At 51.0% G+C, this 55680-nt stretch carries 63 protein-coding genes and 1 pseudogene (2 of these 64 cut by a window edge); 30 read left to right on the forward strand and 34 right to left on the reverse strand.

Translation table 11 applies throughout. The features are described from left to right. Window positions 1–446, forward strand: the 3' end of a protein-coding gene (gene patB, locus MON40_RS08265) for a peptidoglycan O-acetyltransferase PatB (protein ID WP_003777987.1). It extends 631 nt beyond the left edge of the window; 446 of the gene's 1077 nt are visible here — the last part of the coding sequence; its start codon lies beyond the left edge, outside the window; it ends in the stop codon at window positions 444–446. A gap of 113 nt (window positions 447–559) precedes the next feature. After that, window positions 560–1669, forward strand: a complete 1110-nt coding sequence (locus MON40_RS08270; RefSeq protein WP_003777984.1) for an SGNH/GDSL hydrolase family protein — start codon at window positions 560–562, stop codon at window positions 1667–1669. 185 nt (window positions 1670–1854) lie between these two features. On the opposite strand, the gene trpD is transcribed toward MON40_RS08270, so the two are convergent. The 3 genes from trpD to MON40_RS08285 form a co-directional block, all read right to left on the reverse strand. Further along, window positions 1855–2889 (reverse strand): anthranilate phosphoribosyltransferase, encoded by a 1035-nt coding sequence (gene trpD / locus MON40_RS08275; protein ID WP_003777983.1) that lies wholly within the window; start codon window positions 2887–2889, stop codon window positions 1855–1857. 67 nt (window positions 2890–2956) lie between these two features. After that, the gene (locus MON40_RS08280; RefSeq protein ID WP_003767156.1) at window positions 2957–3547 is read right to left on the reverse strand and encodes an aminodeoxychorismate/anthranilate synthase component II; all 591 of its coding nucleotides are present in this window, start codon (window positions 3545–3547) and stop codon (window positions 2957–2959) included. Between the two features lie 14 nt (window positions 3548–3561). After that, window positions 3562–3897, reverse strand: coding sequence for a hypothetical protein (locus MON40_RS08285; protein ID WP_003767144.1), 336 nt, complete (start codon window positions 3895–3897; stop codon window positions 3562–3564). 146 nt (window positions 3898–4043) lie between these two features. Between MON40_RS08285 and MON40_RS08290 the strand changes: the two genes are divergently transcribed. Both MON40_RS08290 and MON40_RS08295 read left to right on the forward strand, forming a co-directional pair. Then, complete coding sequence (locus MON40_RS08290; RefSeq protein ID WP_003767148.1) at window positions 4044–4922, forward strand: cupin-like domain-containing protein; 879 nt, start codon at window positions 4044–4046, stop codon at window positions 4920–4922. A gap of 260 nt (window positions 4923–5182) precedes the next feature. After that, window positions 5183–5488, forward strand: a complete 306-nt coding sequence (locus MON40_RS08295; RefSeq protein ID WP_003758496.1) for a hypothetical protein — start codon at window positions 5183–5185, stop codon at window positions 5486–5488. 69 nt (window positions 5489–5557) lie between these two features. Here the strand turns inward: MON40_RS08295 and MON40_RS08300 are convergent, their stop codons facing one another. Further along, the gene (locus tag MON40_RS08300) at window positions 5558–6886 is read right to left on the reverse strand and encodes an anaerobic C4-dicarboxylate transporter family protein (RefSeq protein ID WP_039862930.1); all 1329 of its coding nucleotides are present in this window, start codon (window positions 6884–6886) and stop codon (window positions 5558–5560) included. Window positions 6887–7521: 635 nt separating this feature from the next. Here MON40_RS08300 and MON40_RS08305 point away from each other — a divergent pair. Further along, window positions 7522–8010, forward strand: a complete 489-nt coding sequence (locus MON40_RS08305) for a DUF456 domain-containing protein (RefSeq protein WP_003777974.1) — start codon at window positions 7522–7524, stop codon at window positions 8008–8010. A gap of 60 nt (window positions 8011–8070) precedes the next feature. On the opposite strand, the gene MON40_RS08310 is transcribed toward MON40_RS08305, so the two are convergent. The 7 genes from MON40_RS08310 to MON40_RS08340 all read right to left on the reverse strand — a co-directional run bounded on the left by MON40_RS08310 (window position 8071) and on the right by MON40_RS08340 (window position 13484). After that, window positions 8071–8730 (reverse strand): YecA family protein, encoded by a 660-nt coding sequence (locus MON40_RS08310; RefSeq protein ID WP_003767165.1) that lies wholly within the window; start codon window positions 8728–8730, stop codon window positions 8071–8073. A gap of 126 nt (window positions 8731–8856) precedes the next feature. Next, on the reverse strand, window positions 8857–9639 hold the full coding sequence (locus tag MON40_RS08315) for a TrmH family RNA methyltransferase (protein WP_039862929.1): 783 nt from the start codon (window positions 9637–9639) through the stop codon (window positions 8857–8859). A 175-nt stretch (window positions 9640–9814) separates the two neighbouring features. Next, window positions 9815–10219, reverse strand: coding sequence for an anti-sigma factor (locus tag MON40_RS08320; protein ID WP_242925866.1), 405 nt, complete (start codon window positions 10217–10219; stop codon window positions 9815–9817). Window positions 10220–10247: 28 nt separating this feature from the next. Then, a complete protein-coding gene (locus MON40_RS08325) occupies window positions 10248–10391 on the reverse strand; it encodes an RseA family anti-sigma factor (protein ID WP_242925867.1) in 144 nt (47 codons plus the stop codon). A 16-nt stretch (window positions 10392–10407) separates the two neighbouring features. Beyond that, window positions 10408–11007, reverse strand: a complete 600-nt coding sequence (gene rpoE, locus MON40_RS08330) for an RNA polymerase sigma factor RpoE (protein ID WP_003758517.1) — start codon at window positions 11005–11007, stop codon at window positions 10408–10410. 82 nt (window positions 11008–11089) lie between these two features. Beyond that, the gene (gene tilS, locus MON40_RS08335; protein WP_003777966.1) at window positions 11090–12433 is read right to left on the reverse strand and encodes a tRNA lysidine(34) synthetase TilS; all 1344 of its coding nucleotides are present in this window, start codon (window positions 12431–12433) and stop codon (window positions 11090–11092) included. 91 nt (window positions 12434–12524) lie between these two features. Further along, window positions 12525–13484: an acetyl-CoA carboxylase carboxyltransferase subunit alpha gene (locus tag MON40_RS08340; RefSeq protein WP_003777964.1), complete on the reverse strand. Its 960-nt coding sequence runs from the start codon at window positions 13482–13484 to the stop codon at window positions 12525–12527. A gap of 219 nt (window positions 13485–13703) precedes the next feature. Here MON40_RS08340 and MON40_RS08345 point away from each other — a divergent pair, with 219 nt between their 5' ends. The 10 genes from MON40_RS08345 (at window position 13704) to fdx (ending at window position 22323) form a co-directional block, all read left to right on the forward strand. Further along, entirely contained in the window at window positions 13704–14105 is a 402-nt protein-coding gene (locus MON40_RS08345) for an RNA-binding S4 domain-containing protein (protein WP_003758524.1), read from the forward strand. 349 nt (window positions 14106–14454) lie between these two features. Continuing rightward, a complete protein-coding gene (gene trpS / locus MON40_RS08355) occupies window positions 14455–15465 on the forward strand; it encodes a tryptophan--tRNA ligase (protein WP_003777961.1) in 1011 nt (336 codons plus the stop codon). A gap of 75 nt (window positions 15466–15540) precedes the next feature. Then, window positions 15541–16080 carry a hypothetical protein gene (locus MON40_RS08360; RefSeq protein ID WP_003777959.1) on the forward strand — a complete coding sequence of 180 codons (540 nt, stop codon included), beginning with the start codon at window positions 15541–15543 and terminating at the stop codon, window positions 16078–16080. A gap of 17 nt (window positions 16081–16097) precedes the next feature. Beyond that, entirely contained in the window at window positions 16098–17102 is a 1005-nt protein-coding gene (locus MON40_RS08365; protein ID WP_003777957.1) for an adenosine deaminase, read from the forward strand. Between the two features lie 164 nt (window positions 17103–17266). Further along, the gene (gene hscA / locus MON40_RS08370; protein WP_003777955.1) at window positions 17267–19129 is read left to right on the forward strand and encodes a Fe-S protein assembly chaperone HscA; all 1863 of its coding nucleotides are present in this window, start codon (window positions 17267–17269) and stop codon (window positions 19127–19129) included. A gap of 83 nt (window positions 19130–19212) precedes the next feature. Beyond that, window positions 19213–19965 (forward strand): DUF695 domain-containing protein, encoded by a 753-nt coding sequence (locus tag MON40_RS08375; RefSeq protein ID WP_003777953.1) that lies wholly within the window; start codon window positions 19213–19215, stop codon window positions 19963–19965. A gap of 76 nt (window positions 19966–20041) precedes the next feature. Then, window positions 20042–20800, forward strand: a complete 759-nt coding sequence (locus MON40_RS08380) for a DUF2314 domain-containing protein (protein WP_003777951.1) — start codon at window positions 20042–20044, stop codon at window positions 20798–20800. Window positions 20801–20832: 32 nt separating this feature from the next. Beyond that, the gene (locus MON40_RS08385) at window positions 20833–21408 is read left to right on the forward strand and encodes a hypothetical protein (protein WP_242925868.1); all 576 of its coding nucleotides are present in this window, start codon (window positions 20833–20835) and stop codon (window positions 21406–21408) included. 125 nt (window positions 21409–21533) lie between these two features. After that, window positions 21534–21896: a TIGR02328 family protein gene (locus MON40_RS08390; protein ID WP_242925869.1), complete on the forward strand. Its 363-nt coding sequence runs from the start codon at window positions 21534–21536 to the stop codon at window positions 21894–21896. Window positions 21897–21981: 85 nt separating this feature from the next. Beyond that, a complete protein-coding gene (gene fdx, locus MON40_RS08395; protein WP_003777941.1) occupies window positions 21982–22323 on the forward strand; it encodes an ISC system 2Fe-2S type ferredoxin in 342 nt (113 codons plus the stop codon). Between the two features lie 135 nt (window positions 22324–22458). On the opposite strand, the gene MON40_RS08400 is transcribed toward fdx, so the two are convergent. Beyond that, the gene (locus MON40_RS08400) at window positions 22459–23070 is read right to left on the reverse strand and encodes a hypothetical protein (protein WP_003777939.1); all 612 of its coding nucleotides are present in this window, start codon (window positions 23068–23070) and stop codon (window positions 22459–22461) included. Window positions 23071–23330: 260 nt separating this feature from the next. On the opposite strand from MON40_RS08400, the gene iscX reads away from it, so the two are divergent. After that, window positions 23331–23528: a Fe-S cluster assembly protein IscX gene (gene iscX / locus MON40_RS08405; protein WP_003742471.1), complete on the forward strand. Its 198-nt coding sequence runs from the start codon at window positions 23331–23333 to the stop codon at window positions 23526–23528. A gap of 7 nt (window positions 23529–23535) precedes the next feature. Here iscX and MON40_RS08410 read toward each other — a convergent pair whose 3' ends face one another. Beyond that, window positions 23536–23775: a hypothetical protein gene (locus tag MON40_RS08410; RefSeq protein ID WP_003777937.1), complete on the reverse strand. Its 240-nt coding sequence runs from the start codon at window positions 23773–23775 to the stop codon at window positions 23536–23538. A gap of 96 nt (window positions 23776–23871) precedes the next feature. Between MON40_RS08410 and metF the strand changes: the two genes are divergently transcribed. From metF to MON40_RS08425, 3 genes are all read left to right on the forward strand, one after another. Next, window positions 23872–24750 carry a methylenetetrahydrofolate reductase gene (gene metF, locus MON40_RS08415; RefSeq protein WP_016686752.1) on the forward strand — a complete coding sequence of 293 codons (879 nt, stop codon included), beginning with the start codon at window positions 23872–23874 and terminating at the stop codon, window positions 24748–24750. 135 nt (window positions 24751–24885) lie between these two features. Beyond that, complete coding sequence (gene metE, locus MON40_RS08420) at window positions 24886–27162, forward strand: 5-methyltetrahydropteroyltriglutamate--homocysteine S-methyltransferase (RefSeq protein WP_003777934.1); 2277 nt, start codon at window positions 24886–24888, stop codon at window positions 27160–27162. A gap of 422 nt (window positions 27163–27584) precedes the next feature. Further along, window positions 27585–28184, forward strand: coding sequence for a LemA family protein (locus MON40_RS08425; protein ID WP_003777933.1), 600 nt, complete (start codon window positions 27585–27587; stop codon window positions 28182–28184). A gap of 333 nt (window positions 28185–28517) precedes the next feature. On the opposite strand, the gene MON40_RS08430 is transcribed toward MON40_RS08425, so the two are convergent. The 12 genes and pseudogenes from MON40_RS08430 to MON40_RS08485 form a co-directional block, all read right to left on the reverse strand. Continuing rightward, window positions 28518–29114, reverse strand: coding sequence for an MlaC/ttg2D family ABC transporter substrate-binding protein (locus MON40_RS08430; RefSeq protein ID WP_003777931.1), 597 nt, complete (start codon window positions 29112–29114; stop codon window positions 28518–28520). 110 nt (window positions 29115–29224) lie between these two features. Further along, on the reverse strand, window positions 29225–29776 hold the full coding sequence (locus MON40_RS08435; protein ID WP_039862900.1) for a hypothetical protein: 552 nt from the start codon (window positions 29774–29776) through the stop codon (window positions 29225–29227). A 150-nt stretch (window positions 29777–29926) separates the two neighbouring features. Next, on the reverse strand, window positions 29927–30295 hold the full coding sequence (locus tag MON40_RS08440) for a hypothetical protein (RefSeq protein ID WP_003777928.1): 369 nt from the start codon (window positions 30293–30295) through the stop codon (window positions 29927–29929). 289 nt (window positions 30296–30584) lie between these two features. Further along, window positions 30585–32507, reverse strand: a complete 1923-nt coding sequence (locus MON40_RS08445; protein WP_003777926.1) for an ATP-binding cassette domain-containing protein — start codon at window positions 32505–32507, stop codon at window positions 30585–30587. A gap of 192 nt (window positions 32508–32699) precedes the next feature. Further along, a pseudogene (locus MON40_RS08450) lies at window positions 32700–33468 on the reverse strand (amino acid ABC transporter ATP-binding protein). Window positions 33469–33477: 9 nt separating this feature from the next. Further along, entirely contained in the window at window positions 33478–34194 is a 717-nt protein-coding gene (locus tag MON40_RS08455) for an amino acid ABC transporter permease (RefSeq protein WP_003777920.1), read from the reverse strand. Continuing rightward, on the reverse strand, window positions 34184–35008 hold the full coding sequence (locus MON40_RS08460; RefSeq protein WP_003777918.1) for an amino acid ABC transporter substrate-binding protein: 825 nt from the start codon (window positions 35006–35008) through the stop codon (window positions 34184–34186). The genes MON40_RS08455 and MON40_RS08460 overlap by 11 nt, the downstream gene beginning before the upstream one ends. Before the next feature lie 359 nt (window positions 35009–35367). Further along, the gene (efp, locus tag MON40_RS08465; RefSeq protein WP_002219406.1) at window positions 35368–35928 is read right to left on the reverse strand and encodes an elongation factor P; all 561 of its coding nucleotides are present in this window, start codon (window positions 35926–35928) and stop codon (window positions 35368–35370) included. A 40-nt stretch (window positions 35929–35968) separates the two neighbouring features. Then, complete coding sequence (gene earP, locus MON40_RS08470) at window positions 35969–37120, reverse strand: elongation factor P maturation arginine rhamnosyltransferase EarP (protein ID WP_039862899.1); 1152 nt, start codon at window positions 37118–37120, stop codon at window positions 35969–35971. Window positions 37121–37168: 48 nt separating this feature from the next. Next, window positions 37169–37447: a hypothetical protein gene (locus tag MON40_RS08475; RefSeq protein ID WP_003758590.1), complete on the reverse strand. Its 279-nt coding sequence runs from the start codon at window positions 37445–37447 to the stop codon at window positions 37169–37171. A gap of 143 nt (window positions 37448–37590) precedes the next feature. Then, the gene (locus MON40_RS08480; RefSeq protein ID WP_003777906.1) at window positions 37591–38625 is read right to left on the reverse strand and encodes a PD-(D/E)XK nuclease family protein; all 1035 of its coding nucleotides are present in this window, start codon (window positions 38623–38625) and stop codon (window positions 37591–37593) included. A gap of 72 nt (window positions 38626–38697) precedes the next feature. After that, a complete protein-coding gene (locus MON40_RS08485; protein ID WP_003777903.1) occupies window positions 38698–39597 on the reverse strand; it encodes an NAD(P)H-hydrate dehydratase in 900 nt (299 codons plus the stop codon). A gap of 128 nt (window positions 39598–39725) precedes the next feature. Here MON40_RS08485 and MON40_RS08490 point away from each other — a divergent pair, with 128 nt between their 5' ends. Further along, window positions 39726–40385, forward strand: a complete 660-nt coding sequence (locus MON40_RS08490) for a cytochrome b/b6 domain-containing protein (RefSeq protein WP_003777900.1) — start codon at window positions 39726–39728, stop codon at window positions 40383–40385. A 75-nt stretch (window positions 40386–40460) separates the two neighbouring features. Here MON40_RS08490 and aspA read toward each other — a convergent pair whose 3' ends face one another. The 4 genes from aspA to ybaK all read right to left on the reverse strand — a co-directional run bounded on the left by aspA (window position 40461) and on the right by ybaK (window position 44342). Beyond that, entirely contained in the window at window positions 40461–41858 is a 1398-nt protein-coding gene (aspA, locus tag MON40_RS08495) for an aspartate ammonia-lyase (RefSeq protein WP_003777898.1), read from the reverse strand. Window positions 41859–42037: 179 nt separating this feature from the next. Beyond that, complete coding sequence (locus MON40_RS08500; RefSeq protein ID WP_003777893.1) at window positions 42038–42913, reverse strand: DMT family transporter; 876 nt, start codon at window positions 42911–42913, stop codon at window positions 42038–42040. A gap of 160 nt (window positions 42914–43073) precedes the next feature. Next, window positions 43074–43685 carry a DUF4870 family protein gene (locus MON40_RS08505; protein WP_003777892.1) on the reverse strand — a complete coding sequence of 204 codons (612 nt, stop codon included), beginning with the start codon at window positions 43683–43685 and terminating at the stop codon, window positions 43074–43076. 174 nt (window positions 43686–43859) lie between these two features. Further along, a complete protein-coding gene (gene ybaK, locus MON40_RS08510) occupies window positions 43860–44342 on the reverse strand; it encodes a Cys-tRNA(Pro) deacylase (RefSeq protein WP_003765517.1) in 483 nt (160 codons plus the stop codon). 237 nt (window positions 44343–44579) lie between these two features. Here ybaK and MON40_RS08515 point away from each other — a divergent pair, with 237 nt between their 5' ends. Both MON40_RS08515 and recA read left to right on the forward strand, forming a co-directional pair. Then, on the forward strand, window positions 44580–44930 hold the full coding sequence (locus MON40_RS08515; RefSeq protein ID WP_003777887.1) for a RidA family protein: 351 nt from the start codon (window positions 44580–44582) through the stop codon (window positions 44928–44930). A gap of 262 nt (window positions 44931–45192) precedes the next feature. Then, window positions 45193–46239, forward strand: a complete 1047-nt coding sequence (recA, locus tag MON40_RS08520; protein ID WP_003777882.1) for a recombinase RecA — start codon at window positions 45193–45195, stop codon at window positions 46237–46239. An 83-nt stretch (window positions 46240–46322) separates the two neighbouring features. Here the strand turns inward: recA and grxD are convergent, their stop codons facing one another. Next, a complete protein-coding gene (gene grxD, locus MON40_RS08525; protein ID WP_003777880.1) occupies window positions 46323–46634 on the reverse strand; it encodes a Grx4 family monothiol glutaredoxin in 312 nt (103 codons plus the stop codon). 291 nt (window positions 46635–46925) lie between these two features. Here grxD and MON40_RS08530 point away from each other — a divergent pair, with 291 nt between their 5' ends. From MON40_RS08530 to MON40_RS08540, 3 genes are read left to right on the forward strand one after another with little or no spacing between them, the layout of a single operon-like run. Next, entirely contained in the window at window positions 46926–47198 is a 273-nt protein-coding gene (locus tag MON40_RS08530; protein ID WP_003765481.1) for an ACT domain-containing protein, read from the forward strand. A 19-nt stretch (window positions 47199–47217) separates the two neighbouring features. Beyond that, a complete protein-coding gene (locus MON40_RS08535) occupies window positions 47218–48036 on the forward strand; it encodes an NYN domain-containing protein (RefSeq protein WP_003777878.1) in 819 nt (272 codons plus the stop codon). 54 nt (window positions 48037–48090) lie between these two features. Beyond that, window positions 48091–49449: a PFL family protein gene (locus MON40_RS08540; protein ID WP_003777876.1), complete on the forward strand. Its 1359-nt coding sequence runs from the start codon at window positions 48091–48093 to the stop codon at window positions 49447–49449. Between the two features lie 73 nt (window positions 49450–49522). Here MON40_RS08540 and MON40_RS08545 read toward each other — a convergent pair whose 3' ends face one another. The 4 genes from MON40_RS08545 to rnc all read right to left on the reverse strand — a co-directional run bounded on the left by MON40_RS08545 (window position 49523) and on the right by rnc (window position 52502). Continuing rightward, window positions 49523–50419: an IS3 family transposase gene (locus MON40_RS08545; protein WP_242925829.1), complete on the reverse strand. Its 897-nt coding sequence runs from the start codon at window positions 50417–50419 to the stop codon at window positions 49523–49525. Next, window positions 50323–50673 (reverse strand): helix-turn-helix domain-containing protein, encoded by a 351-nt coding sequence (locus MON40_RS08550; RefSeq protein ID WP_003756443.1) that lies wholly within the window; start codon window positions 50671–50673, stop codon window positions 50323–50325. Before MON40_RS08550 ends, MON40_RS08545 begins: the two co-directional genes overlap by 97 nt. Window positions 50674–50788: 115 nt before the next feature. Next, window positions 50789–51715 (reverse strand): GTPase Era, encoded by a 927-nt coding sequence (gene era / locus MON40_RS08555; protein ID WP_003777874.1) that lies wholly within the window; start codon window positions 51713–51715, stop codon window positions 50789–50791. Window positions 51716–51782: 67 nt separating this feature from the next. After that, entirely contained in the window at window positions 51783–52502 is a 720-nt protein-coding gene (gene rnc, locus MON40_RS08560; RefSeq protein ID WP_003758637.1) for a ribonuclease III, read from the reverse strand. Window positions 52503–52773: 271 nt separating this feature from the next. Between rnc and MON40_RS08565 the strand changes: the two genes are divergently transcribed. From MON40_RS08565 to MON40_RS08590, 5 genes are all read left to right on the forward strand, one after another. Continuing rightward, window positions 52774–53097 (forward strand): DUF2185 domain-containing protein, encoded by a 324-nt coding sequence (locus MON40_RS08565; protein ID WP_003765484.1) that lies wholly within the window; start codon window positions 52774–52776, stop codon window positions 53095–53097. Window positions 53098–53172: 75 nt separating this feature from the next. Continuing rightward, window positions 53173–53652, forward strand: a complete 480-nt coding sequence (gene ribH, locus MON40_RS08570) for a 6,7-dimethyl-8-ribityllumazine synthase (protein ID WP_003777871.1) — start codon at window positions 53173–53175, stop codon at window positions 53650–53652. A 145-nt stretch (window positions 53653–53797) separates the two neighbouring features. Continuing rightward, window positions 53798–54229 (forward strand): transcription antitermination factor NusB, encoded by a 432-nt coding sequence (nusB, locus tag MON40_RS08575; protein ID WP_003777869.1) that lies wholly within the window; start codon window positions 53798–53800, stop codon window positions 54227–54229. Between the two features lie 6 nt (window positions 54230–54235). Beyond that, on the forward strand, window positions 54236–54586 hold the full coding sequence (locus MON40_RS08580) for a hypothetical protein (RefSeq protein ID WP_003777868.1): 351 nt from the start codon (window positions 54236–54238) through the stop codon (window positions 54584–54586). A 490-nt stretch (window positions 54587–55076) separates the two neighbouring features. Beyond that, on the forward strand, window positions 55077–55680 hold the 5' end (the start) of the coding sequence (locus MON40_RS08590) for a carbon starvation CstA family protein (protein WP_003777867.1). The gene runs 1478 nt beyond the window's last position; 604 of the gene's 2082 nt are visible here — the first part of the coding sequence; the start codon lies at window positions 55077–55079; its stop codon lies beyond the right edge, outside the window.

The following is a 55680-nucleotide window of genomic DNA, read 5'->3' on the forward strand; positions in this document are numbered from 1 at the left end:
CCAACGACCCGTGGGACTTCCCGAAAGGCAAAAAATACCTGAAATTCGCCTCGCCAGAATGGTCGGAAGAATACCTCAGCCGCGTCAACCGCATCTTGGCCGCCGCCGAACAACACCATGTGCAAGTCATTTGGATGGGCATCCCTTATATGAAACAGGCAAAACTTAACAAGCAAATGCGATATCTCGACAAACTTTTAGCAGACGAGATCAGTCCAAAAGCCCTGTGGATACCGACCGACAAACTCCTCAGCAACGGCTCGGACACCTACGCCGACTCTGTCAACATCAATGGAAAAATCATCCGCTACCGCAGCAAAGACGGCATCCACTTCTCTGCTGAAGGACAAAAACTGCTCGCGGATAAAATCATGGAAAAAATCGTTTTTCAGACGACCCCTGAAATGAACGGCGAAGAACGCACGGAACAATTATCCGCACGTTAAGCCCGTATCGGCAGCAAAAGGACGGCGTTTTGTTTATCCAATGCCGTCTTTTTCGTTACAATAGCCATCCGCCGCGTCAAAAGACGTCGTCTGAAACCACACACAGGAAACTCATGAACATCAAAACCCTGTCCGTATCCCTTACCGCATTGTGCCTATCTGCCGCCGCCCCCGCCGCCGATATGCTACTGGAAAACTACGGCAGCAGCCGTCCCACCTGGCTCTCCAAGCTCAAAAAACTCGACCGCAGCTCGGACGGCAAATTCCGCATCCTTCAAATTGGCGATTCACACACCGCCGGCGACCTTTTCACCGAACAACTGCGCCTGCGCCTCCAGCAAAAATGGGGCGACGGCGGCATAGGCTGGGTTTACCCCTCTACCGTCAAAGGACAGCGCAGCGCAGCCGTCCGCTATGACGGCTCGTGGCAAACCGTCAGCAGCCGCAGCGTTTCAGACGACTTCCCCTTAGGCGGCATCATCGCCAAAGCCAACGGCAGCAGCGTTACCATCAGCGCCAAAGACGGAAGCAGCGGCGAGAGGCAGATTTCCGTTTTCGCCAAACCCGTCCTGCCCGAGCAAACCCTGTCATTCAACGGACGCGAAGTTCCCGCCGGAAGCAGCGGCTGGCAAATCATCCGCAGCAACAGCCGCCTGCCCCTGACCCTCAGCAGCTCTATGCCTTGGGACATCGGCTACATCAATATCGAAAATCCCGGACGCGGCGTAACCGTTTCCGCACTCGGCATCAACGGCGCGCAACTGACCCACTGGTCCAAATGGCGTCCCTCTTGGCAGGATGACCTTGCCCAAACCCGCGCCGACCTCGTTATCATCGCCTACGGCACCAACGAAGCCTTCGCCCGCGATTTGGACATCACTGCCACCGAACAAAGCTGGCGCAGCTACATCCGCCAAATCAAACAAAGCCTGCCCGACGCGGGCATCCTGATTCTCGGTGCACCCGAATCCCTTAAAAGCACCTCAGGAAGCTGCGGCACACGCCCCGCCACTTTAAGCAGCATCCAACAAATGCAGCAGCGCGTAGCCCGCGAAGAAAAAATCATGTATTGGTCGTGGCAGAACGCGATGGGCGGCGAATGCAGCATGAAAAGCTGGATGAGCCAAGGGCTTGCCGCCAAAGACGGCGTCCACTTCTCAGGCAAAGGCTACCGCCAAGCCGCCGACCACCTTGCCGACAGCTTGATACAAATGGCAGATTAATCAATAACGAATTAATCAAAAAAGGTCGTCTGAAAATTTTCAGATGACCTTTTTTTGATGACGGCACTTTTCTATCTTTTCTTGAAGACGGTCTATCCGCCTCAACTGCTTATCGAACGGTTTTGCAGCGTTTCAGCCCGTTCCCGATAATCAGTATCGAATTTCCGTTTTCAGACGACCTTCGCTTACTCTTTGGCAAATTGCTGCGTAAAGCGGACAAATTCTTCTTTTTTCGCTTTTGCCTTGCCTGAATCGATGGCTGCTTCGGCGGCTTTGACACCGTCCGACAACGAAGGCACGACATTGCCGGCATAGAGCGCGGCGGCGGCGTTGAGCAGGACGATGTCGCGTGCCGCGCCATGTTTGCCGCTCAACACTTCATCCATTTTTTCCAAAGACTCTTGCGCGTTGACGACTTTGATTTCGTCCAAATCGCGGCGGATTTCAATGCCGAAATCTGCAGGGCTGATGTCGTATTCGCGGATTTCTCCGTCTTTCAGCTCGGCAACGCGGGTTTTGCCCGTCAGCGTGATTTCGTCCAAACCGCCTTCGCCGCACACGACCAAAACGTGTTTGGAACCAAGCTGTTTCAATACGCGCGACAGGATGCCGCATAAATCAATGTGGAACACGCCCAAGAGCTGGTTTGGCGCGCCGGCAGGGTTGGTCAGCGGGCCCAAGATATTGAAAATGCTTCTAAACCCGAGCGAACGGCGCACGGGCGCGACGTGGCGCATCGCGCTGTGGTGGTTTTGGGCAAACATAAAACCCAAGCCTGTTTGACGGATGCTTTCGGCGACTTGTTCCGGCGTAATGTTCAACACCGCGCCCATCTGCTCCATCACGTCTGCCGCGCCGCTGGACGAAGAAACAGAGCGCCCGCCGTGTTTGGCGACTTTCGCGCCTGCCGCAGCAGCGACAAACATCGAAGTCGTGGAAATATTGAAGGTTTTTGCACCGTCTCCGCCCGTGCCGACAATATCGACGAGGTCGTCTGAATTTTCCAGCGGCACTTTGGCGGCAAATTCGCGCATGACGGCGGCGGCGGCGGTGATTTCCGATACGGTTTCGACTTTAATCCGCAATCCGGTCAAGATGGCGGCGATTTGTTCGGGCGGCACCTGCCCGCTCATAATCTGGCGCATCAGGTCGGTCATTTCGTCGTAAAACAATTCGTTGTTGCTGATTAATCGTTCGATGGCTTGTTGCGGTGTAATCATGGTTCAATCCTTTTTACGGGTATTTTTACGTCAAACGTCGTCTGAAAGTTTTCAGACGACGTTTGGTTTAAGCGGCGGACGCTTGGAAGTCTTTAAATTCTTCCAAAAAGTTTTTCAACATATCGTGTCCGTGTTCGGTCAACAGGGCTTCGGGGTGGAACTGCACGCCTTCGACGGCGTATTCCTTGTGCCGCACGCCCATGATTTCCTGATCTTCCGTCCATGCGGTGACTTCCAAACAATCGGGCAGCGTATCGCGGGCGATGACAAGGCTGTGATAACGCGTGCAGGTAACGGGATCGGGCAAATCTTTAAACATGCCTTTGTTCAAATGGAACACGGGCGAAACTTTGCCGTGCATCAGCGTTTTTGCCCGCACCACATCTCCGCCGAACGCTTCGCCTATCGTCTGATGCCCGAGGCACACGCCCATAATCGGCAGCTTGCCGGCGAAATGGCGCATGGCGGCGACGGAAATGCCCGCTTCTTTCGGCGAACAAGGACCCGGCCCGATAACGAGATATTGCGGTTTCAAAGCTTCGATTTCTTCAAGCGTAATATCGTCGTTGCGGCGGACGACGACTTCCTGACCGAGTTCGGCGAAATATTGGACGATGTTGTAGGTGAAACTGTCATAGTTATCAATGAACAAAAGCATGGGGGTACGGCCTTTTAGGGTTGTTTGACGGCGGCGATGTTTTCGGGCGAATTGATAAACGCCCACATCTGCTCTTCGGTTCGGAAAACGCCGTTACGGACAATATAATGCAGCGGATGCTTAATCAGCGCATCCGCTTTGCGGACAAAAACACGCATATTGCTGCTGTTTGCTGCCATTTCCAACACTTTGGCGGCAAAAGCGGGGCGGTGCAGCTTGTCGTGCATCAGCGGATGGCGGGCGATGTATTCGTTCAGAGGCTTGCCGCTGCTGTGGAAATCCGTGTGCAGCGGGTCGAGGAATACAATAAAAAAAGGCATCTTGCCCAAATAATCGTCTGCATCGTTCATAAGCGTTTCGGACGGAATATTTATATCGACATAATATCACAGTTAACCGCGATTCTTGATTCCAATCAGGTCGTCTGAAACATCGCTTGCCTCCTTCCGAAATATTCACTTAAAATCAGTCTTACATTCCAAAAAGAGATTTGCTTATGGGTTTCAAACTTACTCCGATTGATGTTGTTGATGACATCAGCCGCGAAGATTTTTATCAGAATTATCTCAAGCCGCGCCGTCCTGTCGTGATCAAAGGACTGACCCGTAACTGGCCTGCCCGTGACAAATGGTCGCTGGACTATATGAAAGAAACCGTCGGCGATATCGTCGTCCCCTTGTACGACAGTGCCAAAGCCGACCCTTCCGCGCCGATTAACGCCGCCAGTACGGAAATGCGCTTCAGCGATTATATCGATCTGATCAAACGCGAGCCGACGGATTTGCGGATTTTCTTATTTGACCCCATCAAACACGCTCCCGCCTTGCTGAACGATTACGTTTTCCCCAAAGAGCTGATGGGCGGATTCTTAGACCGCTACCCTACCCTGTTTTTCGGCGGTGCAGGTTCGGAAACCTTCCTGCACTACGACATCGATATGGCACACATCTTCCATACGCATTTCGGCAAGAAACACATCATCTTGTTCGATTACAAATGGAAAGAGCGCCTGTTCCGCATTCCTTTCGCCACTTACGCGCTGGAAGACTACCACGTTGACAACCCCGATACGGAACGTTTCCCCGAGCTTGAAGGCATCGAAGGCATCGAATGTTTCTTGGAATACGGCGATACCTTGTTCATGCCGACCGGCTGGTGGCATTGGATGAAATACCTTGACGGCTCATTCTCCATCTCCCTGCGCGCATGGGATGAAAGCTGGGCGGTTAAGGCACATAGCCTTTGGAACCTGACCGTACAGCGCAAGTTCGACGACTTCATGAAAGCCCGCTTTAAAGCACGCTACATGAATTGGAAAGAACAGCTTGCCTGCAAACGCGCCCGCCGCGCATGGGAACGCGGCCTGCCTCGTTAAAACACGCTTAAAGGTCGTCTGAAAACAGTATTTCAGACGACCTTTATCCGCAAATTGCCCCGTATCCGGCGCAAAAATTGAAGCAATGGATGGCATTGCTTACCCAATACCGACACGGCGCTTAAGGCAAAAATGCAACAAATGCGAAATACAAAGCGCATATTTTTTAAACGTCGGCGATAGCTGAAACCAATCTGTCAAAGCGGGCGGATTGACCCTGCTCCTGCCTGCTTTGCCCCATTTTTTAACCGGAGTGCATCATGCAAACACCTCTAAAATTCTTAACCGCCTTTGTTTTAACGGCATCGGCATTCTCCGCATCCGCTCACGGCATGCATAAACATAAACCGCTGACCTTTGAAGAGCTGCCCAAAATCTGCCAACAATACTTCACGCGCGCGGAGAATTGTTACAAAAAGGCGGGCGCCAAATCCGATTTTCAGCGCAACAATACAAAATTCCTGTTTCAATCCCTGCCTGCCGCCGATTTAACGCAACGTGAAACCATGTGCAAAATTGCTATGGATTCGTTCGCCGAAAAAACGCGCTCGCTTCATTGCGAATAAGATTTTTGCCCATAAGATATAGCAAAGGTCGTCTGAAAACTTTCAGACGACCTTTTTTTTCAGACGGCCTTAAAAGAAGTAATTCGCCAGCAGCAAACCGAATACCAAGCTGAACGCCATGCTCAAGAGGCCGGGGATCATAAAGCTGTGGTTGAAAATAAATTTGCCGATTTTGGTCGAACCTGTGCTGTCAAAATCAATCGCCGCGATAATCGGACCGTAGTTCGGAATGAAGAAGTAGCCGTTCACCGCGACAAACGTGCCGATGATAATCGGAGCGGGAATGCCCAGCGAAATACCGATGGGGAACAGCGTGGCAACGGTCGCCCCTTGGCTGTTGACCAAGACGGACAAAACGAACAGGGCAAACGCGAAAGTCCACGGCGCGGTTTCGACCAAATGCGATACGGTTTCTTTGACTTCGGCCAGATGACCGTGCATCAATGTATCGCCCAGCCATGCCACGCCGAATACGGCGATAACGGCGCGCATCCCCGCATGGAACACCGAGCCCTTGGTAATCGCGTTACCATTCGGTTTGCAAAGCAGGATAATCAGCGCGGCAGCGGAAAGCATGACGATTTCGATGGCGTGCGCCATGCCCATCAGTTTCGGTCCTTCTTCCGTCTGGAAGGTCGGGCGCAACTCGGGGACGGCACCCATCACGACCACCAGCAACGCAGCAGCAAGGAAAATACCGACCGAAAGTTTCGCCTCTTTGCTGACAGGCGCATTGGATACTTCAGTCGAATCTTTTTCGTTGGCTTCTACATATTCCGGGTCTTTCAGCAACGCCTGATAATGCGGGTCATCTTTCAACTCTTTGCCGAGCTTGTTGACGAATATGCAGGCAAGGCCGATACCTAAAATAGTTGAAGGAACAGTCACTTTCAGCACATCAGCCATCGTGATGTGTTGCGGTTCAAGGTAGGTCACGCAGGCGACGACCGCGGCTGCAATCGGGCTGGCAACAATGGCGAATTGCGACGCGATGACCGCCATCGTCAACGGACGCGACGGGCGGATACCGTTGCGGCGGCTGACTTCGGCGATAACGGGCAATACCGAATAAGCGACGTGTCCCGTGCCTGCCAATACGGTAAACAGATAAGTCACCATAGGGGCGATGAAAGTGATGTATTTCGGATTGCGGTGTAAAACGCGGGTGGCGATTTTAATCATATAGTCCAAACCGCCGCTTGCCTGCATCGATGCGGCAGCGGAAACGACCGCCATAATCATCAGCATCACGTCAATCGGCGGACTGGTCGGCTCAAGATGGAAACCGAAGGCCAAAACCGCCAGCCCGATACCGCCGAGCACGCCCAAGCCGATGCCGCCGACCTGCGCGCCGATTAAGATACACACCAGTACGATGGCGAACTGGATAAAAAACATTGTGGACATGAACACTCCATTGTTTGTAAAAAAAATCTTGAAGAGGAAACGGATTAAAGCGGATATCGGCGGAAGCTGCTGTTGCATTACATCTGATATCCATATTTTTGTTTTTATTTTAAATACCAACACTTTATCCGATTAAATCGGGCGTGATTATAGAGTAAGCACTCGTTATTAACAATGTTTTACTGAAATTAAGACACCAAAGGTCGTCTGAAAACACCGAAATTCATTTTTCAGACGACCTTTTTTCAAGAAAGCCTGTTCAACGCAAGAATGCTTGGCGCGGTTGACTGCGTGCCTCATACGAAATTTATTTTTGACTTTGAGTCAATCCATTCAACAAGACTCGGTTTCCCATCCCAAGCCGCACCATCCTGATATATGGTGGATTAACTTTAAATCAGGACAAGGCGACGAAGCCGCAGACAGTACAGATAGTACAGAACCGATTCACTTGGTGCTTCAGCACCTTAGAGAATCGTTCTCTTTGAGCTAAGGCGAGGTAACGCCGTACTGGTTTAAAGTTAATCCACTATAAATTTTCATTTTCTTGCATCCGGCCTTATCGAAATCAGCCGAAACATCCCCATAATACTGCCGTTATACCACTTCATATTTGAAAGAAAGCGATGACTGCCATCCTGATTATCCTCGGTTTGATTGCCATAGCGGTCGGCATTTTTGGCACGATTTACCCCACCTTGCCGGGATTGGGCTTGATGTTTGTCGGCGCATGGCTGTTGGGCTACGCCGGCGACTATCAGGTTTTCGGTTCCGGCACACTCATTTTCCTTGCCGTTGTCGCCATTTTCGGCACGGCAATGGATTATGTCGCGGGCGCGCTGGGGGCAAAATATACGGGTGCGAGTAAAACCGCCGTCTGGGGGGCGTTTATCGGCGGCATTGTGGGCGCATTCTTCGCCATCCCCGGCCTGCTGTTAGGCCCTCTGATTGGCGCAGCCAGCGGCGAATTCATCGCCCGCAAAGACAGTTGGCAGGCAGGCAAAGTCGGCATCGGTACGTTTATCGGCTTTATCATCGGTACGGTTGCCAAAATCGGCTGCGCGCTGACCATTATGCTGACTGTCCTATTCGTATGGCTGGCTTCGTTTTTCTAAGCCATATCTTCAAAACCAAAGGTCGTCTGAAAATTCAGACGACCTTTGGTTTTTGAACGCTTATTTGTTACAGCAGGCTTTGTATTTCTTACCGCTGCCGCAAGGGCAAGGGTCGTTGCGTCCGGTTTTGTCGCCTTCGCGGCGTACCGTTTGCGGTTTGTTGATGATTGCCTGCCAATACCAATAAATATCCAGCAACACATGCGGCAGCTCGGATTCGAGCTGGGCGAGTTCTTTTTCGGTCAGGTGCAGGATGATTTCGCCGTTTCGCTCTTCATCGTAAATTCCGCCCAAAGCCATAATCGGATAGAACAAATCTTCAAATTCTTCCTGATCAACCGCCTCAAACCAATCGGTCGGAACGATATCCAAAGCATAGAGATAAGCGTTACACCAAGTATAAATATCGGGATTGGAGGCGGCATCTTCGTATAACCACAAATCGGGCAGCATTTTTTTACTGAGTTTGATGCGCAAATCCGCCGCCAAGCCGATGACCAAACGCTCGATTTCGGTGCGCTCTTTGGCATCAAATAAGGATTCGTCGCCCAAAACTTCAGGCAGCCAGTCATTCGGGTTCAACGCATCGGGACCGCTCAACAAAGCCATCATAAACGCCTGCACCTCATCACAGCGCATGGTGTTGTGGTGTTCCGATTTGGCATCGAGCAGCTCCATCAGGCGTACGCGCGACGCTTCATCAAATGCTTGCAATTGCATGGTTATTCCTTAATTTTAAATGGTATGTTTATAGTGGATTAACTTTAAACCAGTACGGCGTTGCCTCGCCTTGTCCTGATTTAAATTTAATCCACTATATTCTCTAAGGGGTCGTCTGAAAACGGTTTAGGCGATACGTTGGCGCATTTGCTCGAAAAGGCATACGGTTGCCGCCATGGCGACGTTTAACGACTCGGTCTGCCCCAACATCGGGATTCTGACGCTGCCGTCGACTTTTTCCAAAATCTCCCGACTCACGCCGCTGCCTTCATTGCCGAAAACCCAAGCGCAAGGGGCATTTAAATCCAGTTGATACAAGTCGGAGGGATTGCGCCCGTCCAAAGCAGTCGCCCATATTTTGTCCTGATAAGCATCCAGCCACTGCGGTAGAAAAACGCGGCTGTATATATCCAGCAGAAAATGCGCCCCCATACCCGCGCGCAATACTTTGGGCGACCAAATATCGACGCAGTCATTACCCAACACAATCTGCCTGATACCCGAAGCTGCTGCGCTGCGTAAAACCGTCCCGACATTGCCCGGATCTTGCAACCTGTCCAACACCACGCAGTCGCCGCTTAAAGGCAAATCACCTTGCGGCGGAATCTCTATCCAAGTCATCACATCGTCGGCATCGTTCAGACTGGTGATTTTAGACAAGGCTTCGTTTCCGACCCAAGTAATACCATCTTCGTCCAAACTACTGATTAAATTTCGGATTTCAGGATGCGTGTTTTTACTTTCGGGCAAATACACTTGCTTGGGCGTGTATCCCGCCTCTAAATAGACCTGCAAAAGATGCACGCCTTCCAACACGGTTTGCCCGTATTCCCGGCGTGCTTTAGATTGTGTCAACAGCTTGGACAAATGCTTGAGCTGCTCGTTTTGCGCGGAGGTAATCAATTTCATGTGCCGCATTATATAGCGGATTCAAATAAAAAGGATACAGCTCAATACCGTCCGACTTTGTTCAACCCGCTTTTTCAGACGACCTCAAGATGCGTCCGGTCAAAAACAAAATCCCTGCCCGAATAGCTCGGGAAGGGATTTCTCTACTTGATGGAAATCTGTATCTCTATGCAGCTTAATGAACGACGGAATCCTGTTGAACCTGCGTTTCGGTTCGAACCGTAGTCTGACTCACACCTTTGTCATTCTTTGCGGATTCAGGCATTACCACGGCATCCGAAGCATTTTTCGCTGTCGGATTGGCGGCTACGGGTACGATATTTTCCTGTTGGTTTTTGGTTTCAACAGCTTTTTCAGCAACCATGCCTGAAGAGTCGCCCTTCACTTGCGGACCGAATTGCCATACGGCTACGGCAACCGCTGCCACGCTGGCGGCGACGGCGAAGGATTTGAAGAAGGAATTGTTCGCAGCCTGTACTTCCTTAACAACAGGCATCACAGCGGCAACTTCGGCTTCATGACGCTGTTTGTGTTCTTCGCTGATTTCCGCAAGCGTAGCGGTAAATGCCGCGCTTTGCATGAAATCCGCATCACGCCCTGTCCCTTCTTTAATAGCGCATGCAATCGCCTAACAGATGGTACTCGTACCACGCTTCGGCAGCGGCATCGTCGGACAACAGACGGTCAAGCATCTCTTCGCTTACTTGGTCTCCATCCATCAGAATGGAAACATATTCTCTTGTTGTATCCATAGTTGTTACCATTTTTTTACCACCTTTGATTTTCAGAGGTTTCCAGCAGCGGCCTCAAATCTTTTGCTATTACTTCCCGCGCCCTGAAAATACGGGAGCGGACCGTTCCTATCGGACAATCCATAATTTTGGCTATTTCCTCGTAAGACAAACCGTCCATTTCCCGCAGGGTAATGGCTTTGCGTAAGTCTTCGGGCAAATGCGAAATCGTTGATTCGACTGTTTGCAGGATTTCCCGATTGATCATTTCAGCTTCCGGCGTATGGTAATCCGCAATCTGATCCGATAAATCCAGAATATCCCCGTCTTCGTTAGCAGCCTCTGCACTGACGAACGGCTGCTTTCCTGATGTTACTAAGAAATTCTTGGCTGTATTGATGGCAATCCGGTACAACCAAGTATAAAAAGCACTCTCACCCCGGAAATTCGGCAAGGCCCGATAAGCCCTAATCATTGCCTCTTGCGCCACATCATTGACTTCGTGTTCGTCTTTGACAAAACGGGAAATCAATCGAATGAGCCGACGCTGATATTTGGACATCAGCAACTCGAATGCTTTTTGTTCGCCCTTCTGCGCGCGCTCTACCAAGGCCTGATCAATCTGGCGATCATTCATATCTTACCTTTTATAATAACTGCATTATAAGCTATAAAATAGTAAAGCGTGCCGTGCCAGTTAAAGACAACTGCCGCCGTATTTAGTTCCATTTATATCTCAAAAATTTTCCGTAAACCGGTAAAAAACCGTCAAACCCTTGAAAATCGTGGCTTACCGTAAGGTTAACAATAGCAATGCAGTTTCCGTCAGTATTTGTGATAATCGGCCAGCATTTTCTGACGAACGGTACAATATGGTTTTCTTGCAACACTTTCTTAACGTTTTTATACAAAAAACCTACATTCATCATATCATCACTGCCCGCCGTCCGAATGATTCCGTCTTTTTCCAAGACCGATTCCGGCAATCCGTTGCGGTGCGGCACCAGAAAAAAGCCGTTTTCTTGGAGAATATCTTTCAGACGACCTCTGACTTCTTTTCCCTTTATCCAATCTGCGTCCGCAAACTGGTTTTGTTTCAATATGAATAAAAAATCCCGGTATAAACATACCGATGTTTCGCCGAACTGCCATTGTGCAGTTTCTGCTTCCAACAGTATCCGCGCGAAATCCGCCAGCTTTCTCGGAGAACTTTCCACAATCTCATTCTCTTTAAAAAACCGCCAAAGAATCCGGCTGCGGCGCGCTTCGCTGAATGTCTGCCAGCGGCTGACTTGGAAACGCCCGCTTTGGCAAACCGTCTGATAATCCGCTTCGACAACTTCGTCCAAAATCGCCAAATCAGTTTGCAAAGAACGGATATTGGCACAAACATGACGGTCGAAATTCGGAATGCGCTCCCGCCAAACCGGCAACGCCTCGTAACGCATCCAATTTCTTAAAAAAGCTGTATCGGCGTTACTTTCATCTTCGATGTTCGGCAGATTGCAGGCAGCGGCGTAGCTTTCCAATTCTTTTCGGGAAAACGTCAGCAGCGGCCGCCAAATTTGCGTTTCCTCATCCAGCTTGCGCCATGGCGGCATAGCGGCAAGTGCTTTGATACCGCCGCCGCGAACCGCCGCGAGCATGAATGTTTCAATTTGGTCATCCTGATGGTGCGCCAACGCGATGATGCCGGAGGGGTCGTCTGAAAACGCCTGATAACGCGCTTTCCGTGCGGCGGCTTCGATTCCCAAGCCGTCTTTTTTGACTTCAACTTTTACGCTTCTGAACGGCACATTCCATTCTTGGCATAAGCGTGTGCAAAACCCCAGCCAGTCATCCGCATTGCGGCTCAATCCGTGATGAACGTGCAAAGCGTGTACGTCCAATCCAAGCTCTTCCCGCAAACACACGAGCATATGCAGCAACACCACCGAATCCAAACCGCCGCTTAGTCCGACCGTTACCGTACAACCATCTGGAAGCGAACGCGCCGAAAGCCGCATGGTTTCCAACAAACTGCGGCATTGAGGCGGAAGGTTTTCAGACGACGTCGGGTTCATATGGCGTAATCTATGTTATGTCCAAGGCAAGTTCTTAGAAATGAAAAAGCAGGCAGGGGGGCTTCTGCCTGCTTTTCTACACATCAATTGTTTACTTATCCGTAAACTTGCCGTAAGCCATAATCCGGTCGAAACGGCGCGACAGCAAATCCGCCATCGGCATATTTTGCGCTTCGCGCAACTCGGTTTCCAAAACCGTTTTGACGTTTTTCATGGTCGTTTCAAAATCGCGGTGCGCCCCGCCCAAAGGCTCGTTGATCACGGTATCGATCAAATCCAGTTCTTGCAGGCGTTTGGCGGTAATGCCCAAGGCTTGCGCGGCATCTGCCGCTTTTTCGGCAGTTTTCCACAGAATGGACGCGCACCCTTCCGGAGAGATAACCGAGTAAGTCGAATATTGCAGCATATTGACGTAATCGCCGACCGCAATCGCCAGCGCGCCGCCGGAACCGCCCTCGCCGATAATGGTACACAAAACCGGCACACGCAGGCGGGTCAATTCGTACAGGTTGCGTCCGATGGCTTCGGACTGACCGCGCTCTTCCGCGCCGATACCCGGATACGCGCCCGGCGTATCGACAAAAGTCATCACGGGAATATTGAATTTCTCGGCGGTCTGCATCAGGCGCAACGCTTTACGGTAGCCTTCAGGGCGCGGCATACCGAAATTGCGGCGGATTTTTTCTTTGGTATCGCGGCCTTTTTGATGGCCGATAACCATCACGCTTTGACCGTTGAAGCGCGCCAAACCGCCGACGATGGCATGGTCGTCTGAATAATGGCGATCGCCGTGCAACTCTTCAAAATCGGTGAAAATGGCTTGGATGTAATCTAAGGTGTAAGGACGTTGGGGATGGCGTGAAACCTGCGAAATCTGAGCGGGCGTCAGCTTGTTGAAAATCGATTTTGTCAGGTCGTTGCTTTTCTTCTGCAATCTGGCGATTTCATCGGAAATATCGACGGCGGATTCGCCCTGCACAAAGCGCAACTCTTCGATTTTATTGGTTAATTCAGCGATGGGTTGTTCAAAATCCAAAAAAACTGGTTTCATAGGGTGAAGCTCTCGGTAGGGACGCTGCCGCTATCATACGCCAATCAGGCATATTTGGCAGCATTTCTCATGGAGGATATGCCGTGCAAAACGGCAGATAATCGGGCGGATGCCTTTTCAGACGACCTTTTACGGATGATATAGTATATCTGCACTAAACAAATGAAGTGCCGTATCTTATGATAAACTTCCATTCAGTTCAATCATTTCAAACAGGCTATGAAAAACGAACACGACAATACGGCAATGCGGCTCGACAAATGGCTTTGGGCTGCGCGCTTTTTCAAAACCCGCGCGCTGGCTCAAAAACATATCGAATTGGGCAGGGTTCAGGTCAACGGCGCCAAAGTCAAAAACAGCAAAAACATCAGCGCGGGCGACATCATCGACCTGACGCTCAATTCGCTGCCTTACAAAATCAAAGTATTGGCACTCAACCACCAGCGCCGCCCCGCCCCCGAAGCGCGTCAGCTTTACGAAGAAGACATGAAAACCGCCGCCGAACGCGAAGCGCAGAAACAACTCGACCAAGCAAGCCGCATCAGCGCGGCATATCCCGACGGCAGGCCGACCAAACGCGACCGCCGCCAACTCGACCGCATGAAGCGCGACAGCTGGTAGGTTTTTATAAATTCCGTTTCAACCGCGATGTACAGCAGAACGGATATATTTAAAACTTTGCCAAAAACAAATCATCCGTTTTTATAGTGGATTAACTTTAAACCAGTACGGCGTTGCCTCGCCTTGCCGTACTATCTGTACTGTCTACGGCTTCGTCGCCTTGTCCTGATTTAAAGTTAATCCACTATATTATTATTTCACGCAACTGACTTGACGGTTTTACCCGTCCGTTGTGTTGAGACTCCTACCTGAAACCGCTGATTTCCGTAAAGTTGAAACGCATCAGAATCAGGTATAATCCATCCCTATTTCATTTTCAGACGACCTTGAGCCATTTAAGGATATTCCCATGAGCAAGAAACGCGTCCTCACCGGCGTAACCACCACCGGCATCCCGCATCTGGGCAACTACGTCGGCGCCATCCGCCCTGCCGTCCGCGCGGCGCAAAACCCCGATACCGAATCCTTCCTCTTCCTCGCCGACTACCACGGCATCATCAAATGCCACGAGCCGGAGATGATCCACCAATCCACCCAAGCCGTTGCCGCCACTTGGCTTGCCTGCGGACTCGATCCCGATCGCACCACCTTCTACCGTCAAAGCGACATTCCCGAAGTGATGGAACTGAACTGGATTCTGACCTGCATCACCGCCAAAGGTCTGATGAACCGCGCCCACGCCTACAAAGCCGCCGTGCAGGCAAACGCTGAAAACAATCAGGAAGACCCCGACCACGGCGTAGAAATGGGTCTGTACAGCTACCCCATCCTGATGACCGCCGACATCCTCATGTTCAACGCCAACGAAGTCCCCGTCGGCCGCGACCAAATCCAACACGTCGAAATGGCGCGCGACATCGCCGGCCGCTTCAACCACCGCTTCAAAGAAGTCTTCACTCTGCCCGAAGTGAAAATCGACGAAAACGTCGAACTCTTGGTCGGCTTGGACGGACGCAAAATGTCCAAATCCTACGGCAACACCATTCCGCTTTGGGAAAACGACAAGAAAACCCAAAAATCGGTCAACAAAATCATCACCAACATGAAAGAGCCGGGCGAGCCGAAACAGCCCGACGAAAGCCCTTTGTTTGAAATCTACAAAGCCTTCTCCACGCCGTCTGAAACTGCAGCGTTTACACAAATGCTTGCCGAAGGCCTGGCATGGGGCGAAGCCAAAAAACTCTTAGCCGCCAAAATCAACGCCGAGCTGGCTGAACCGCGCGAACGCTACAACGCGCTGACCGCCAATCCTTCGCAAATCGAAGACATCCTGCAGGCGGGCGCAGCCAAAGCGCGCAAAGAAGCGCGCGAACTGCTGGACCAAGTACGCGACGCCGTCGGCATCCGCCCATTGAAGTAAATCTCAAAAGGTCGTCTGAAAAAGCAGTCCGCTATTTTCAGACGACCTTTTCCTGTTTAAAACAAGGAATATCCGATGAAAGCCTTTCCGATTCTCTTATCCGCCCTCCTGCTTGCCGCCTGCGGCAAATCCGAAGCCCCAGCCGAGCCCGCCCAAAATGCCGCCGAAGCCGCGCCAAAGCCCGCGTTTAAAGTCAAATACATCGACAACAACGCCATCGCAGGCTTGGATTTAGGACAAAGCAGCGAAGGCAAAACCAACGACGGCAAAAAACAAATCAGCTATCTGATTAACGGTTTGTCCGAACAAAACGTCATCCAACTGATCGGCAACCACCCCAACGATTTGGAAGTCATCAGCGGCAAATGTATGGAAACCGGCGACAAAGGCGAGCCTTTGGGCTGGACTGAAAACGGCAAATGCCATGCCTTGTTTGCCAAACTGGTCGGCAACATCGCCGAAGACGGCGGCAAACTGACCGGCTACCTCCTCTCCCATGCCGCCTTGCAACCCTATCAGGCGGGCAAAAGCGGCTATGCCGCCGTTCAAAACGGCCGCTACATCCTCGAACTCGACAGCGAAGGAATGTTCTACTTCCGCCGCCGCCACTATTGACCGAGCGGGTGCCGCCCATGACCGTACATACCTTAATCCGCGCCCTACCTAAAGCCGAATTGCACGTCCATATCGAAGGCACGTTCGAGCCGGAATTGATGTTCGCCATCGCCGGGCGCAACGGCGTTTCCATTCCCTATGCGGATGTGGAAGCCGTGCGCCGCGCTTACGATTTTCACAACCTGCAATCCTTCCTCGATATTTACTACGCGGCGGCGGCGGTCTTGCTCCACGAGCAGGATTTTTACGACCTGACCACCGCTTATTTCGCCCGCTGCCGCGAGGACAACGTCGTCCACACCGAAATCTTCTTCGACCCGCAAACCCATACCGCGCGCGGCGTACCGTTTGAAACCGTCATCAACGGCATTACCCGCGCCCGCCTGGAAGCGCAGGAAAAATGGGGCATTTCCAGCAGGCTGATTATGTGTTTCCTGCGGCATTTGAGCGAAGAATCCGCGTTTGAAACGCTTGCCCAAGCACAGCCTTTCAGACGACATATCGACGGCATCGGGCTGGATTCGGGCGAACTCGGCAACCCGCCCTCGAAATTCGAGCGCGTCTTTGCCCAAGCCCGCGCGCAAGGTTTTCCTGCCGTCGCCCATGCCGGCGAAGAAGGCCCGCCCGAATACGTTTGGGAAGCGTTGGATTTGCTGAAAGTCGTCCGCATCGACCACGGCGTACGTTCCGAAGAAGACGAAACCCTTATGCAGCGACTGATTGCCGAACAAATGCCCCTGACCGTCTGCCCCTTGAGCAACCTCAAACTCAAAGTCGTCGGCGACCTGTCCCGGCACAACCTGCGCCGTATGCTTGAGCACGGCGTATTGGTTACCGTCAATTCAGACGACCCCGCCTACTTCGGCGGCTACCTCAACCAAAATTTCATCGAACTTGCCGACGCATTGGATTTGAATGAAGCAGACATCCGCACCTTGTGCAAAAACTCGTTCAAAGCCTCGTTTTTAAACGAGGAAGAAAAAGCAAAACGGTACGCCGAAATCGACGGCATCCATGTTTAGACACAAAGCCGACCTGAAAAATAATCCGGTCGGCTTTGTTTTTATCTAAAAATGCAAATCCTCTAACCACAGTCAATTCCCTACCAAACCACTCAACTATCCGCCCGAAATCTGTTAAAATACCGACCTATCCTAATAAATACAGCATCAAAAGGCACACAATCATGGCTCTTTTGCAGATTTCCGAACCCGGCATGTCCGCCGCTCCGCATCAACACCGCCTCGCCGTCGGCATCGACTTGGGTACGACCAACAGCCTGGTTGCCACCGTCCGCAGCGGCAGCCCGGTTTGTCTGACCGATATTGACGGACGCACCACCCTGCCCTCCGTCGTCCGTTACGGCGAAGGCGATGCCGTCGAAGTCGGCAAAGCCGCCCTCGCCGCCCAAAAAACCGACCCGCTGAACACCATCAGCTCCGCCAAACGCCTGATTGGCCGCACGCTTGCCGACCTCGCTCAGGACGCGCAATACCTGCCCTACCGGTTCACGCCCAATGAACGCGTGGTCGAGCTGAACACCCGCCAAGGTGCCAAAACGCCTATCGAGGTGTCGTCTGAAATCCTCAAAGCCCTCAAATCGCGTGCCGAAGAAACTTTAGGCGGCGATTTGGTCGGTGCCGTCATTACCGTTCCCGCCTATTTCGACGATGCCCAACGCCAAGCCACCAAAGATGCCGCGCGTTTGGCAGGCTTGAACGTATTGCGCCTGCTCAACGAGCCGACCGCCGCCGCGATTGCCTACGGGCTGGACAACGCCTCGGAAGGCACGTTTGTCGTTTACGACTTGGGCGGCGGCACGTTCGACGTCTCCGTATTGCAACTGACCAAAGGGCTGTTTGAAGTCAAAGCCACCGGCGGCAACAGCGCATTAGGCGGCGACGATTTCGACCACCGCCTGTTCTGCCACCTGCTCGAACAAAACGACCTTTCCAAACTCAACGAGCGCGACAGCCAGCTTCTGCTTTCCCTTGTCCGCGCCGCCAAAGAACAACTGACCAGCCAAACCGAAGCCGTCGTTGAAGCCACGCTTTCAGACGGCCGCAAAATCCATACCGTCATTACCCGCCAAGAATTTCACCACCTGACGCAAAATCTGGTGCAAAAAACCATAGAGCCGGTCAAACAAGCATTGAAAGACGCGGGCGTGACCAAAGCCGACATCAAAGGCGTGATTATGGTCGGCGGTTCAACCCGTATGTTGCACGTCCAACAAGCGGTCGCCACCTTCTTCGGACAAACCCCGCTGAACAACCTCAACCCTGACGAAGTCGTCGCGCTCGGCGCCGCCATACAGGCGAACGTCCTTGCCGGCAACAAAACCGACGGCGAATGGCTGCTGCTGGACGTTACCCCCTTGTCGCTCGGTTTGGAAACCTACGGCGGACTCGCCGAAAAAATCATCCCGCGCAATTCCACCATCCCCACCGCGCGCGCGCAGGACTTTACCACCTTCAAAGACGGTCAAACCGCCATGACGATACACGTCGTACAAGGCGAGCGCGAACTCGTTTCCGACTGCCGCAGCCTTGCCAAATTCACCCTGCGCGGCATTCCGCCCATGACCGCAGGTGCGGCGCGTATCCGCGTTACCTTCCAAGTTGACGCCGACGGCTTGCTGTCCGTTTCCGCCCAAGAACAAAGCACCGGCGTACAGGCGCAAATCGAAGTCAAACCTTCCTACGGCTTGGACGACGACACCATCACCCAAATGCTCAAAGACAGCATGAGCAACGCCGCCGAAGACATGGCGGCACGCGCCCGCGCCGAAGCCGTGGTCGAAGCCGAAAGCCTGACCGACGCCGTCAACGCCGCCCTCGAGTTGGATAGCGATTTGCTGGATGCCGAAGAGCTTGCACAAATCCAGCAAGACATCGCCGATTTGCAAGGTCGTCTGAAAGACGGCAACGCCGAAGACATCCGCGCCGCCGTCGCCAAACTCAGCCGCAGTACCGACAACTTCGCCGCCAAACGCATGAACCGCAACATCCAACGTGCGCTGACAGGGCAGAGTGTGGACGATATTTGACGGCAAACGGTTTCAGACGACCTCGAAAGACACAAAGGTCGTCTGAAAAAATTCAAACACTATTTTTCAGACGACCCCATCCCATGCAAAACCCTTCCATCCCCCAAGACTGGAACGTTTATTTCAGCCGCATTGGCGACGCACCCGCTGCCTTACGCATCAACCTTGCCTTAATCGAAGTCGCGCCGCTGGCAGAGTATCCGCAGCATGTGCGCATCAGCATGAAATTGGAACAAACCAACGAACACGGCTTCCCGACGCCCGAAGAAAGCGAAGCAGTTTACGACATCGAAGACCAAATCGACCGACTGGCGGGCAACAACAACATTCCCGCAGGCATAGTCACCACAAACGGCGCGGCAAATTGGCATTTTTACAGCCGCGATGCCGAAACCTTCGCCCAAGCCTGCCGTAACTTGCTGACACAAAACGACCGCGTTTGCGACATCACAATCAGCGAAGATGCCGAATGGTCGTTTTATCAAGAATTCCTGTATCCGGACAGCTACGAGTTGCAAGCCATCCGCAACGAACAGGTTTTACGCCGTTTCCGACAAGACGGCGACCGCCTCGATAAACCCCGCCCCATCGACCACTGGCTGTTTTTCCACACCGAAGCAGACCTGAACGCCGCAGCCGCCAAAGTCGGCACATTAGGCTATACCGTCAGCGACAGCGGCCGCATCGAGCAGGAAGAAGACTACCCGAGCTACCGCCTGCAACTTTCCAAAAACGCCCCGCTCACCGACATCGACAACGACACATGGGAGTTGATCGATATCGCCCACGAAAACAACGGCGACTACGACGGCTGGGGCAGCATATTAGTCCAATAAAACATCAGGACGTCTGAAAACACACCGGCAGCCCCGTTCAGACGACCTGCATCCACTTTGACCTTAGGAGAATCCCATGAGCGAATCCATTGTTTACGGTATCGATCAGGAAAATGAACTCATGAACCGCGCCTTCGAACAGGCACGTTCCACATTCAAATATTTCTGGCGCGAGCTGTATTGGGAAAACCGCCGCATCATACCCGCCTTGGATTTTGCCATGGTCAAAGTGCCTTTTTTCCAAGACAGTGAAGACGGCGAAATTTGTGAACATATGTGGATAAACGACATCTACTTCGACGGCCTCCACATTTACGGCACGCTGGTCAACGAACCCAACGACCTGACCAATGTAAAACAAGGCGAAAGCGTCTGCGTTCCAGTTGAAGAGATCAGCGATTGGATGTTCCTGTGTAACGGCATCCCCTACGGCGGCTTCAGCGTACAGGCAGTCCGCATCCAAATGACGCCGCAAGAGCGCGCAGAACACGATGCCGCATGGGGCATCGACTTTGGCGATCCCGAAGAAGTCTTGCTGGTTTACGAAGAAAAAGAACACCCCGAAAATCTCGACGAACATCCGATGTGCCGAAACTGTCTGGACGACTTCCGCCAACAGCTGGCACAAAACCCGGATTACCTGCGCGAGCAAGACGAAGACGGCTACACACCGCTCCATCACGAAGCCATCGCAGGCAACGCACCCCTGGTCAAAGCCATGCTCGAATTGGGTGCAGACCCGGCCGCCACCACGCAAGAAGGACTGACCGCCCTAGACTTTGCCCGCCTTATGGACTGGCAAAACGTCATCGAGATACTCGAACCACGCCACTAAACCATAGGTCGTCTGAAAAAAAGAAAAGAAAAATGTCCGATCGATTTCAATTAATCATACCGACAATACTGAAATTCATTTGGGCCCTTGTTTGGCGGCTGACCGTCTCTATTTCGGTCGGAAAGACCGTATCTAATTTTTTACCACCCGAACACGAAACTTACACTCAAGGCAGCAAAATAAACGCCTTGTTTCAAATCACCGTTCGCCCAACTGATGACAGTAGTTGTGCAGTGAAACCATGGAATGAGTTCAATGCCGAGCAGGATAAAGTGTGTACGTACCGCCCTGATCAAAATGATTGCTACGTAAATTCGAAAATCACTTGCAATGTAAAACGTATCAGTACTGAAGAATACGAACTCATTTATACTGACCCCTTCTTCACAGAGGAAAGAACCAGTCATTACCGTATAACTGAAGGTCGTGTAGAACCCTTGTCTTTTACCTTCGACTCATCCTCACGCAGATGTGAAGCAGGACTACTAACCGGCATCTTCACCCTTCTTCTGACTTTAGTACCGCTACTTTACTGTACGTGGCGACGCCGTAGAAAAATTCAGGCAGCAGCCAAGAAAGCAAGAATGGCGGCACAACATAAAGACTGACCATACTCAATGCCGCACACCTTCTTGACCGACAAACAGTCATCAAGATATTTGAACCACCCGACTAAACAAAAGGTCACCTGAAAACCAAGATACAATTTCAGACGACCTCCAACCCACCAAACATGAGACTCTGGCACCAAACCCTCATCCCCCTGCTCCCCCGCGCCCAACTTTTAGGGCAACACCGCGAATGCGCCGCCTTACGCGGAGCAGGCTGGGGCAGGCCACACGCGACGGTAAACTACGTCTTCACCCATTCGCCTGACAAACTCTATCTGTATCACGCGCTGATTATGGAAGAAATGGAAAAACGCGGCTACAAACCCGATCCGTTGTGGAAAGACCCGCTGTACCGCGGCAAAGCGGTTGCCCCTTATGCCGCACACGATACCGAAGCCGCCGATTCGCCGATTTACCCCGAACACGATGATGCTTATCTGGACGAATGTCTGGAAAATTTAAAAAACAAAGGCATCGTGTTATAAACGGTTTCAGACGACCCTTTCATCACAAAAGGTCGTCTGAAAATTACCCACAAACCCTATCCACTCATTACAAGAGACAATAAAAATGCCCAAAATCACCGTACTCCCACACGCCGTATTATGCCCCGAAGGCGCGGTTATCGAAGACGCACCGGAAGGTCAAACCGTCCTTGACGTATTGCTCGACCACGATATCGAAGTCGATCACGCCTGTGAAAAATCCTGTGCCTGCACCACTTGCCACGTCATCATCCGCAAAGGTTTCGACAGTTTGGAAGAGCCGAGCGAGCTTGAAGAAGACCTGCTCGATCAGGCATGGGGCTTGGAAGCCGACTCGCGCCTGAGCTGTCAGGCAGTGGTTGCCGACGAAGACTTGGTGGTGGAAATCCCCAAATACACCATCAACCACGCGCGCGAAGATCATTGATGCAAAGAAGTCGTCTGAAACGGATACAGCAATGTTCAGACGACCCCTGCCAAATTTTGAGCAAACAAAAAGTCGTCTGAAACTGCCTTACCGACCGTTTTCAGACGACCTTCCGTCAAATCGCTGCCAAATCGTTTATTTGGAACGTGGAACGACAAACCTTAAGCGCGATACTTTCATCGAAGCGACGGTTTGCGCAACAGGGTAATTTTCCACTCTGCCTTTGGCGTTCAGCATACTGAGGCTGCTGCCATGACGGGTAATGATGCTCTTAGGTTCGGGCTTCGGTGCCGGTTCGTTTTTTGTTGCGGTTGTGACGGATTTCGGCGGTTCGGGTACATATCCCGCCAAGCCGAAGCGTTTGATGATTTCGTTTGCGGCATCCATATAACGTTGTTTTGCTTCTTCGTTTTCCACCACCATATCGTCAAGCGCCACAGACACGTCGTTGCCGCAGCCGACAATGCGTTCCGCAATACGCGAATACACCATCCAGCGTTTCAAACGCAAAGCACCCGCATCTTCGCCCGGCGCAGCGGCATCCAAAGCAATCATGCCGTAACGCTTGCCATAACGGAGACGCAGCGAAAGCCGCTTCAGCCCCTCACTATCGTCCAGCATCTGATAAAGCTCGCGGATAAGCAGCAGCAGGCGGTCGAACACCCCCGCTTTAGCAAGATAATTAGGATCATCGGAGGCGAGCGCGTAAATAAGTTTGGATAATTTGGCATTGAGTGCGTTGTTCATCGATTTTCCTGTTATTCATACTATAATGGATTTCTTTAAGAACCATTCCAAATGATTTGGTTGCATGACAAAGTGTAAATTTTCCTTAGTGAAAGTCAGAAAAATGTATTAACGTACGCCTTGAAAATATTACATAGGAAAATACCATATGCGATTTCGGACGCATTAATCATTGCCGACACGAATTTTCCCCAAAGCATTAACACCTAAACAAGCCATCCCGAATCAAACCATTCGGACACTCCAAAAGGAACGACATCATGAAATGGACAGACACCCAACGCATCGCCGAAGAACTCTACGACCTGCACGGCGACAGCATCGACCCGAAAACCGTTCGCTTCACCCAACTGCGCGACCTGATTATGGCGCTGCCCGACTTCGACGACGATCCCGCACGCTGCGGCGAACGTATCCTCGAAGCCGTACAACAGGCATGGATTGAAGAGGCTGAGTGAGGCAACATCATTTGCAAGCTAAAAACCAAGACGTCGTCTGAAAATTTTTCAGACGACGTTTGAATGGGTTGATAGCCAACTCAAGCGCAAAACATCTTATTGCTTTTGCTTTACCAACAAGGATACCAACCATTGAAATCCATTTAATTTCAAGATATTCCCACACATCAGAATATGTATTTTCTCGCCGGCTTGCCCTCATATGAATAGAGACAAGCATAATGGCAACCACATTAAAATAATTCATAAACTTTCTGAAAATTTTGAATTTGACTCATATACAAGGCAAATTTATCATACAAGCCTGAAAACGTTTAAAAAAGACAACCGAGGTACACAGCCAATGAGTTACGCAAAAGAAATCAATGCGTTAAACAACAGCCTTTCCGACTTGAAAGGCGACATCAACGTTTCGTTCGAATTTTTCCCGCCGAAAAATGAACAAATGGAAACCATGCTGTGGGACTCCATCCATCGCCTGCAAACCCTGCATCCCAAATTCGTTTCCGTAACTTACGGCGCAAACTCCGGCGAACGCGACCGTACGCACAGCATCGTCAAACGCATCCAACAGGAAACCGGCTTGGAAGCCGCGCCGCACCTGACCGGCATCGACGCCTCTCCCGACGAATTGCGCCAAATCGCCAAAGACTATTGGGACAGCGGCATCCGCCGTATTGTCGCCCTGCGCGGCGACGAGCCGCCCGGTTATGAGAAAAAACCGTTTTACGCCGAAGACTTGGTCAAACTCTTGCGCTCTGTCGCCGACTTCGACATCTCCGTAGCGGCATACCCCGAAGTGCATCCCGAAGCGAAATCCGCACAAGCCGACCTGATTAATCTGAAGCGCAAAATCGATGCGGGCGCAAACCATGTCATCACCCAATTCTTCTTCGACGTAGAACGCTACCTGCGCTTCCGCGACCGCTGCGTAATGTTGGGCATCGACGTCGAAATCGTTCCCGGCATCCTGCCTGTTACCAACTTCAAGCAACTCGGCAAAATGGCGCAAGTAACCAACGTCAAAATCCCGAAATGGCTGTCGCAAATGTATGAAGGTTTGGACGACGACCAAGGCACACGCAATCTGGTGGCGGCAAGTATCGCCATCGACATGGTCAAAGTCCTGTCCCGCGAAGGCGTGAAAGATTTCCACTTCTACACGCTCAACCGTAGCGAGCTGACTTACGCCATCTGCCATATTTTAGGCGTGCGTCCTTAAAGCCGAAAACGGTTTCAGACGACCTCAGAGGTCGTCTGAAAAACAAAACGCCGCCCCATCCGCCCTATTCTGATTTACAATACCGACCGATTCGGATTGAACCGGTCCTTACAAAATCCAACTGGAGAGTTCAACATGACAACATTACATTTCTCAGGCTTCCCGCGTGTCGGCGCCTTCCGTGAATTGAAATTCGCCCAAGAAAAATACTGGCGCAAAGAAATCAGCGAACAAGAGCTGCTCGACGTCGCCAAAGACCTGCGCGAGAAAAACTGGAAACACCAAGCCGCCGCCAACGCCGATTACGTTGCCGTAGGCGATTTCACTTTCTACGACCACATCCTCGACCTGCAAGTCGCTACCGGCGCGATTCCCGCCCGTTTCGGCTTCGACAGCCAAAACCTGTCTTTGGAACAATTCTTCCAACTGGCGCGCGGCAACAAAGACCAATTCGCCATCGAAATGACCAAATGGTTCGACACCAACTATCACTACTTGGTGCCTGAATTCCACGCCGATACCGAATTCAAAGCGAACGCCAAACACTACGTTCAACAACTGAAAGAAGCCCAAGCTTTGGGTCTGAAAGCCAAACCGACCATCGTCGGCCCGCTGACCTTCCTGTGGGTAGGTAAAGAAAAAGGCGCAGTCGAATTCAACCGCCTGAGCCTGTTGCAAAAACTGCTGCCCGTTTACGTTGAAATCCTGAATGCTTTGGTTGAAGCCGGTGCCGAATGGATTCAAATCGACGAGCCTGCTTTGGCTGTTGACCTGCCTAAAGAATGGGTGGAAGCCTACAAAGACGTTTACGCCACTTTGAGCAAAGTAAACGCCAAAATCCTGTTGAGCACTTACTTCGGTTCTGTTGCCGAACACGCCGCATTGCTGAAAGCCCTGTCCGTTGACGGTCTGCACATCGACTTGGTACGCGCGCCCGAGCAACTGGACGCGTTCGCCGACTACGACAAAGTCCTGTCTGCCGGCGTTATCGACGGCCGCAACATCTGGCGCGCCAACCTGAACAAAGTTTTGGAAACTGTCGAGCCCCTGAAAGCCAAACTGGGCGAGCGTTTGTGGATTTCCAGCTCTTGCTCGCTGTTGCACACCCCATTTGACTTGTCAGTTGAAGAAAAACTGAAAGCCAACAAACCTGACCTGTACTCCTGGTTGGCATTTACCCTGCAAAAAACCCAAGAATTGCGCGTTCTGAAAGCTGCATTGAACGAAGGCCGTGACTCCGTTGCCGAAGAACTGGCCGCCAGCCAAGCTGCCGCTGATTCACGCGCCAACAGCAGCGAAATCCACCGCGCAGACGTTGCCAAACGCCTGACCGACCTGCCTGCCAACGCAGACCAACGCAAATCACCGTTTGCCGACCGTATCAAAGCGCAACAAGCATGGTTGAACTTGCCTCTGCTGCCGACGACCAACATCGGTTCTTTCCCACAAACCACCGAAATCCGCCAAGCACGCGCAGCCTTCAAAAAAGGCGAACTGTCTGCCGCCGATTACGAAGCCGCGATGAAAAAAGAAATCGCCTTGGTGGTTGAAGAGCAAGAAAAACTGGACTTGGACGTACTGGTACACGGCGAAGCCGAGCGTAACGACATGGTCGAATACTTCGGCGAGCTGCTGAGCGGTTTTGCATTCACCCAATACGGCTGGGTACAAAGCTACGGTTCGCGCTGCGTGAAACCACCGATTATCTTCGGTGATGTAAGCCGCCCAGAAGCCATGACTGTCGCTTGGTCTACTTACGCACAAAGCCTGACCAAACGCCCGATGAAAGGCATGTTGACCGGCCCCGTAACCATCCTGCAATGGTCTTTCGTCCGTAACGACATTCCACGCGCTACCGTGTGCAAACAAATCGCACTGGCTCTGAACGACGAAGTATTGGATCTGGAAAAAGCAGGCATCAAAGTCATCCAAATCGACGAACCTGCCATCCGTGAAGGCCTGCCTTTGAAACGCGCCGATTGGGATGCCTACCTGAACTGGGCCGGCGAATCCTTCCGCCTGTCCTCCAGCGGTTGCGAAGACAGCACACAAATCCACACCCATATGTGCTACTCCGAGTTCAACGACATCCTGCCCGCCATCGCAGCTATGGACGCCGACGTCATCACTATCGAGACTTCACGTTCCGACATGGAACTCTTGACCGCGTTCGGCGAATTCAAATACCCGAATGACATTGGTCCGGGCGTTTACGACATCCACAGCCCGCGCGTACCGACAGAAGCCGAAGTGGAACACCTGTTGCGCAAAGCCATCGAAGTCGTACCGGTTGAACGCCTGTGGGTGAACCCGGACTGCGGTCTGAAAACACGCGGTTGGAAAGAAACTCTGGAACAACTCCAAGTGATGATGAACGTTACCCACAAACTGCGTGCCGAATTGGCCAAATAAGTTTGAACTAGCGTAATCAAAAGGTCGTCTGAAAATTTTCAGACGACCTTTTTGCCAAATTAATATTTCATTTTTCCATCAAACAGAGCCTCTGTAGCCTATCCTCCCTATTGTCTTCCACAATAATCTTTTATGACTAATGGGCAAAATAATTTATTTGGGGTATAATTACACGAAACTAAATTAAAACAGCGGCTAACTGTATCTACTCACAAACAGCAAAATCCGCATATATAGTGGATTAAATTTAAATCAGGACAAGGCGACGAAGCCACAGACAGTACAGATAGTACGGAACCGATTCACTTGGTGCTTCAGCACCTTAGAGAATCGTTCTCTTTGAGCTAAGGCGAGGCAACGCCGTACTGGTTTAAAGTTAATCCACTATATCAAACAACACATTACAGCAACAAACAATAAGGATGCACGCTATGGGAATCATCAGTCTTATCTTCATCGCCGTAATACTGACCGTATTACTGCTCAACTTCAAACAAAAATTAGACCGTTGCAAAAGAGATTATCAAGAATCTTTTGTTGCACTCCGTATCGTCCTAGCATGCCGCCATCAGGCAGTCAGACATGTTTTGGATGCTTCAAAAATTTACCTTGGGCGCGAAGACGACAATGTTGACAGCAATTTATTATCCTCATGTGGCGATGCTGAAGCCGTATTGACCCAAGCATCCAAATCATTTTCACCTGAATCCCTTTCGCGCTTGTGCAACGCGGAAGCAAGCTTGAACAACTCACTCCGCGCCCTGCAAGAAGTTTTAGAAAAAAGCCTGAAACAACGCCCAGATCAAGGTCTGAAAAGCCAGCTTGAAATGCTGGACGCCGCCGAAACTGATGTTGTATCTGCGCGACGCGCCTACAATCGCTCAGCAGAACGCTACAACCGCATGTTGAGAAAAACCATGAGTGGACTTGTTGCCAAAGTATTGGGTTATCACGCGAAAGCCAGCCTGATTAAATTTGAGGACAACAGCGTTCCGCAAATGAGCAAACACTTGATGGCTTGATAAACGTGGCGCAAATAGATCAGGATGTAACGTTGTAATTTGGTCTTAATCTGAATATCACAAGCCATAGAAATAGCACAGAATCCATCCATTCTGTGCTTTACTATAGTGGATTAACTTTAAACCAGTACGGCGTTGCCTCGCCTTAGCTCAAAGAGAACGATTCTCTAAGGTGCTGAAGCACCAAGTGAATCGGTTCCGTACTATCTGTACTGTCTGCGGCTTCGTCACCTTGTCCTGATTTAAATTTAATCCACTATAATATCCCTTATCCTCAAATGAGACAGCTATCCCAATCCTTCTCTTGAGAAAACAGGAAAATTATCAATCAAATTATTGCTTTTTCAAACCTTTGGCTTTAACGACGGCAATAGTACCGTCAATACCTTTTTGTTTGATCAACTCATTGAATTGATTGCGGTATACCGTTACCAAGCTTGTGCCATCCAAACGGAAATTGTAGATTTTATAAGCAGAACCTACCCGATAAAGCTGATACGCCACTTCGTATTTCTTACCGCTCTTCGTTTGAAGTTCCGAAAACACATCAAACTTATTGCCGTTTTCAGTCATTTTAGGCAGCAATTTAACCTTCGCATCGGCAGCGCCCACTAAAGCGGAATGGGAATACATCGAAACCACCATCTCTTTGAATGCCTGAATAAAATCTGTTTTCTGCTGTACTGAGAAATTGCGCCAAGGCGCGCCGACAGCCAAAGCGGAAATGCGTTCATAATCCAAATAACGGTCGGCATACTGCTGTATTTGTTTGACACGCTGCGGCTCGCTCAAGGAAGTATTGCGTGCGATTTTCAAAACAGTATCGATATTTTGCTGCATCTGCTCTTGTGCAGGATGTGCAGCGGCAACATACGGGGCGGCAAGCACCATAGGTGCAGCCAGTACAAAAGCGGACAAATAGGATGCCATATACGTACCTATTTCTAAAAGTTTTAAAGGTTAATTGTAAAACTTTATATTTTAGAAATATTTAACGTAATGTAAAACCAAGAAAGGCAGGTAAAGAAGGCGGGAACAGCCTACATCCGACTCAATTCCCTTTGCAGGGCTTGGATGTTTTGCTGGCGGTCGAGTACCGCGCTTTGCAGGCTGTTGATTTCCTGTTGGTTGACATGACCACCTTTGGCTACACGGGCTTGCGCCAGAGATTTTTGCGCTTCGCCCAGCGCTTTACGCTCGTTGCTCAACTCTGTTTCCAAAATCGAACGGCGGCTAGCACTGCCGGAAGATTTGGGCGCAGGCGTTGCTGCGACTTCAGGAGCTGGACGGATGGGTGCAGGTGCGGGATTTGCCTTAGCGGTATTTTTAGGGGCAGGTTTTGCGTTGCCGGCTCGTTTTGACGGAGCTTCGGCAGCAGGCTCGGGCATTTCTAAAGCGGGAGCATCGTAGCGCGTGCTGCTGTATTTGCCGATGGTCGGTAAATCTGCCGAATGGCAGTTTCCGGATGGGCGGGAAGTATAGACGACTTCGCCGTTGACTGTGCAGGTATAGATTTTAGAGGAAGCTTGTGCGCCTGATGCGGCGGCAAACATCAGCAATGAAGCTGCCAATGCGTGGAATGATTGTTTCATGGTAAGGTCGTAATGTGAAATAAGTAATTGTTCGATAGATATTGCATTCAACTGTAATAGTATAACAATGCCAGCATATTCTCTCAAATAGGACGGCTGACTTTTTTAATTTCAAACCAAACCGTCTTATTCGTTTTAGCGAAAATTGCCTCACTCGTTTTCAGACGACGTTTTTGCGGCTTTATCCGATTTTTTGGCGCGTGATTTGGGGTTTTTGCTCTTTGTCTCTTGCTCTTGCGCCTTTTCCCGCGATTTTTCTTTTGAACGCGCCTTCTTGGGCTTGGCCGCCTTTTCTTCGGTATCGCTACTTAATTTGTTGATTTTCAGACGGTATGCACCGCCTTGGTGGCTGCTGATTTTGGGCAGATCCGCGCCTGTGCAGTTTCCAGATGGTTCGGATGTGTAGGTTTTGCTGTTACTGGAATGGCAGCTGAAGACGGCTGCTGCGGTGTGGAGGGATAAGCCCAAAATGAGGGAGGATGCGACGATAAGTGCCCCTTGCTTGATTCGTGAACGCATGTGTTTTCCGTAGTTTGAGTTTTCAGACGACCTATTTTTGTTTTTATAGTGGATTAACTTTAAACCGGTACGGCGTTGCCTCGCCTTAGCTCAAAGAGAACGATTCTCTAAGGTGCTGAAGCACCAAGTGAATCGGTTCCGTACTATCTGTACTGTCTGCGGCTTCGTCGCCTTGTCCTGATTTAAAGTTAATCCACTATATACAGTCCGACGGTCTGAAATGACCATGCCGAACTGTATTTTTTGGCGGCTTTTGAAGACAAGTACGGAAACCCTCGCTGCGAAGTATTTATAGTTGTGTAAATTCTGCGTCGATTTCCGTCAGGATTTGCTCTAGCTCTTCCTGCCACAAAAGCCAGTTTTCTTCTATTTGTGTTAATTTTACTTTAATTTCTGTTAATTGTGTGAGGGTTTGTTGTAATTTTGTTTTATTTTCGTCCGAATAGGCTTCTTCTTGTGCCAAAAATGTTTCACATGCCGTTTGAATTTCGGAAAGCTGCGCCATTTCTTTTTCGGCTTTGTCGATTTTCTGCTGTATCGGCTTGCCGCGTCGGGCTTTTTCTTGACGGATTTGTGCTTCGATACGCTTGGTGTCTTTGCGGTTTTGGCTTTGCGCGGAAGCGGCAGGCGCGGTTGTGGCGTTTTCCTGCGCCAACCGCCATTGACGATAATCGTTTAAATCGCCGTCAAAGTTTTTCAGACGACCTTTGTCAATCAGGAGGAAGCTGTCGGTAGTGGCTTCAAGCAGGCTGCGGTCGTGCGATACGACGATTAAGGCGCCTTGGAAACTTTGCAGCGCGAGCGTCAGAGCGTGGCGCATATCCAAGTCCAAATGGTTGGTCGGCTCGTCAAGCAGCAGCAAATTCGGTTTTTGCCAGATAATCATGGCAAGAGCGAGGCGGGCTTTTTCTCCGCCGGAAAAGGGTTCGGTTTTCTGCAACGCCATATCGCCGACAAAGTTGAAGCCGCCGAGGAAATTTCGGATTTCTTGTTCGCGCACTTCGGGAGAAAGCTGCTGAATATGCCAAACAGGGCTTTGGTCGGCGCGGATGGTGTCGAGCTGGTGTTGGGCGAAATAGCCGATATTGAGTTTTTCGGAACGGACGATGCTGCCGGAGAGCAAATCGATTTTGCCTGCCAAAGCTTTGATAAACGTAGATTTACCGCTGCCGTTGACACCCAATAGCCCGTAACGTGCGCCGCTCTCCAGCGACAGGGTAATGTCGTGCAAAACGGTTTTTCCTTCGTAACCCAAATCAGCGTGCTCCAGCTTCAGTAAGGGATTGGGCAGATGGTCGGGATTGTAAAACTCAAAGGAAAACTCGCTGTCCAGATGCGCGGGAGCGATGCGTTCGAGCTTCGCCAATGCCTTCATACGGCTTTGCGCTTGAACGGCTTTGGTGGCTTTGGCTTTGAAGCGGTCGATAAAGGATTGCAGATGTTTGATTTGCGCCTGCTGTTTGATATAGGCGGCTTGTTGCTGCGCCAAACGTTGCGCGCGTTCGTTTTGGTAAAAATCGTAATTGCCGCCGTATTGCGTGAGCTTTTGCTGGAACAATTCGATGGTTTGGGTGGTTGCCGCATTGAGGAAATCACGGTCATGGGAAATGATGATTTGCGTGCAGGGTAAAGAGGCAAGGTGGTTTTCCAGCCACAAAACGGTTTCCAAATCCAAGTGGTTGGTCGGTTCGTCAAGCAAGAGCAAATCGGCACGGCAAATCAGGGCTTGCGCAAGATTCAGACGCATACGCCAGCCGCCGGAAAAGGATTTAACGGGACGGCTGTGTTCTTCCTGCGAAAAACCCAGTCCGTTCAACAATTTCGCCGCACGGGCCGGCGCGGTATAAGCGTCGATTTCTTCCAATTTGGCATGGTATTCCGCCTGCTTCATGCCGTCATTTTGCGCTTCCGCCTGCGCCAAGGTCGTCTGAAAAACCTGCAACTCGGCATCGCCCTGCAAAACGTAGTCCAACGCGGAGATGTCCAAGTCGGGCGTTTCTTGGGAAACGGAAGCCATCCGCCAATTTTTCGGAATCGAAATATCGCCGCCGTCCTGAGTGATTTCACCCTTGATTAAGGCAAACAAGCTGGATTTGCCCGTCCCGTTTTTACCGATCAAACCGACGCGCTGACCGGGATTGACGGTGGCATTGGCTTTGTCGAGCAGGACTTTCAAACCGCGTTGAAGGGTGAGGTTCTTGATTTCAATCATGATGGTAAGGGACGGGCGGAAAAATGGGAAAGGCGGTATTTTATAGCGAAAACAGCGTGATGTCGCCGTTCGTTGGTGCCGTAGCGTTTCAACGTGAATCCATAATGGAAAAAGGTCGTCTGAAAACGGCGGACGGTATGAGCGAAACCCGCTCTGTCCGTTTTCAGACGACCTTTGATGTAACGAAACGGCTTAATGTCGATAATCTGCCGAATCCTTACGGATTTGTTGCAGAAATTTCCGCGTCCGTTCGTGTTTAGGGTGTTCGAACAATTCTTTCGGACTGCCCTGCTCTACAATGACGCCGCCGTCCATGACGACAACGGTAGTAGCAACTTCCAGCGCAAACTTGATTTCGTGGGTCACGACGACCATCGTCCAGCCTTCCTGCGCCAATTCCTTCATGGCGTTCAATACGTCTTGCACCAATTCGGGATCCAGCGCGGAAGTGGGTTCGTCAAACAACATCAGCTCGGGCTGAATCGCCAATGCGCGGGCGATACCGACGCGCTGTTGCTGACCGCCGGAAAGCTGGTAGGGATAAAGGTTAACCTTGTCGCCCAAGCCGACTTTTTCCAGCAATTTCAAAGCTTCTTCGCGCGCTTGGGCGGCAGGCTTACCCTGTACGGCAACCGGACCTTCCATCACGTTTTCCAACGCGGTTTTGTGCGGAAAAAGGTTGTATTGTTGGAACACCATGCCGGATTTGCGGCGCAGCGCCAAGATGTCGTGCTTTGTCGTTTTTTTTGGAAAAATCGATTTTCAGCGGTCGCTCGTTGTCGAACTCGATTTGTCCGTCTTCGGGCATTTCCAGCGCGTTTAAGCAGCGCAGAAACGTCGTTTTACCCGAGCCGGAAGGTCCGAGGATGACGACCACCTGCCCTTTGCCCACATCCAAATCGATGCCGCGCAAAATGGTGTTTTCGCCGAAGGTTTTGCGGATATTGCGGATTTTAATCATGGCTTTCCCTTATTTGGCGACATAGCGGTCAAAGCGTTTTTCCAAGCGCGCCTGAATCAGGAACAGAACCTTGCAGAAACACCAGTAAACCAAAGCGGCTTCGATAAAGACGGGCACAAAATCGTAGGTACGGTTTGCCGTTTCCTGAGCGACGCGGAACAATTCCGTTACCGTCACCACCGCCGCGAGCGAGGTATTTTTGAACAAGCCGATAAACTCATTGCTCAAAGGTGGCACAGCGACGCGAAATGCCTGCGGCGCGACGATGCGGCGGAAAGTCTGCATATAGGTCATGCCGATGGAGAAACCCGCCTCCCACTGCCCTTTCGGCACGGACATAATCGCCGCGCGTATGGTTTCGGAAGCATATGCGCCGATATTGAGCGAGAAGCCGATGATGGCGGCAGGAATCGGATCAATGAAAATACCGACGGACGGCAGCCCGTAAAACACAATCACAAGTTGCACCAACAGCGGCGTCCCCCTGATGATGGAAATATAAGTTTCCACCAGTTTCAGCAGGATTTTCCGTACGATGCCGCCCGCAGGCATAATCCGCACCAAAGCCACGGCGATGGCAATCACCATCCCGATCAGGAACGATGCCACCGCCAGCGGCAGCGACACCATAAACCCGGCTTTGACTATAGGCAAAAACGCGCTGACAATCATGTCGGCGCGTGTTTCCGTCATAAACGGCAGTGAAGCAAGAAAATTATTTAACACTGATGTCTTTTCCGAAGAATTGTTCGCCCAGTTTTTTCAGCGTGCCGTCGGCTTTCAGCTCGTTGATTGCCGTGCTGAATTTCGCTACGACTTCGTCATTGCCTTTATTGACAATCAAGCCGGAACCGACTTTTTCATCGGCAGGCGCAGACCAAACGATTTTCACGCCGGCATTCGGGTTTTTCTTCAGATAGTCTAAAACTGCCAATTCATCGTTCAAAGTCACATCGGCGCGTTTTTGTTCAATCAGGGTCAGCGATTGTGCCAAACCGTCCACCGGTACGAGTTCCGCACCCGCAGCTTTGGCTTTTTCGCCGTAGTTGCTGGTCAGGGATTGCGCGGTTTTGACGCCTTTGATGTCGTCGATGGATTTGATGTTGCTGTCTTTGCGCGCAACCAAAACCGCACCGCTCCAGCTGTAAGGTTCGGATTTGTCGAATGTTGCTTGGCGTTCGGGGCTGGTCAGACCGACTTGGTTTGCCACCACGTCGAAACGTCCCGCCTTCAAACCCGCCATCATCGAATCCCATTGCGTTTCTTTAAATTCGACTTTCACGCCCAGTTTGTCGGCAACAGCGCGGGTAACTTCCACATCGTAGCCGGTCAGCTTGCCGTCTTTGTCGTGGTAGGTAAACGGCGCGTAAGTGCCTTCGGTACCAACGGTAATCGTACCTTTATTGTTGATACGCTCGATTAAAGAACCGGAAGCGTTGGCAGATTGGGCGGGAGCAGAAGAAGACGCGCTACCGCCCTCTCCGCCGCAGGCCGCCAAAACCAATGCGGTCATGCCGCCGAGTACGAATTTTTTCAACATAATCCTCTCCTGAAGAAAAAGTGTGCAAGAGCCGCATTCTAAGTGAAATTGCGGCAAACACAAAGAATACTTTTTTATATTGCTTATTCCGAAACGGATAAAGGAAGCCGTACCCCCCCATCCATCAAGCAAAGGTCGTCTGAAAAAGTCTTAATACCCCCTTTTCCGCTTTCAGACGACCCTCTGCATCATTCGTATCACACGGCGGCTTGGTATTCGCAACGATGATGCTGCGTTCAGATTCAAAGGGAACATTGTCCCATCTTATTTAAGATTCGCGCCTTGACTTAACACGCAGAGATGGCAAAAGGTCGTCTGAAAATTTTCAGACGACCTTTTATCTTGACCGCAGCTGATGCTTAAGCGCGTTTGCGGAATTCGCCGGTACGGGTATCGATTTCGACTTTGTCGCCGTTTTCGATGTAAGACATCACTTGGATTTCAGTGCCGCCGACTAGACGCGCGGTTTTCATCACTTTGCCGGAAGTATCGCCTTTAACGGCAGGCTCGGTGTATTCAACTTCGCGTACGATAATGGTAGGCAGTTCGACAGAAATGGGGTTGCCTTCGTAGAAGGTCACTTCGCATTGGTCTTCCATACCGTCAACGATGAATTTCAACGCGTCGCCGATGTTGTCGGCTTCGATTTCGTATTGGTTGAATTCTTCGTCCATGAAGACGTACATAGGGTCGGCAAAGTAGCTGTAAGTACAGTTTTTGCGGGACAGGATGACGACGTCGAATTTGTCGTCGGCTTTGTAAATGGTTTCGGAAGCGGCACCGGTCAGCAGGTTTTTCAGTTTCATGCTGACTTTGGCGGAAGAGCGGCCGCCTTTGATGTATTCGGTTTTTTGAACGACCATAGGATCGTTGCCGACCATGAATACGTTGCCGGCGCGCAGTTCTTGTGCTGTTTTCATGTATTGTCCAATCAAATCGGTTGTAAATAAACGCGCTATTTTAGCGTATTTTTTTAAGCTTTGAAATAAAGGCGGCGAGTTTTTCGGGGGCGGAAGGCTGCTCGAAAAGATAACGGCTCCAGTCCTCCGCACCTTGCCGCCAGTCGTTTTGGTGTTGTTGCAGGATTTGCCAACATTCCAGGCGCTGCGTTGCGGATAATGCCTCTCCGCCGTTGAGGTCGTCTGAAAGGCGGCGGTGTGCCGAGGCGGTTTCGGGCGTGTAGAAGCCGTGTGCCTTATCCCAAAAGGCGTGGAGTTTGTCGAGATGGACATTCTCGTCTTGCGGGTAGATGTGCCAAAAGAAGGGTTTGCCGGCAAGCTGGGCGCGGACGAAACTGTCTTCGCCGCGTATCACGGCGCAGTCGGCGAGGTGCAGCAGTTTGTCGAAATCCTGTTGCGGCACGAAAGGGATTTTGACGAGGCGGACTGAGGTCGTCTGAAAAACATCGCCGTCGTTCTGCAGGGCATCTTGCGGAATAACGCCGCTTTGCTTGAGGCTGTCAATAATTTGCGTACCCGCCAGCAACAGGGTCAACTCGCTGCCTGCCTGTTGCCACATGTCCAGCCATTTTGCCCAAATATCGCTCCGGTAGCCGAAAAGCAGCCATTCGGGCGCGTTTTTTTCGGGCAACATCAGCCGCTCTCGCAAGGCTTCGGTATCGAAACGGACGGCATCGCGGTAATCGCGTTCGCGTATCAACCCGCCGCTTTTTTCGCTGAAACCCATAAACCAAAAATATTTTTGAACACCCTCCTGCGGCGAAGGCATCAGATGCAGCCTTTCATTGCTTTCCTCCGCGCTCAAATACTCCCAATTCAGCCAAAGCGGCTTGTGTTGGCGGATGATGTGCAACACATTTTCAGGCAGATCACAGGCGAAAGTTTCGATGACAATATCGGGAACAGGCGCATTATTAATATCCGCCACTTCAGCATGCCAAGTGCGGACATGAATATCCTGATGAACGCAGGGAACGTCGGGCAAATCGGGACAAAGCGCACGCAAGGCGGACACATCGTCCGTCCACAAATGCACCTGCCAACCAAGTTCACGGTGCAAAACACGGGCAAGCCGCAAGGAAACGCCGATGTCGCCGAAATTGTCGATAACGTTGCAAAAAATCCAACAAACAGGGAAAGCGTGTGTATTCATAAAAGACTCGAGGTCGTCTGAAATCGGTTTCAGACGACCTTTTCAAAACTAAAACGCGCCGAAATAGTGGAACAAATACACAATCAGCAAAACGATTGGAATAAACAGCAGCATGGTTTGACGTTTCAAATCAAACTCTTGCTTAAGATGATGCTTGATGGTGTCGAAAAGGACGAATTTGAACAGAAATGTCGCTTCGCAGGCAAGGATGATGCCGTTGATTAAGTGTTGCGCCGCGTCTTCAGGCGGATTGACGGCGAAAACGGCAAGCGTCGCCAAGGGTATCAGGCAGACGGCAAGCCAGCGGATGATAAGCGGTTTGGACATGGTGTGTGATGGACAAAATAAGGATGATGGTAAAAGAGCAAGTCGGCAGTTTAATCGGGACGAAGGAGGATTTCAAACGGATGGGGAGGTCGTCTGAAATCCTGTATGTATTGTTTTTTAAAACGTAAACTAGGTATTTATGCCTATTCTGGAGACTGCGTATCGGCTTTAAATTTTTTCTGAAACTCTGTGAAAAATTTTTGATATTTCAAGATATTTTTAATAACACCCTCCCTATCCAACTTATCGTTACCAAACCACTCCTCTCTTTCAACCACGGCAAACGTCATAGTTTTCCCCTTCCCAAACTTTTTCGGTTTTTTAATCTCGAAGAAACCTTCTTTGCGAGCTTCCGATATAAACAACTTAAAAAGTTTATATCGTATTTGTCTTCTATCGTTTTCAACACTCTCGTCAGATATATTGACCTTAAAGCAAAGCCTTGCCTTACTTTGCTCCAACTGCATATAAATAAAATTTTTGTCTGTCAGCGGCAATTTAGAAAAGGCATACCACCAAAAACCGCCACTGGGATTATTTGCATAATCCCACCACATATCTGCCGCTGGTAATTCATTTTCTAAAAATTGAAAAAATCCCTGCCAATCAATACCCTGCCATTCCGTAATGGCTATCTCTCCAAATTGATTATTTTTTTCCTCCAGCCTTTTAATCCGCTCGAGAAAATCTATAAAAATATTATTCTTTATAAGATCCGTATATTTTTCGAGAATACGAATAAGGTTTTTCCTGTCAAAAACCTTGAACCCTTTATTTTCCACTCTTGTCAGGCTTGCTTTGTTTTCATTACCGGTTTTTATATAAATGCAGACAACGCTTTTACCTTCCGCCATTCTCTCCGCAGCTTCCCTATACCGGCTTAACTGATTGGAATGCTCCTTAGTATTGGTTTTGTCTTCAATTACAATAAAATATTTATCATTCACCTCAGCCCATATATCAATATTTTCCCTTTGCCTCCCTGCTTTCACAGAAGTAATTTTTTCATCAAAATTCGGATAGTGTGATTTGATTAATTCTGTAACAAATTCCCGCGCACATTCATTTAAAACCTCATCTTCTCGTTTGCATCCCTCATCGGCAAACAGCAATAGCCAAGTAATAAAAGCATCCTGACTTAGTTCTTTAGTGGCTATATCAAAAATATTCGGTTTCATTTTTTCCCTTTTTTTATCTAATAACAACACATAGGTCGTCTGAAAGCCGTTTTCAGACGACCTCCTTCCTGCTCAATTTTTTGTTTTATCCGTCATCAGCCGATTCCTCAACCATCGGGCGGCAGGGGCGATTTCGCCTGCGAGCATACCGGTTTCTACGCCCGATGAATGTTTGATGACATCCGCCGCTGCGCCGTGCAGCCATACGCCGGCGCAAGCGGCTTGGAACGGCGGGATGCCTTGAGCGAGCAGGCTGCCGATGATGCCGCTTAAAACGTCGCCGCTGCCTGCGGTGGCAAGTCCGGCGTTGCCGCTTGGGTTGGTATAGACCGTGCCATCGGGAGCGGCGACCAGTGTGCGGTGTCCTTTTAGGACGGTTACGGCTTGGAATGTTGCGCTGATGGTGTGGACGGCGGACATTCTGTCTTGCTGGATGGCTTGGGTGGATGTACCGAGCAGGCGGGCGGCTTCGGCGGGATGCGGGGTCAGAATCAGATTGCCGCGTTTTTGTGCAGCTTCGCGGGTTTCGGGATTCGACCTTGCCAGCAAAGTCAGTGCGTCGGCATCGAGCAGCAGCGGTGCGTCCTGATTTTGCGTCAACACGATATTTAAGATTGAGTCGGCAGTTTCGTCCAAACCCATGCCGCAGCCGACCGCCCATGCGCTGATGTCCTTGCGTTTCAGCAGGTCTTCGGCAGTCGCCAGCATGATTTCGGGGCGTTCGGGGATGACGGCGAAGGGCAAGGCGGTTTGATTGAAGCCCGCCCACACTTTTCCGCTGCCTTGATAAATCGCGGCGGTGGAAGCGAGAACAACGGCTCCGCTCATGCCCGATGCGCCGCCGACGACGGCGAGCGTGCCGTATGTCCCTTTGTGCGATTCCGCTTGGCGTGGGGCGAATACGTCGGGAAATTGCGAGGTCGTCTGAAAAAAATCGGGCGTATCGGGGAGCTTATAGGACGGGTTCATCATCAATCTGCCTGAGTTTGGGATAAAATAGCGGATGCGTGGCGAAAAGAGGATGTCTTTTATCGACTGTTGTTTTCACGATTCTACCGCCCCGTATAGGAACACTACAACCACACAACAAGGAATATTTAATGAAACAAAAAGTCAAAGTCTGGGATTTGCCAACGCGCCTGTTTCACTGGCTCTTGGTCTTATTGGTCGGATTTATGTGGTACAGCGCGCAGGCAGGCGGCGGGATGCTGGTTTGGCACTTGCGCTGCGGGCTGCTGGTGGCGGGGCTGATTGTCTTCCGCCTGTGTTGGGGCTTGTGGGGCAGCGATACGGCGCGGTTTTCGCAATTCGTGCGCGGTCCGTCGTCCATCCGCCGCTACCTGCAAGGCAGCCTGACGGAAAACGAACAGCCCGGACACAACCCTTTGGGCGCGCTGATGGTCATCGCGCTGATTGTGGCGGTCTTGCTGCAAGTCACGACTGGCTTGTTTGCCGCCGATGAAAACACGTTTACCGACAGCGGCTATCTGAATCATTTGGTCAGCTCGAACACGGGCAGCCTGATGCGCAAAATCCACGTCAATTTCTTCAACCTGCTGGCGGCATTGGCAGGCTTACACATCGTTACGGTCTTAGCGTATAAGTTTTTGAAGAAAAAAGATTTGATCCGCCCGATGATCAGCGGCTACAAGTATATCGAGGGGCAAACCGTTGCCTTGAAATTTGCTTCCGCCGCCAAACTGATTGCCGCCTTAGTTGTCACGGCTGCGGCGGTGGCTGCGATTTTGATGTTGAAATAAGAATTTGAACAAATAGAAAAAGGTCGTCTGAAACGGCAATTCCGTTTTCAGACGACCTTTTCTTTATGCCCTATCTTACAAATGCGGGTTCATCAGGTTTTCGGGTGACAGGATGCGGTCGAGTTCCGCTTCGCTCAAGAGGCCGCGTTCGAGTACGACTTCGCGCACGCCTTTGCCGGTTTGGGCGCAGATTTTGCCAACCAAATCGCCGTTGCCGTGTCCGATATACGGGTTCAGGTAAGTAACCAGGCCGATGGAGTTGAACACATAGCGTTCGCAGATTTCGCGGTTGACGGTAATGCCTTTGACGCATTTTTCGGCAAGGTTTACGGCTGCGTTACCCAAGAGGGAGATGGTTTCAAACATACATTGCGCGATGACCGGCTCCATCACGTTTAATTGCAACTGCCCCGCTTCGGCGGCGAAGGTGATGGTGGTGTCGTTACCGATGACTTTGAAGCAGACTTGGTTGACCACTTCGGGAATCACGGGGTTGACTTTGGCTGGCATAATCGACGAGCCTGCCTGCATTTCCGGCAGGTTAATCTCTTTCAAACCGGCGCGCGGGCCGGACGACAAGAGGCGCAAGTCGTTACAGATTTTAGATAATTTTACCGCCGTGCGCTTCAATGCGCCGTGTACCATCACATACGCGCCGCAGTCGGAAGTCGCTTCAATCAGGTTTTCGGTCAGTTTGCAATCCAAGCCGCTGACTTCGGACAATTTTTTCACCGCCAAAGCCGCGTAGCCTTTCGGCGTGTTCACACCCGTGCCGATGGCGGTTGCGCCCAAGTTGACTTCCAACAGCAGGGCGCGCGTGCGGTCCAGATTCAAAATCTCTTCTTCCAGCAACACTTGGAAAGACTGAAACTCCTGCCCCGCCGTCATCGGCACGGCATCTTGAAGCTGGGTACGCCCCATTTTCAAAACATCTTTAAACTCATCGGCTTTGGCGGCAAACGCGTCTTTCAGCAACGCCAGTTTTTCCAGCAGTTCGCCGACGCTGTAATACACCGCCAGCCTGAAGCCGGTCGGATACGCGTCATTGGTGGACTGGCTGGCGTTCACATGGTCCATCGGGTTAACGATGTCGTAGCGGCCTTTTTCGTAGCCCAATATTTCCAAAGCAAGGTTGGCGATGACTTCGTTGGTGTTCATGTTGACCGAAGTCCCTGCGCCGCCCTGATACACGTCGGACGGGAATTGGTCGAGGCAGCGGCCTTTAAGCAACACTTCATCGCAAGCCTTTTCGATGGCGGCGGCGATTTCGGGCTTCACCGCGCCCAGCTCACCGTTTGCCTGCGCAGTCGCTTTTTTCACCATTACCATGCTGCGGACAAACTGCGGCACGTCGGAAATTTTTTGATTGGAAATTTTAAAGTTTTCCACCGCGCGCAAAGTATGGATGCCCCAATACGCCTCGGCGGGGATTTCGCGGTCGCCCAGCAAATCGTGTTCGATACGGACAGTCATTTCTCTTACCTTCTCATTCGTTGGTTTATCAAGTAATGTGCATATGCAGGCGGAACATTAGACCGTTTTGCATGGGTTGTCTAGCTGCAAATGCGCCGTTGTTATCAAAGCAGGAAAAACACTCCCACCCGAAAGGTAAAAGGTCGTCTGAAACCTTTTTCAGACGACCTTTTACATGCTTACATACCGACCAGTCCCCGTATCTGCGGCCAGTAAAACAAACAGGCGATGGCGCAGACGGCGACGCTGATGCCTGCAGCATTGATGCTGCTGATTTTCTCTTTAAACGCCATTGCGCCGACCAGCGTACCCAAGACGATGACGCCGATGTTCATGCCTGCGAAGACCAGCGTCGGGTTGTCTTTCATCATTTGGTGGGCGGTGATGTAGGTAACGATGTTGGCAAAGTTCAAACCGCCCAAAACGATGCCACCGATAATGCCTTCTTTCGTCCATTTGGTCGATTGGGAGAAAAGGTAGCCGAACATCAAAATACCGGCGAGGCTGAAGGCGACCAAAAGGTTGCCGGAAAACGCCGTACCACTTTTGGCAAGCTGTTTGAAGAGGATGTCGATGATGCCGTAGCCCGCCCAAACGCCCGCAAGCAGTGTGATTTGCGTACCCAATCCGCCTGATTTCTTGCCGCCGTCGGCTTTCCACAACAGGCAGAACAAAGCCACAAACGCCAAAGCTATGCCTATCAGCCGCCCTTCGGTCAACGCTTCGCCAAAAATGACGAACGCGGAAATAATCGGCAGTATCAAAGACAAACGTTGCGCCGCATCGGACTTGACGATACCCGCCGCATCGACCGCCTTGCCCATAATCACAAACACCGAAGGCAGCAGCACGCCCAACGCGCCAAACAGCCACCAAGTCGGCAAAAAGGCTTTCGGGTTGCTCAAATCGGGTTTCAACACCCAAGCCGTCAACGCCACTGCGACGATGTAGTTCACCGCCACCGCCTGCGCGACGTCGATTTTGTTCTTACGCGCCAATTTGAGCAAAACCGACACAGACACGCTGCACAGTATGCTTGCCAATAAATAAATCATGTTTTTCCTTTGATTGAATGTGTCGGATGCGTGGACAAATTTTCAGACGACTTTCTTGGTGTCCTGTTTTGATATTTAGTTTCCCGCAAACGACCCATACAAAAATTTCAGACGACCCCGGGATGCGAAGGTCGTCTGAAAACAAGGCGGGCGGTTGCGCTTAGAACCAAGTATCCAAAGACATACGCTTGTTGTCCGTCAGTCTGACGAAACCTACCGCCAGACGGTAAGCAAACCAAACCGATACCAAAAACAGCAGCACAGAGTCGATGCCGATAAACGCGGTAATTTTACTCAAAACAAACCCCGCCAGACCGCCCCAGAAGGTTTTAATCAGATAGTCTGCGTGGTTATTATAAACCGAGTCGTCCATTTCGCCACGTTTTACATACGCCAAAACGATGCCGGCAACAGGCATCACCAAGGTCGCAAATGCCAAGGCAAACAAGGCATACATCGCCATCACATAAGTCCGGTCGCCGTCTTGGCGCGGCGCTTCCGCCGTATGCTCGCTACCGGTCTGCTGGCTGGCGGTCTGCCCGCCTTTACCGCTGAATTCACGGAGCGACTCGTCGTACCATGCCCGACGTTCGGGATCGACCAGCGTATCGTAAGCCTGACGGATTTCCTTAAAACGCTCTTCCGCTTCGGGATTGCCGGGATTACGATCGGGATGGTATTTCATTGCCGAATCGCGATAGGCTTTTCTGATTTCTGCAATGTCCGCATCCGCCGAAATGCCGAGAATTTCATAAAAATTACGGTTTTCCATATTAGGGTGTGCCTCTTTGGTTTGTGTTTGCCAAAGCCCGATACCGTGAAATCACGGCAACAGGCTGTTTGACAGAATGAAAACAGATATAAAATCAGGCATTGTGTTCTTTTTATAAAACCTTCAAATTTGCCCGAATCTGCGTTTCCCGACTTAAAACCGTTTTGCATCCCTTTAGACGGCGACCTGTACATCCTGCGGATTCAAAGCCCGCAAAGCCTGCGGACTGACACCGATGATGAATCCGCGTTTGCCGCCGTTGATATAAACTTTCTCCAAATCCCAAATACTTTTTTCAACATACACAGGCAACCGGGTTTTCATACCGAAAGGCGTCGTCCCGCCCACCAGATAGCCCGTCCATTTGTTTGCCTGTTTCGGATCGGCAGGCTCGATGTGTTTCATGCCCAAATCGCGCGCCAGATTGCGGGTCGAAATCTGCTTATCGCCGTGCATCACGACGACCAGCCCTTTCTTCGCTTCGTTTTGCAGCACGATGGTTTTGACCACCTGATGCTCGTCCACACCGAACAACTGTGCAAACTGCCCTGTCCCGCCGTGTTCCTCATAAACATAAATATAAGGCTCAAAATCAATTTGATGTGTACGCAAGAAACGGACGGCAGGAGTAACCGGATAATCGGTATTTTTGCTCATGATGCAGTTCCAATAATATTCAGACGACCTAAAATTAATATGACAATGACGCGTAAAAATAGTTTCCGCATCTTTTCAAAAACAACAAAACCGCCCGCCTGCTGTGGCAGACAATCAAGCTGAATGTTACCATAAGCCCCTGCCCAATATCCGCCATCCTGTTCCAACAAAATCGGAAAACCGAAATCCGACAACAGGACAGAATGCCCCGCATGCCACAACCTCAAGGAATATCAAATGAATATCCGATACCTCGGTACCACCGAACGCTACTCCGAAGCCGTCTGCGCCGGAGGATTCGTCTTCCTCTCAGGCATGGTTCCCGAAAATCCCGAAGCCGATGCCAAAGCCCAGACCGAAAATGTCTTGGCACAAATCGACCGTTGGCTTGAAAAATGCGGCTCCGACAAAGCACACATCCTCGAAGCCACCATCTTCCTGACCGATATGAACGACTACGCCGCCATGAACGAAGCCTGGGATGCCTGGACAGCCCCCGGCCGCGCCCCTGCCCGCGCCTGCATCGAAGCCAAACTCGCCAAACCGGAATGGGCGGTCGAAATCAAAATATCCGCCGTGTGCAAGTGATTGGATTGTGCAAGGGGTCGTCTGAAAACTGTCGCTGATTTTCAAACGACCTCTGCAACAAATAAAATCTGCAACACCGATACGCTCAAAAACCAGAAAACATTTAATATCATTATAAACAAATAGTTATTTAAAATCTTCCGAGTAAGCCCACCTACACTCCAAAATAAAATCGAAATAAACTATACTTTTTCTTAATTTATGAGATAATAGCTAAACAAATTCTTAGCTAAATTCATCAACATCAAACGAGAACAACACTATGTCAGACGAAAAAAGCAAAGCCCTAGCCGCCGCCCTTGCCCAAATTGAAAAAAACTTCGGCAAAGGTTCCATCATGAAAATGGACGGCAGCCAGCAAGAAGAAAACCTTGACGTCATCTCCACCGGCTCGCTCGGTGTGGACTTGGCGCTCGGCGTCGGCGGTCTGCCGCGCGGCCGCGTCGTCGAAATCTTCGGCCCCGAATCCTCCGGTAAAACCACGCTCTGTCTCGAAGCCATTGCTCAATGCCAGAAAAACGGCGGTATCTGCGCCTTTATCGACGCCGAACACGCCTTCGACCCCGTTTACGCCCGCAAACTCGGCGTTAAAGTAGAAGAACTCTACCTCTCCCAACCCGATACCGGCGAACAGGCTCTGGAAATCTGCGACACGCTGGTGCGCTCCGGCGGCGTGGACATGGTCGTTGTCGACTCCGTAGCCGCCCTCGTGCCCAAAGCCGAAATCGAAGGCGAAATGGGCGACAGCCACGTCGGCCTGCAAGCCCGCTTGATGAGCCAAGCCCTGCGCAAACTGACCGGCCACATCAAACGCACCAACACACTGGTCGTCTTCATCAACCAAATCCGCATGAAAATCGGCGTGATGTTCGGCAGCCCCGAAACCACCACCGGCGGTAACGCCCTCAAATTCTACGCCTCCGTCCGCCTCGACATCCGCCGCACCGGACAAATCAAAAAAGGCGACGACGTCATCGGCAACGAAACCAAAGTCAAAGTCATCAAAAACAAAGTAGCACCCCCGTTCCGCCAAGCCGAATTCGATATCCTGTACGGCGAAGGCGTAAGCTGGGAAGGCGAACTGATCGACCTCGGCGTCAAATACGACATCGTTGAAAAATCAGGCGCATGGTACAGCTACAACGGCGCCAAAATCGGACAAGGCAAAGACAACGTCCGCGTATGGTTGAAAGAAAATCCCGAAATCGCCAACGAAATCGACGCCAAAATCCGCGCCGCCGCGGGCATCAACATCGATATCACCGAAGGCAAACTGGACGACACCGACGGCGAACGTCCCGAGGAATAAACCCCTCTTAAGTCTTGGTTAAAATGAAAAGAGGTCGTCTGAAATATTTCAGACGACCTCTTCATGATTCCGTATCAGGCAAATCAAACTTTCAGCAATTCTTGCAGCTCACCTGCTTCGTACATTTCCATCAAAATATCGGAACCGCCGACAAACTCTCCGTTTACGTAGAGTTGCGGGATGGTCGGCCAATCGCTGTATTCTTTGATACCTTGGCGGACGGCATCGTTTTCCAAAACATTCACGGTAACGTAATCAGTGCAGCCTGCGGCGCTGAGGATTTGTACGGCGCGTGAAGAGAAGCCGCATTGCGGAAACTGCTTCGTACCCTTCATAAACAAAACAACGCGGTGGGTGGTAACAACTTCTTTGATTTGGTCGTGGATAGATGTCATGGTTTAATCCTTATTTACATGAATCGGTTAATCGGAATTTGCGCCATTATACGCAAATTGACGTGTTTGGGTACGCCTGTTTGCATGGATATTTGAACAAATTAATATCGGTTTACCCAAAATCCCCCAATCGCAAACCTGCCGATCATCCTCAGCCCATCCTATTCAATACGCAGCCGCCCCAACCGACAAACCTGAAAATTGTCAACAATCCAAGCCATCTTATTTTAAAGCGGTGCTATAATTCCCCGAACCAGATTTTTCAGACGACCCCTACAAGGATCCTGACTTATGAACAATTCAGTCATCACCGTCATCGGCAAAGACCGCGTCGGCATCGTGTACGACGTTTCCAGAATTTTGGCGGAAAACCAAATCAACATCCTCAATATCAGCCAGCAGCTGATGGACGATTTCTTCACCATGATTATCTTGGTGGATACCTCGAAATGCCCCAAATCGCGGCAGGAAATGCTGGATTTGTTTGCGGAAGAGAGCAAAAAACTCGCGCTCGACATCCGCATGCAAAACGAAGAAATCTTCCAAGCCATGCACCGCATTTGATTTTAGGAACTCTAAAATTATGTCAAAAAATAAAATTAGTTTTAATGTAGCTGAAGAGAAATCTGCACGGCTGGCTGTTTTAATTGATGCTGATAATGCGTCAGCGCAAACCATTGATGCGATTTTAGAAGAAACAACTAAATTCGGTGAAGCAATGGTAAAACGCATCTATGGCAACTTTGTTGGTGACAACGGTAAATGGAAAGCTGTCATTAATGAGCATGCTATCAAACCTATGCAGCAATTCGCCTACACCACAGGTAAAAATGCCACTGACGGTTTTATGATTATTGATGCGATGGATTTACTCTATACCGGCCGTTTTGATGGTTTTTGTTTGGTATCTAGTGATAGTGACTTTACTGCACTGGCTATCCGGTTGAAGGAGCAAGGTGTAACAGTTTATGGTTTCGGCAAAAAGCAAACGCCTGAAGCTTTCCGTAATGCGTGCAGCCAATTTATCTATGTAGAAAACTTGATGCCTGAACCCGCACAAAAAGACACAGTAACCGATAAACCACAGAAACCAACAGAGAAACAGATTCAAACAGTCTCTCCCGAAAATGCTCAAGCTCAACCGAAAATTGCCGAACAACTTGAGAACAAACTACCGTTGGAGACTATACATAAAATTTTCGAACATGCGGATAGTGAATGGATGGCTATGACTGCATTCGGTGCCACTTGGAAACGCTTGCAGGTAGATTTTGACCCACGTAATTACGGTTGTAAGAAATTTACCGATTTAGTAAAAAAATATTCTGATGTGTTTGATTACGAGATGCGAAAAACTGCTGAAGGCACGCAAGAGCATATGTATGTCAAGCTTAAAGTCTAATCGAAGGTCGTCTAAAAATATTTTTCAGACGACCTGCAAGAAAGGCCGAGTCCCATGAACAATTTCCACAGTAATGAGATACTTGAAACCGTCAAAATGGTTGCCGACCAGCATTTCGACGTCCGCACCATTACCATAGGCATTGATTTGCACGACTGTATCAGAACCGACATCGATGTGTTGAACCAAAATATTTACAACAAAATCACCACTGTCGGCAAAGATTTGGTCGCTACGGCGAAACATCTCTCCGCCAAATACGGCGTGCCGATTGTGAATCAGCGTATTTCCGTCACGCCGATTGCCCAAATCGCGGCGGCAACCAAAGCCGATTCTTACGTCAGCGTGGCGCAGACTTTGGACAAGGCAGCCAAAGCCATCGGCGTATCCTTTATCGGCGGCTTTTCCGCGCTGGTGCAAAAAGGCATGTCGCCTTCAGACGAGGTGTTAATCCGCTCCATTCCCGAAGCGATGAAGACTACCGACATCGTGTGCAGCTCCATCAATATCGGCAGCACGCGCGCCGGTATCAATATGGATGCGGTCAAACTGGCGGGCAAAACCATCAAACGCACGGCGGAAATCACGCCCGAAGGTTTCGGCTGCGCCAAAATCGTCGTGTTCTGCAACGCAGTGGAAGACAACCCGTTTATGGCGGGCGCGTTTCACGGTTCGGGCGAAGCGGACGCCGTTATCAACGTCGGCGTATCGGGACCGGGCGTGGTCAAAGCCGCGCTGGAAAATTCGGACGCGGTCAGCCTGACCGAAGTCGCCGAAGTCGTGAAGAAAACCGCCTTCAAAATCACCCGCGTGGGTGAACTCATCGGCCGCGAAGCCTCGAAAATACTGGGCATCCCATTCGGCATTCTCGATTTGTCGCTGGCACCGACCCCCGCCGTCGGCGACTCGGTGGCACGCATCCTTGAAGAAATGGGCTTGAGCGTTTGCGGTACGCACGGCACGACGGCTGCCTTGGCATTGCTGAACGATGCCGTGAAAAAAGGCGGCATGATGGCTTCCAGCGCGGTCGGCGGGTTGAGCGGCGCGTTTATCCCCGTTTCCGAAGACGAAGGCATGATTGCCGCTGCCGAAGCAGGTGTGCTGACGCTGGACAAACTTGAAGCAATGACCGCCGTCTGCTCGGTCGGGCTGGACATGATTGCCGTTCCCGGCGATACGCCCGCGCACACGATTTCCGGCATCATCGCCGACGAAGCCGCCATCGGTATGATCAACAGCAAAACCACCGCCGTGCGCATCATTCCGGTAACGGGCAAAACCGTCGGCGACAGCGTCGAGTTCGGCGGCCTGCTGGGCTACGCGCCCGTGATGCCGGTTAAAGAAGGTTCGTGCGAAGTGTTCGTCAACCGCGGCGGCAGGATTCCCGCGCCGGTGCAGTCGATGAAGAACTGATTGCCTGACCATGAAAAAGGTCGTCTGAAAACTTGAACTGGCCCCCAAATCTTGGACACTCATAAAAGCCTATTCAGGCGCTCTGTGCAAGCTGGGTTCTGTATGCGACAGGACTCAGCTTTTTCAATTTCAAACTGCAACGCTCCCGGTTGTAGTAATCCATATAGTCATCTATCTGCTTCATCAATTCATCTACCGTCAATTCACCTGCGTTATAGAAACACTCCGTCTTTAACACCGCAAAGAAGCTTTCCATCGGCGCATTGTCCCAACAGTTCGCCTTTCGCGACATGCTTTGAACCATGGAATGCTCCGCAAGCAATTCCCTATACCCCGCCGTACGGTACAGCACACCTTGGTCCGAATGAAGCATCGTTCCTTTATCAGTCAGACGGGGGGCGGCTTTTTCGAGCATTTCCTTCACCATTTCGCTGTCGGCTCTGCGGCTCATGGCGTAGGCGACGATTTCTCGGTTGAACAAGTCCAATATCGGCGAGAGGTACAGTTTGCCGTCCTTTCCTTTGAGTTCGGTCACGTCGGTCAGCCATTTTTCGTTAGGCTTTTCAGCTTTGAATAGGCGTTTGAGGAGGTGTTCCGATATTTCGCCCATGGCGGGATGGCGGTAGGCTTTTTTCGCCCGTATGAGGGCTTTCAGCCCTAGCTGCCTCATCAACCGCGCCGCTTTTTTGCGGTTCCAACCCAATGCTGCGGCAATGCGCCTTTGTCCGTAGCGTCCTTTATGCCGCCGGTAGGTTTCGACAAGGAGGGCTTTGTCGGCTGCGTCGGTGTCGGGCTGGTCTTGGTGGTGGTAGTAAAAGCTGCTTTTGGGCAGGTTTGCGATGTGCAGCAGGTATTTGAGCGGGTGTTGCGCCCTCAGTGTTTGGACGGTTTGGCTTTGTCCTTTTCGGTCTGTTTTTGGCTGAGGGCTTTTAACTCCTTTAGGTAGGCGACCTCTGCGCGCATATAGCACAACTCTTCGATAAGCTCTGCCTGCGTTTTTTCTTGGTCGGGTTTGTCGGCGATGAAGGGGTTTTTGCGGTGTTGGGGCATGGTTTTGGATTGGGGATGTTCGAGTGCGCCGATACCGCCTTCTTGATAGGCGCGTATCCATCGTCTCAGGTGGGTTCGGGAAATGCCGTAGTGGTCTGCGGTACGTTGTTGGCTGCGTATATGCAGGTAGTGGAGTACGGCTTGGTATTTGAAGTGTAATGTATATTTGCTCATAAAAAAACTGCACCTTGTGAGTTGGAGGGGATGTCCAACTTTTGGGGTGCAGTTCAACTTGCAATGCTTGTTTTCAGACGACCTTTGTTTATTTGAGACTGTATTTTCAGACGACCTACAAACCCAATTCCCTGAGGAAGCGCACGTCGTCCGCCCAGCCTGATTTGACCTTGACCCAAACCTTTAAAAACACTTTGGTATCAAACAGTTTTTCCATATCGAGACGGGCTTCGGTGGAGATTTTTTTCAGTTTTTCCCCACCTTTGCCGATTAAGATGGCTTTTTGGCTGTCTTTATCGACCAATACGGCGATGTAAATTCGGTAGAGTCCGTTTTCCTCTTCTTCGAATTGTTCGATTTCCACATTCATGGCGTAGGGCAGCTCTTCACCGAGGTAGCGGAACAGTTTTTCGCGCACGATTTCGGTGGCGAGGAAACGGCTGGAACGGTCGGTCACCATTTCTTCCGGATACATCGGCACGCTTTGGGGCAGGTAAGGTCTGAGGCGCGCGAGCAGGTTGGCGATGCCCAATCCGTGTTTGGCGCTGACGGTTTCATGCCCTACAAATTTGAATTCTGCGCTGATTTGGTCGATAAATTCCTGCAAACCGCTGCTGCCCGCTTTGTTTTTGTCGATTTTGTTGATAACGAGGATGACGGGCGTGTTTGTCGGCAGTTGTTTCATCACGATGCGGTCAGCATCGGTAAAGCGCATGGCTTCGACGACGAAAACGACGGCATCGACGCCGCTCAACGCTTCGGTTACGTTTTGATTGAGGCGGTCATTCAGAGCGTTGCGGTGTTTGGTTTGGAAACCGGGGGTATCGACGAAAACGAATTGGGCGGTGTCGTCGGTGTAAATGCCGGTAACGCGGTTGCGCGTGGTTTGGGCTTTTTTACTGGTGATGCTGATTTTTTGCCCGATGAGGTGGTTCATCAGCGTGGACTTGCCGACGTTGGGGCGGCCGACAATAGCGACGAAGCCGCAGCGGTAGTCGGTGGGATGGCTGGATTCGTTTTGCAGGAAGGTTTCGATGTCCATGATGGCTTTCTGTTTGACGTTTCAGACGACCTTTTCGTATCCCTAGGTCGTCTGAAAAATAAATCGGCTATTTTTTCGCTTTTTTCAAAGGATGGTGTTGTTCGAGCCATTGCAGCGCTTCTTTGGCGGCTTGCTGCTCGGCAACTTTGCGGCTGCTGCCTTGTGCTTTGCAGATAAAACCGAGTTCGCCCAAGTCGCATGAAATCAGGAACATACTGTCATTGGCATGTCCAATTTGTTCTTCAATGCGGTATTTGGGCAGGGCAAGGCGGCGGGCTTGGAGGGCTTCTTGCAGGGCGGTTTTATTGTCTTTGCCCTGCGTTTTGAAATCGGCGCGTTTGACGCGTTCGGCAAACAAGTGCCGCACCACTTTCTCCGCCTCGGCGAAATCCGCGTCAAAGCTGACGGCGGCAAACATCGCTTCCATAGCATCGGCAAGGATGGAGGGTCGTCTGAATCCGCCGCTTTTCAACTCGCCTGCACCCAAATAAAGCCCGTCGCCGACATTCATTTCCAAAGCGATTTCCGCCAACACGCCTTCATTGACCAAGCTTGCGCGCAAACGCGACAACTCACCTTCGGTCAGCTTGGGGAACGCATCAAACAACATTTTGGCGACGGTGTAGTTCAAAATCGAATCGCCGACGAACTCGAAACGCTCGTTGTTTTTCGCATGGTAGCTGCGGTGGGTCAGCGCCTGCTGCAAAAGCGCGGTATCTTTGAAATGGTAACCCAGTTTATTCTGAATGGCGGCATGCGCCTGCTGTTTTAACACATCTGTTTTCATGAGGACGTTTGTCTTTCTTCTTGCTTCGGCGTATCGGGCGGGAGGCGGCAAAAATCCGGCTTCCCAAACCAACCCGAATGCGTTTCGGCACTTCATGCAAATACGGAAACACTTTAGGGCTGCAACAGTCGTCTGAAACACAGTTCAGCCCGTTTCAGACGACCAGCATTGTACCATCAAACCATAAGCGGCAAATATAAAGATACACGGTGCAGAGGCTGCCCTAATCATGATAAAATCCGCACAATTTTTACGGCATGCACACACCGCAATGAATAAATTTGCCCAAGCCCTCTCAGCCGCACTCGACCGCTGCATCGTGACCAATACGGTAGCCAAACAAGGCGAACCCGTCGGCTTCCTCTACCGCGAAGCCCCCGTTTTCGAAAACGACAGCGGCTGGCGCTTCTTCAGCGGCGACGAAACCGACGAATACACCGACGATCCCGACAATTTCAGCGTCGTCAGCCTTTCCGAAATCACCCAGTCCAATCCCGCCATCGCCGCGCTGATAACCCAACCCGAAGGCAGCGCATGGGAAATCGGCGAAGACGGCGAGTTTCAAGCCGTTGCCGACTGGCAGCCGCAGGAATAAATCCCCGATATCGTTTTCAGAAAAGCCACACGTCGTCTGAAAACCCGTTTACCGCTCAAAATACAAGGAAACACCATGAACATCATCGCCCCGAACCTCGACGGCGCACACCTGCGCATCGGCATCGTACAAGCCCGCTTTACCAACGAAATCGGCAGCGAAATGCTCAAAGTCTGCTGCCGCACCCTGCAAGAATTGGGCGTAGCCGACAACAACATCACCATCGCCACCGTACCCGGCGCGCTCGAAGTGCCGCTCGTCCTGCAAAACATGGCAGCCTCCGAGCAATACGACGCGCTGATTGCCATCGGCGTCGTCATCCGCGGCGAAACCTACCACTTCGAACTCGTTTCCAACGAATCCGGTTCAGGCGTAACCCGTGTCGGACTCGACTACAATATCCCCATCGCCAACGCCATCCTGACCACCGAAAACGACGAACAAGCCGTCGCGCGCATTGAAGAAAAAGCCGCCGACGCCGCCAAAGTCGCCGTCGAGTGCGCCAACCTCGTCAACTATCTGATTGAAGAGCAGTTTGACGACGAAGAAGAATAAGCCCGAACGCGAAACCCATAGCTTTGCCGCATTCCGGTTTCGCACCATCTACCGGACAAACCGTTTTCAGACGACCCGTCATCCGACAGAGGTCGTCTGAAACATTCATTACCGCACCCACCGTGCCGCCAACGAAGGAATCCCCATGAAAACCCCACGCCGCCGCGCCCGCGAGTTAGCCGTACAAGCCCTCTACCAAGCCGGCATCAACAACACCGCCGCCCCCGAAATCGCCAAAAACATCCAAGACCAGCCCGACTTTGCCAAAGCAGACGAAGAGCTGTTCAACAAACTCTTCTTCGGCACGCACACCTACGCCGCCGAATACATCCAGCAAATCCGCCCCCTGCTCGACCGCGACGAAAAAGACCTCAGCCCCATCGAACGCGCCGTCCTGCTGATGGCATGCCACGAATTGAGCGCGATGCCCGAAACCCCCTACCCCGTCATCATCAACGAAGCCATCGAAGTGACCAAAACCTTCGGCGGCACCGACGGACACAAATTCGTCAACGGCATCCTCGACAAACTCGCCGCCCAACTGCGCCCGAACGACCCGAAACGCGGCAACGCGTAATTTAATATGAAAACTTCCCTCCAACTTCTAACCGCCACCGCTTTGATGTTGTCGACACAGGCCTTTGCCAAAACCCCGCCTCCCGGCGTTTACATGACCATGGATTTGCAGCTTGTCGGTATCCTGGCAAATGGCAGCTATTGCATGGCTGTGCAAAACGAGGTCAAAAACGGCCGCTGGCAAAAAACGCCAAACAGCCTAAAGCTGGACGACAACAAAACGGTCATCTCCGATGACGGCAGCGGCGGCTACGCCCTCAACGGCGAACCGGTCATGCTTATGAACGGCGGCAACACTGCCGGCATGTGTACCACCCTCAAGGAACACGCGGACAGAAAACGGCGTGCCCAACCGTAAACAGGAAGGAACCCATTTACCACTTTCACTCTTCCATGCAAAAGGTCGTCTGAAAACCCAAAATCGGTTTTCAGACGACCTTTCTCTTTGTCAGGATATTGTGTAAAGAATTTGTCAAAAAATAAGCGGTAATATAGTGGATTAAATTTAAATCAGGACAAGGCGACGAAGCCGCAGACAGTACAGATAGTACGGCAAGGCGAGGCAACGCCGTACTGGTTTAAAGTTAATCCACTATATCGTAATGAATGACGATTGCTTGAGTTAAATCTAGCCCGCACATTATCGGATTGTGTTAACCTTACGCTAGGCTTGATAATAGTTAACATTCTAGGGTTTTGGTTCCCTTGTTTATTAATTATCTCAAGCCAGGGTTCCCGCACCATCATCGCTTCATTTTTTTCTTCCATAAATGCTTCGGGATGCAGTTTGTCCCCCCGCAACAATAAGAACCCGAACATTCTCACTCTTGTATTTTAAGGATTAAACAATGAAATCGCTCAAAACGTTCCTTATTTGGGGCATTGTGGTTTTGGTCGGCGTAGCGTCCTTTACCACTTTGGCCATCAGTCGGGGCGAGCAGGTCAGCGCGGTATGGATGGTCACCGCCGCCGTATCGGTGTACTGCATCGCTTACCGTTTTTACAGTCTCTACATCGCCAAATATGTGATGCAGCTTGATCCGAACCGCCTGACGCCCGCCGAGCGGCACAATGACGGTTTGGACTATGTGCCGACACACAAAGGCGTATTGTTCGGACACCACTTTGCCGCGATTGCGGGCGCAGGCCCCTTGGTCGGTCCCGTACTGGCTGCGCAAATGGGTTATCTGCCGGGTACGCTGTGGATTATCTTCGGCGTAGTGTTTGCCGGCGCGGTACAAGACATGATGGTCTTGTTCGTCTCCATGCGCCGCGACGGTAAGTCTTTGGGCGATATCGTAAAACAAGAACTCGGCACCGTCCCGGGCGTGATCGCGTCCATCGGTATTTTGATGATTATGGTCATCATCATGGCGGTGTTGGCGCTGATTGTGGTGAAAGCACTGGTTCACAGCCCTTGGGGTACGTTTACGATTGCTGCCACCATGCCGA

It is taken from the genome of Neisseria macacae ATCC 33926 (assembly GCF_022749495.1).
Lineage (GTDB): Bacteria > Pseudomonadota > Gammaproteobacteria > Burkholderiales > Neisseriaceae > Neisseria > Neisseria macacae.

Excerpts from the sequence above, each read along its gene's own strand:
- MON40_RS08270 (WP_003777984.1), top strand. The coding sequence starts at position 560 with ATGAACATCAAAACCCTGTCCGTATCCCTTACCGCATTGTGCCTATCT.
- trpD (WP_003777983.1), bottom strand. The coding sequence starts at position 2,889 with ATGATTACACCGCAACAAGCCATCGAACGATTAATCAGCAACAACGAA.
- MON40_RS08280 (WP_003767156.1), bottom strand. The coding sequence starts at position 3,547 with ATGCTTTTGTTCATTGATAACTATGACAGTTTCACCTACAACATCGTC.
- MON40_RS08285 (WP_003767144.1), bottom strand. The coding sequence starts at position 3,897 with ATGAACGATGCAGACGATTATTTGGGCAAGATGCCTTTTTTTATTGTA.
- MON40_RS08290 (WP_003767148.1), top strand. The coding sequence starts at position 4,044 with ATGGGTTTCAAACTTACTCCGATTGATGTTGTTGATGACATCAGCCGC.
- MON40_RS08295 (WP_003758496.1), top strand. The coding sequence starts at position 5,183 with ATGCAAACACCTCTAAAATTCTTAACCGCCTTTGTTTTAACGGCATCG.
- MON40_RS08300 (WP_039862930.1), bottom strand. The coding sequence starts at position 6,886 with ATGTTTTTTATCCAGTTCGCCATCGTACTGGTGTGTATCTTAATCGGC.
- MON40_RS08305 (WP_003777974.1), top strand. The coding sequence starts at position 7,522 with ATGACTGCCATCCTGATTATCCTCGGTTTGATTGCCATAGCGGTCGGC.
- MON40_RS08310 (WP_003767165.1), bottom strand. The coding sequence starts at position 8,730 with ATGCAATTGCAAGCATTTGATGAAGCGTCGCGCGTACGCCTGATGGAG.
- MON40_RS08315 (WP_039862929.1), bottom strand. The coding sequence starts at position 9,639 with ATGAAATTGATTACCTCCGCGCAAAACGAGCAGCTCAAGCATTTGTCC.
- MON40_RS08320 (WP_242925866.1), bottom strand. The coding sequence starts at position 10,219 with ATGCAAAGCGCGGCATTTACCGCTACGCTTGCGGAAATCAGCGAAGAA.
- MON40_RS08325 (WP_242925867.1), bottom strand. The coding sequence starts at position 10,391 with ATGGATACAACAAGAGAATATGTTTCCATTCTGATGGATGGAGACCAA.
- rpoE (WP_003758517.1), bottom strand. The coding sequence starts at position 11,007 with ATGAATGATCGCCAGATTGATCAGGCCTTGGTAGAGCGCGCGCAGAAG.
- tilS (WP_003777966.1), bottom strand. The coding sequence starts at position 12,433 with ATGAACCCGACGTCGTCTGAAAACCTTCCGCCTCAATGCCGCAGTTTG.
- MON40_RS08340 (WP_003777964.1), bottom strand. The coding sequence starts at position 13,484 with ATGAAACCAGTTTTTTTGGATTTTGAACAACCCATCGCTGAATTAACC.
- MON40_RS08345 (WP_003758524.1), top strand. The coding sequence starts at position 13,704 with ATGAAAAACGAACACGACAATACGGCAATGCGGCTCGACAAATGGCTT.
- trpS (WP_003777961.1), top strand. The coding sequence starts at position 14,455 with ATGAGCAAGAAACGCGTCCTCACCGGCGTAACCACCACCGGCATCCCG.
- MON40_RS08360 (WP_003777959.1), top strand. The coding sequence starts at position 15,541 with ATGAAAGCCTTTCCGATTCTCTTATCCGCCCTCCTGCTTGCCGCCTGC.
- MON40_RS08365 (WP_003777957.1), top strand. The coding sequence starts at position 16,098 with ATGACCGTACATACCTTAATCCGCGCCCTACCTAAAGCCGAATTGCAC.
- hscA (WP_003777955.1), top strand. The coding sequence starts at position 17,267 with ATGGCTCTTTTGCAGATTTCCGAACCCGGCATGTCCGCCGCTCCGCAT.
- MON40_RS08375 (WP_003777953.1), top strand. The coding sequence starts at position 19,213 with ATGCAAAACCCTTCCATCCCCCAAGACTGGAACGTTTATTTCAGCCGC.
- MON40_RS08380 (WP_003777951.1), top strand. The coding sequence starts at position 20,042 with ATGAGCGAATCCATTGTTTACGGTATCGATCAGGAAAATGAACTCATG.
- MON40_RS08385 (WP_242925868.1), top strand. The coding sequence starts at position 20,833 with ATGTCCGATCGATTTCAATTAATCATACCGACAATACTGAAATTCATT.
- MON40_RS08390 (WP_242925869.1), top strand. The coding sequence starts at position 21,534 with ATGAGACTCTGGCACCAAACCCTCATCCCCCTGCTCCCCCGCGCCCAA.
- fdx (WP_003777941.1), top strand. The coding sequence starts at position 21,982 with ATGCCCAAAATCACCGTACTCCCACACGCCGTATTATGCCCCGAAGGC.
- MON40_RS08400 (WP_003777939.1), bottom strand. The coding sequence starts at position 23,070 with ATGAACAACGCACTCAATGCCAAATTATCCAAACTTATTTACGCGCTC.
- iscX (WP_003742471.1), top strand. The coding sequence starts at position 23,331 with ATGAAATGGACAGACACCCAACGCATCGCCGAAGAACTCTACGACCTG.
- MON40_RS08410 (WP_003777937.1), bottom strand. The coding sequence starts at position 23,775 with ATGAATTATTTTAATGTGGTTGCCATTATGCTTGTCTCTATTCATATG.
- metF (WP_016686752.1), top strand. The coding sequence starts at position 23,872 with ATGAGTTACGCAAAAGAAATCAATGCGTTAAACAACAGCCTTTCCGAC.
- metE (WP_003777934.1), top strand. The coding sequence starts at position 24,886 with ATGACAACATTACATTTCTCAGGCTTCCCGCGTGTCGGCGCCTTCCGT.
- MON40_RS08425 (WP_003777933.1), top strand. The coding sequence starts at position 27,585 with ATGCACGCTATGGGAATCATCAGTCTTATCTTCATCGCCGTAATACTG.
- MON40_RS08430 (WP_003777931.1), bottom strand. The coding sequence starts at position 29,114 with ATGGCATCCTATTTGTCCGCTTTTGTACTGGCTGCACCTATGGTGCTT.
- MON40_RS08435 (WP_039862900.1), bottom strand. The coding sequence starts at position 29,776 with ATGAAACAATCATTCCACGCATTGGCAGCTTCATTGCTGATGTTTGCC.
- MON40_RS08440 (WP_003777928.1), bottom strand. The coding sequence starts at position 30,295 with ATGCGTTCACGAATCAAGCAAGGGGCACTTATCGTCGCATCCTCCCTC.
- MON40_RS08445 (WP_003777926.1), bottom strand. The coding sequence starts at position 32,507 with ATGATTGAAATCAAGAACCTCACCCTTCAACGCGGTTTGAAAGTCCTG.
- MON40_RS08460 (WP_003777918.1), bottom strand. The coding sequence starts at position 35,008 with ATGTTGAAAAAATTCGTACTCGGCGGCATGACCGCATTGGTTTTGGCG.
- efp (WP_002219406.1), bottom strand. The coding sequence starts at position 35,928 with ATGAAAACAGCACAAGAACTGCGCGCCGGCAACGTATTCATGGTCGGC.
- earP (WP_039862899.1), bottom strand. The coding sequence starts at position 37,120 with ATGAATACACACGCTTTCCCTGTTTGTTGGATTTTTTGCAACGTTATC.
- MON40_RS08475 (WP_003758590.1), bottom strand. The coding sequence starts at position 37,447 with ATGTCCAAACCGCTTATCATCCGCTGGCTTGCCGTCTGCCTGATACCC.
- MON40_RS08480 (WP_003777906.1), bottom strand. The coding sequence starts at position 38,625 with ATGAAACCGAATATTTTTGATATAGCCACTAAAGAACTAAGTCAGGAT.
- MON40_RS08485 (WP_003777903.1), bottom strand. The coding sequence starts at position 39,597 with ATGATGAACCCGTCCTATAAGCTCCCCGATACGCCCGATTTTTTTCAG.
- MON40_RS08490 (WP_003777900.1), top strand. The coding sequence starts at position 39,726 with ATGAAACAAAAAGTCAAAGTCTGGGATTTGCCAACGCGCCTGTTTCAC.
- aspA (WP_003777898.1), bottom strand. The coding sequence starts at position 41,858 with ATGACTGTCCGTATCGAACACGATTTGCTGGGCGACCGCGAAATCCCC.
- MON40_RS08500 (WP_003777893.1), bottom strand. The coding sequence starts at position 42,913 with ATGATTTATTTATTGGCAAGCATACTGTGCAGCGTGTCTGTGTCGGTT.
- MON40_RS08505 (WP_003777892.1), bottom strand. The coding sequence starts at position 43,685 with ATGGAAAACCGTAATTTTTATGAAATTCTCGGCATTTCGGCGGATGCG.
- ybaK (WP_003765517.1), bottom strand. The coding sequence starts at position 44,342 with ATGAGCAAAAATACCGATTATCCGGTTACTCCTGCCGTCCGTTTCTTG.
- MON40_RS08515 (WP_003777887.1), top strand. The coding sequence starts at position 44,580 with ATGAATATCCGATACCTCGGTACCACCGAACGCTACTCCGAAGCCGTC.
- recA (WP_003777882.1), top strand. The coding sequence starts at position 45,193 with ATGTCAGACGAAAAAAGCAAAGCCCTAGCCGCCGCCCTTGCCCAAATT.
- grxD (WP_003777880.1), bottom strand. The coding sequence starts at position 46,634 with ATGACATCTATCCACGACCAAATCAAAGAAGTTGTTACCACCCACCGC.
- MON40_RS08530 (WP_003765481.1), top strand. The coding sequence starts at position 46,926 with ATGAACAATTCAGTCATCACCGTCATCGGCAAAGACCGCGTCGGCATC.
- MON40_RS08535 (WP_003777878.1), top strand. The coding sequence starts at position 47,218 with ATGTCAAAAAATAAAATTAGTTTTAATGTAGCTGAAGAGAAATCTGCA.
- MON40_RS08540 (WP_003777876.1), top strand. The coding sequence starts at position 48,091 with ATGAACAATTTCCACAGTAATGAGATACTTGAAACCGTCAAAATGGTT.
- MON40_RS08550 (WP_003756443.1), bottom strand. The coding sequence starts at position 50,673 with ATGAGCAAATATACATTACACTTCAAATACCAAGCCGTACTCCACTAC.
- era (WP_003777874.1), bottom strand. The coding sequence starts at position 51,715 with ATGGACATCGAAACCTTCCTGCAAAACGAATCCAGCCATCCCACCGAC.
- rnc (WP_003758637.1), bottom strand. The coding sequence starts at position 52,502 with ATGAAAACAGATGTGTTAAAACAGCAGGCGCATGCCGCCATTCAGAAT.
- MON40_RS08565 (WP_003765484.1), top strand. The coding sequence starts at position 52,774 with ATGAATAAATTTGCCCAAGCCCTCTCAGCCGCACTCGACCGCTGCATC.
- ribH (WP_003777871.1), top strand. The coding sequence starts at position 53,173 with ATGAACATCATCGCCCCGAACCTCGACGGCGCACACCTGCGCATCGGC.
- nusB (WP_003777869.1), top strand. The coding sequence starts at position 53,798 with ATGAAAACCCCACGCCGCCGCGCCCGCGAGTTAGCCGTACAAGCCCTC.
- MON40_RS08580 (WP_003777868.1), top strand. The coding sequence starts at position 54,236 with ATGAAAACTTCCCTCCAACTTCTAACCGCCACCGCTTTGATGTTGTCG.